Genomic DNA, 57,671 nt, shown 5'->3' on the forward strand with positions numbered 1-57,671 from the left:
AAAATTTAATAAAAAGTCACATTTGGCTGGAGATGATGCTACAAACATGGTTATCAATCGATTAAGTAACAGGGAATGTCCTAATGCTACCAAAGCCAAGTTTTTGTCAGTAGTTAGGCACGTAAAAGAGTTCGGTTCAATCAGTGATTTGGATCTGTGTAAAATCTTCGGAGAAACAATATGGAGTGATGGGAGGGAATACCATTCAGCCGCGTTCTCATTCAAGGTTGATAGATACACAGGTAACTGTGAAATCTCACAATACAAAAACCAATAAGGCTTAAGAATTTATAAGGCGGAGTCAGGAAACGGACTTCGCTTTTTTGATCATGGCAATCGTAAAGTCGTGCTCGGAGTACCCCTCAATCAATCGTGTATTCGGACACAGCAACCGACAATAGCGAAAGACACCTTCTTTATTGTGCGACGCTAACATTTTCATGCTGGGTAGTTTGGATTCATCCAACAAGTTAAACACACAACCTTTCTCTGTCGCTCGGTACATTTTATCAATCATTTCAATGGTATGATTTGGGTTGGTGGATTGATAGTTCAATGATCCGGAAGCAAAAACAAAGTCGCAACGAGGCAATACCAACGTTGAAAAGTCGCCACATATAAACTTACTTTGCGTACGAAAATCTCGTTTTCTGGCTTCAGAGATAAACTGTTTTTGCTGATCAATGCCAATATAGCTTTGAGGAAGCCCCCCCGTAAGTTCGATAAACGCTAACAAGTCTCCGTAGCCGCACCCAATATCTAAAATACTTGAACCGTCTAACGTTAACCCTCGGCACAACGCCTCAAAACGGCTGATCTGACTATACTTATCTGCCCATCCCAGAGTTCGGGCCCTGTCTTTACCAAACTGTCTATATCGCTTTCGATGATAGTGGGCAATCTTAAGTCTATCGAAAAATTTCATCTTTCTTATGCATAAATCGGCAAACTGCCATTTCCTTTCACTTGTCTAATCGCTAGGTGGGTATGAATATCTTTCACATTTTCTAATCGCTGTAACTTTCTAGTAAATGTTTCATAACCAGCGAGATCTTTACTGACCACCTCTAACAGATAATCATAGGCCCCTGATACGACATGGCATGAGATCACTTCATCCATCTCAACAACGGCATGTTCAAACTCATCAATCGAAGAAGCTTGGTGGTTATTTAAACTCACTTCAACAAATACAGTCATCGCGATGCCTACAGTGTCTCTGGACACAATAGCTCGATAACCACTAATTACACCTTCCTGCTCCAAACGCTTAATGCGCCTTGCACAAGGTGATGCCGATAGCCCTACTTGGTCAGCAAGTTCTGCAGTTGTCAGAGTGGCATCCTTCTGCATTAGGTTGATAAGTTGCCTGTCAATTTTATCCATTTATTCTTCCGTGCCTTTAATCACCAACAATTAACACTTATACGCAATTTATCACCAACATCAAGCCTAATTACGTCAAACTTTGCCTCCCTTTGGCAAGAGTTTTATTCAACAATTAACACATCATTTACAAATGGACATGTCGATAATGATCTTGGGATACGCAGCTATATTAACGACCTTACTGCTTTGGTCTGGTTTCTTTATTTCTTTAAAAGGGGGCGCAATTTCTGCCTTGCAGCCAGCCGATATCGCGTTAGTTCGCTTTCTCATCCCAAGTATAATTTTATTACCATTTGTGATTAAGCATAAACAGTCGCTGCGCGTAGTGCCTAAACGCTACCTGGTTGGTGTTGTGGTTGGAAGCGGCCTTCCCTATCTTCTGGTCGTCGGAACGGCTATGCATTTCGCTCCCGTGGCGCACGGCAGTGCATTAGTACCTGGCACTTTGCCATTGTTTGTTTCTGCTATCGCGGTACTTTGTTATCAACAGTCGCTGAGTGCTCACCGCTTAATCGGGCTTTCTACGGTGTTGTTAGGGATTTTCGTATTCCTTCTTTCTAATAGCGGCGCAGAGTACAACTGGTCTCAATTACAAGGGCATATCCTGTTTCTAACTGGCAGCATCATGTGGGCTGCTTTCACCATCAGCGCTCGTGTCGCCAATCTTAATGCACACGTCTGTGCAGGATTCGTTGCAATCGCGTCTTTGGCTCTGCTCATCATCGCCGTTGGTTTCGGGTGGGTAGACAGTTATTTGGTGGTAACACCGTTCAGCCAGTGGCCATGGGAGGAGTTATTTGGCCACGCGATGCTACAAGGTGTTGGCGCAGGTTTAATCGCTTCTTTCACTTTCATTTATGCAATTAGGATCATCGGTGCCGAAGCCAGCGCAGCTTTTGGTTCATTAACTCCAGTCGTCGCGACACTTCTTGCCGTTCCAATTTTTGGTGAACAACCAGATTCTCTCACTTGGTTAGCGCTGATGTTGGTCACATGCGGCAGTATTGTGGCAAGCCAAATCTTTATGAAAGGTGGAATGAACCAAACTTATCGCCCACCACTTCACAGATAGCGATGATTTTACAAAAACTTATGCCTTACTATCTTGAATAACAAAATGGCGTTTTGATAGCCTCAGCTTAACTAAAAATTAAAACGCCAATGTGATGCCAGCCACTCATACTAAAGATGAACTGCATAGGTTTCTCAAACCGGGAATGAAACTTTCTACTAATTTCGAATTTGGGCCTAAGGATCAATATACGTATTCCACCACCTATCTTGGGATGAAAGAAAATGCTTATTTGATTCTTGATATACCAATGCGTTTGCTTGAAGAGCAAGTGATGAGGAAACTCCCCAACGCCGATGTCATCGTGCGTGGAGTATCAGATACGGAGTTAGGCCATGTCATTGCGTTTAAGTCCAGCGTGCTGACGACGACCGTTCGACCATCCCCCCTTTTGTTTATCCGCATTCCAGGAACATTTGCAACCAAACCAGTTCGGGAACATGAGCGTTACAAGTTGCAAATGGACTGTAACGTTATTCATGCAGGGAATGTCTACGACGGTAGCCTTATCGATTTTTCTCTAGCAGGTGTTGGTATATCAACCTTGATTGAGCCCGAATTCAACGTGGGTGAGAGTGTTACCATCGAATGCCCGTTAAGCCACTATATCGGAGAAGAAAATCGATGTGTCATTGCCAACATTAAGAAATTGGTGAAGGGATGGGTAGTTGGAATTAAGTTTGCCAGTCCCATTGCGATGACTCACGAACTAAAAACAGAGTTACTGGAGCAATCCTTTCTAACCAGTAACGTCTGAACTTACTGCTCGCTAAAGCGCGTCGCCTCAAAGCTGTTGAGTATTCTGTGAACCGTATAGGTCACAAGCAGCGTCGCAACAATAGCAAACAAAATACTGCTCACGCGATACAGCGCACTGAACATTAAGTCACCATCCGGAGTAAGATATTGGCTGAACAAAATGCCTAATGTGGTTAAGCCGCCAAATCCGGCTCCCGAACCGCTAGACTCTTTCACGTGCATATAGCTGAACATCATCGCACCAATCCAAAGCAATGGGACGATAAACAATAAGGTATCCGACCAATCGTATAATACAAGTTGTCCGACAATACCAAAGGTCACCCCCATCAAGGTCCCCATTGCTCTTTTTCGCGCATACCCTAAAGCACCGTTCCAATGCATAGGAAACAATAAAAGCAAGGTTGTCGCCTGAGCAGACATAGAGTCACTGAGGTCAAATAGCTGGAATACAAGGAAAGACATTGTAGCGATACTCGCCCCCATAAGGGCTTCATGACGCATGCGATGACTCTGTTTAGGCTGCGACGGTTTCGCTGGTGGCTGACGAGGTTCCGCATCGGGAATCAAAAATGTCACCACATAAGCAACGATCACTGAAATAACATTCGCTTGCAGATTGCTAAATATTAGGTCATTTAAGTCAGTGGTTGGATAACTCGCAAAATGCAGCATGATGCTTAAGCTCAGTACGCTGTTCGCTCCAAATAAGAATAAGCTCCCTTTTGACATACAGGCGAATTTATACAGAAACAACCCGAATGCAATGATTGTCATCATGCCAGGGTGCCCACCAAATAACCCACCAAGAACACCAACTTCTAATCCACACACAACCGCTGAAAAAATCAGTTGTCGTGCGGCATGTAGACTCATGACTGGCACCATTCCAAGTAACAGCATCGGGGTTACAGTAAAGAATACGCCATAGTTCCAACCAAATACTTTACATAAAGTGAAACCAATGGTCGCACCAGTTGCAATGCGCAAACACTGACGGAAGTCGTTTTCCGACATGGGGTGGTCCCATAACTTCATATCGCCTCCTCGTTAATAAATATAATGAAGAAGACTCAAGAATTGGATCTGGCACCTCGCTAACCAGCCAGATAATGCGTTTTCTGGCAACAACTGCACGGTTGCTCGTGCCCCTGCTGGAAATGCGCGCTGCTGAGGTTCATCGATAGCTAAATGTAAACGTAAGCGCTGCGCGTCTCTCACCCAACGGTTTGAGTCAGTTGGTGTTGCTAAGCGACCATCCGCATCGAATTGACCCGAGCTGACCCCGGCATCCACACTCGTAATACGAGCTTCAAATACATCACCAGGCAAGCTATCAAAAGCCACTAACGCACGGCTGTTCTGATTAAAGTGTCGTAAACTCTTTTCACGAAAGTCGGCAATGATATCCACGTCATCGGAGACTAAAGCGACAAGAGGTGTACCAGCTGCCGCATAGGCCCCCGTCTCCAGCTGCAAGTTAGCGACAACGCCATCATGTTCCGCCGAGACTTGAGTGTAAGACAGATTAAGTTCCGCTTGTTTTAGCTGGTTTTGCGCTACGCGGATATTCACATTCGTCGCGCCTAAATCACCGCGGTTTACTTCCAACTCTTTTAAACGAGCACGTGCGGCCAGTAAGTTCGCTTTAGCTGCCGTTGCACTGCTCTGTGCGTCATCGCGCTGCTGTTGCGAAGTACCATTACGGTGAAACAGGGTATTAAGACGTTTTGCTTCGCGAACTTTTTGTTCCGCCACGATTTTGCTCGCTTCAACGTCTGCTTTTGCCGCAGCAATAGAAGCATCAAGTTGTTCGTTGTTTTGAATCACACGCTCAAGGTTAAGTTGAGCCTTTTCTACGGCGAGCTGATAAGGCTGGGGATCAATCTGAAATAGTAGATCGCCTTGGCTTATTTCTTGGTTGTTGGCAACATAAAGATGCGTAATCTGCCCACTCACACGGGGGGCCACTTTAGTTACCACACGCGTTGCCATTGCCTGAGGCGTCAACGGCATGGCGAGATCTGCAACTAGAAAATAGGCAAAGACAAGGACAAACGCGACGCAAGAATATTTGATCCAACGTGCGAATTTTTGATCTGGAGTCATAGGCGTTTACTTCTCTTTTTATTCGGTTTTCTGACTTATTCGCTAAGTGAATCAAGCGCATTGTGAGCAATCTGATCAAGAATCAATGAAAGCTGCTGAAGTTCCTGGTCGTTGATGTCCGTTAGGAGCTTGCTTCGAACTTGAAGAATTCGAGCCTCCATTTGCTTTAGTAGGGTTTTCCCCTCTTCTGTGAGGCTAACAATACGTGCTCGCTTATCGTGTTCACAGCAATGGCGAACGATCAGAGATTGCTCTTCTAATAATTTTAATGTTCGCATCAACGACGCTAACTCGATCTCAAGCGCTTCAGCCAAATGCTTCTGACTGATGTTGTCACCCATTCGATAAAGCTTCCATAACGCAGTCCAACGCGGATACGTTAGGTTTAAAGGCTCTAACTCGCGATCTGCAACCATTTTCCACAAACGAGCAACACGAGATAATTTTTCAGCCAGAGAAAGGTCTCGCAAACTGTTGATGTCTTGAATCATAAGATCTACTCAATTACTTAGCGTGCTAAGTAATATAAAATAGTTAGCACGCTAAGTAAATATCTTTTTGTGATTGAAATCACGTTGGGTGTGTCAGTGAAGGGGCAGAAATCTAAGTAACACAACACTATGTTTGAACTTGAAATGCAGCGATGTACACAACAAACGTCGAGACCAATAAAGTCTGATTTGTATAAGAGTAAAAGGGTCAGATACAAAAAAGCACAACCCACAGTCATGGTGTTGTGCTTTTCAGATAATGAATAATTGGGTTATCTCGTAGTGAGCCAATTATTCATGTTCGCTCGACTAAGAACCGCTGTTTAAAATCCACAAATGCTTCATGGAGCGCATTTTCTTTAATCGGCTTGAGAAGCACGTAATTTGCACCCGATTCCATAAAGGCGTCACTGGTTTCTTTCGCGGTGTCAGCAGTACACGCATAAATTGGCGTGCCTAGTTTTAGCTTTTGTCGGATCTCTTTGGTCGTTTCAATTCCACCAAGATGCGGAAGTTGGTTGTCCATCAGTATCAAATCGTAAGTATGATCTTTTAAGAATTCCATTGCTTCTAACCCATCTTTCGCCCAATCAACCTGCATTTTGTACTTGTTACAAAACGCTTTTAGAATGAATGCGTTAGTATGGTTATCCTCTACCAACAACACTTTGAGACTCTCTGCAAATAGTTCACCTGGCTTAACTCGCAAACTCGAATCAAGAGGGGTGAGTACTCGCTCACGATCTTTCACTGGCATTGTAATGACAAAAGTCGTTCCTAAACCTTTCTGACTGCGGACTTGAACATCACCTTCCAGCATGTCGACAAGGCTCTTCACAATGGTCAGCCCTAAGCCACTACCACCGTATTCTCGAGTCGTTGTTGCTTCTTCTTGAACAAAAGGTTCGAACATTTGGTCGAGTTTGTCAGACTCGATGCCGATACCTGTATCCATAATTTCCACGACCAGCACGCTATTGTCAGCACCATAGAACTGCTCCAGTTCCGCATGCAAGCGCACGCTACCCGAGGGCGTAAACTTCACAGAATTACTGACTAGGTTGAATAAAATTTGGTTCAGACGAACTTGGTCAGTAAAGATTTCAACATTGGGATCTATTTTGTTTTCAATGACAAGGTTGACGCCTTTACTTTCACAAATAGGACGATAAATGTTTTCTAACGTTCGAATTGTATCAGTGAAAGAAAACGGGTGCTTTTGGATATTAAACTTACCCTGCTCAATCTTCGAAAAGTCCAAAATATCATTCAAAACAGCAAGTAAGTGCTCACCACTATGCCGAAGTACGTCAATTTGGTTATTCTGCTCTTCTGTTTCCACAGAGTCTTTTAGCAATTGAGCAACCCCTAAAATTCCATTGATTGGCGTTCGGATCTCATGGCTCATTTTAGCCAGAAAGTCGGCACGGGCTTGAGCAGATTTTTCTGCTTCTTTGCGCGCCAAGTTACTCTGTTTTTCCGCCTCAATAAGCGTGGTTATATCCTGACCTTGAACAATAATACCGCTAATATCTCCATCAACTCGAATCGGCGATAAGTTCCAGCGATATACTTTGTCTCCAATTGGCACATTAACGCCTGTCAACGTAGCTCCCTGAGCCGCCATGCGAAGGTGTGGCATCAACTTTTCTTTGAAACCTTTGAACACTGGGTGCATGGTTTCAACATCGTTTTCCATGACTAACTCTTTGCGTGCTGCCGGATTGATTTGGACAAGTACACCCGATTCAGACCACACCATAATAGGTGATAACGCAAAGTTAAACAGGTCGCGGAAAGACCGCTTTTGTGCTTCAAGCTCTTCAAAAGTGTTTTCTAGTGTCGAACCAATATGATCGAATTCCTCAATATCTGACCCCTCAAAACGCTCAAATCCTTTTTCTTCACGAGCCGAGCGGGTATATGCCATCAGGGATCCTAACTCTTCAACTACTCGATTCTCGATCCATTCTTTAGTCATTAGCGCAATCATGACCATACCGATAACTGAGGCTAGCATTGCTAGCAGGTGTTGGATTTGCAATGTCACCACGCTCTGATTGTCTTGCACAGTAAGCAAGCACAAGTCAGTCTCGGCGGCATTTACCTCAATAGGGGTTTTGATGATCAATAATTGGTCAAGCTTGTGCTGGGACTCTCGTCGTTTGAGTACGTCAAATATTTGATAAGCCTCATCTCCTACTAATGAACTTGCCAATGGTGTGTTGTTAGCGACCAACACAACATTGTCGACGTTGCCTTCATTTTTTAACCTTTCCATCAACCCAAAGTTATTATCTAAAACAACAACATTGTAAGAGTACCCCATCACTTCACCGGTTTTAGGTTGTAAAACGGGTACGCGACGAAGTAACAGATGGCGAGTTCCCATCGGGGTCTGTGAGGGTAGATAATACCAGTTGTTGCTAAAGGTCACTTGACTGGCAAGTCGGCTAAGTATCAGGTTGTTGATGCCATAGAAATGCGCGTTGCCATCGTCCCAAATAATACCTTGATGATCGGTTAGGAAACGAAACTCCGGTGTATGGGAAGGATCACTCTGGTCAATACTCATGAAAAAGTAATTGAGTGCCTCTTCATCACGTTCTGTATAAAAATCCAATACAACATCACTTTTCGAATTGCTGTTGTGATGAATCTGAATCGCTGCAAAATGGCTATCAAAAATGTTCAGGATCAGGGCAGAGGTCTGCTGCTTGGTTCGGTCGACTTCCTGCCAAATAATCTGCTTCGAGAAGTAATAACTCTGAACAAAGATGCCTAGAATGATCGGAGCAAGTACGAGAATAATTATTTTGGTAATAAGCGTCGACAGTGAGCGACGCTTTCTTGTTTTTGATGTAGTTGTCATCAATTATCTGAGTATCTAAATGCACGTTTTCTTAATGCTTCAATTCTTTCTGGAGAGTCCGATTTGGTAACGACTTCAAAATCACCAGAGTAAACGGTGGGAACTGGCTTTCCTTCTAAATCCCACTTAATGGCCTCAGCCATTGCAATACCTGTATCATCGTTCATACGCATAACGGTAACGTCTAACTCCCCTTTAGAAAGCGCCTCTAACTCTGCTGAACCGCCGCCCCAACCATTGATCATGACATCATCACGACCTAACTCTTTAAGAGCGTCAACAGCACCTAATGCTACATCGGTAGAACACGCGTAAATGAAGTCAACGTCCGGATACTTCTCCAAACTGGCTTTTGCAGCTTCATACCCAGATTGCTTTGTTGCTTTGGTGTAGTAAGCAGATTGTAGTTCAAATTGATTATCGCGGTTCACTTGGTTGATAAAAGTGTTGCCTCTGATGTCACTAATGTAGCCCTCTGAGAAGTAGAGAACACTATAGTGGCTATGTTTAGGGAAACGCTTGCCAAACTCAACGGCCAATTCACGACTTCCTTCTGCGTGGTCGAAACCAACATAAAGAAACGGCTGATGATGTTCCCAATCCCTAACAGGTGTGGTGATATTTTGTAAAATTAACTTGGTTTTCTTTGAATCTAAGACATGCTCAACAAACTTACGATGTCTTGTGGTATCTAGAGTAAAGATCAAGTAATCGGAGTTGCTTTTCAGCGCCTCCATTAAAGACAAACTTTGCTGCTTTATATCTGCATTAGGACGAGTAAACACTTGATTTAGTTGATAGTCGATATCAAGCTTATCTAGGCGTTTTTCAAACGCATCGATGTTTCGAATCCAATAATCAGAGATCTGCTGCCCTGGATAAACAACAGAAATTTTCAGTGGACGCTTTTTGTCTTTTGCTACGGGTACAGGGGTTTCTCTTACCACTTCAGCCAACGCACTAGTTAACTGCTTCTGTTGTGGAAACTGGTCTAAAAACTCTTGATATGCCCAATACCCATTAAGAACTTGGGTGGCCTGCACATTCGGCGCAAAAGCGGCCATTGAAATCAGGGAGAATACTAACGCTTTTTTCATCTACTGCTCTTTTAGCTTTTTTATGAGCCTAATTCAGCTCTATTCATTACCTAGCCGAGTCATCCTATACTCTTGTAATCTACCTTCCTCTTAGTGCCTGTTTCAATAGTAAATTAGTTCTTGGTCTGAGTGGATGCAAATGAAAGTACATTGAGTCGCTTCCTTTGTCTCGATAACGTAGAGACATTTCGCGCTTTTCATATTCAGGCCCTTTAAACAGAACACCAGCCCATTATGCGTCAGTTTATTCCTACATGGTACTCCAAAAACAAAAAGAAACCGCCAATGTGACATAGGCGGTTTCCGTGTATCTTTGCGTAGCAAGGGCTTATCAGAGTGCCACTATCTCTAACATCATTTGTTGATGTTCGTCGACGACAATATTTGCTTTTGACATAACGAGCAGCTCTTTTTTCGCTTTAGTTAGTTGCTTAATATAGTACTCTGCTCGCATGGCAAGCGTCTTTGACTCAAAATCCGATGACCATTCCAATATCAAAGGGCCTTTTCCCTTCAAAGCTTTAGCTCCTTTTCCGGTTTGGTGCTGATTGAATCTTCGTTCAACATCATTGGTAACACCACAATACAACGCGTTGCGGTTATTTCGTATCAGGTAGACACTCCAACGCTGCGTTGTATTTTCCATCATGAAAGCAGTAACTCAACCTTAGCTTTTAATTCATCCAGCTCTTCTTTAAGCTGAGCGACTTCGAGCTCTAGCTGACTTACTCGATCGGAGCTCGAGCTTGCAGCAGACACAGGCGCTGCAAGTTCGGACGCATCAACATCACCACAGAACAAATGCATATAACGCGACTCCCGCTTACCAGCCTCACGTGGTAATTTGACCACTAATGGTCCTTTCTCTTCACTTGCTAAATGCTCAAGAACCGTTTCCACTTCTTTTACATCATGAAATGTCGCGAGACGATTAGTACGAGTACGAATTTCCCCAGGCGTTTGAGCACCGCGCAAAAGCATACAGCATACAATGCCCTTCTCCTGCTCTGTCAGCTTTAAATCACCAAATTCCGTATTACAGAAACGGTGTTGATACTTGCTGACGCGGCTGTTGAACGCACTTTCGTCACTGACGAGCCTGCGCTCAATAAGAGCATCAACGGCATCGAGTACGTCTGACTCTGAGAGTGACATCACGGGATCACGGTTGCTTTTTTGATTACACGCGTTGGTTAATGCGTTCAGGCTGAGGGGGTAAAGATCTGGGGTAGTGACTTCTTTTTCGATCAAGCAACCAATAACTCGTGCTTCAATTGCCGTTAGCTCAACTTTCATAATGCATTTCCTTATTATTTTTGCATTTGACTTTGTACCTAAATCGCTTCGAAATCATACGCCATAAATTCACACAGCAGTGCAAGAAGCGTTAGCGGTTCAGGTGTTGGTGTCAGGCTAAAGCATAGCGTAAGACCTGACACCCCTTACGAATAGGGTCAGGTATCAATGCTCCGAGAGAATCGGCACTCTCGTCAAATTGCCATCTTGGTCGACCATCATTATTTTTGAACGATTAAGCTCAACTTCGATGATTTCGAGTTGCTCGCGAGCGTTGATATACGCCGTTTTTAACTTTTCAGCCACAGAGCGAGTGACTTGCTCATTATCTTGACTATTTACTTGCTCCGCAGTGTTACCAGAGTCCATATCAAGTTCATCATTTTGCATTCAATGGTGTTGATAATATAGTGAAGGCCACGTTATGACAATGAATCGATGGATTCTACGATGTTGGCCAAAACTCGAAGAAAGCAGCACGATTATATGGACACAGCGCAATTGGTTGAGAAATGTTCAACTCTGCATTGCTATTGATCTAAAGACTGTTATGCCACTGGATGTTGTGCTTTAATCGAGGAAGATATTCATAAAATTAGGAAAGAGAACTATGAGTAGCGTATTTGAAATCGTTAACCAAGCTCGTCGTAAAAACAAACTAAAACGTGAGCTTCTTGATAACGAGAAGAAAGTTCGTGATAACCGTAAACGTGTTGATCTTCTAGAAAACCTTCTAGACTACATCAAACCAGAAATGACTCACGATGAAATCGTCGCAATCATCAAAAATATGAAAGCAGACTATGAAGATCGTGTTGATGACCACATCATTAAAAGCGCTGAGATCTCTAAAGCACGTCGTGACATCAGCCGTCGCATTCGTGAGCTGACTGAAGAAGACAAGCAAACTAGCGGCAAAAAATAAACGCGTAAGCTAGATTTTCGAACCCCGAGCAAGAATATCTTCCTCGGGGTTTATTTTTGTCTCTAAACTAACCGCCGTGTACAATCAATCTAACTCTTATTCCTAACGCATTCAGCTTTCTATGTCTTCAACTACGACAAGTACACAACCAACGCTTGCAAAACAATTATTTACGATGACCTGGCCAATGCTATTTGGCGTTCTGTCTTTAATGAGCTTTCAGCTTGTGGATAGTGCGTTTATCGGTCAGCTCGGCGTTTTACCGTTAGCCGCTCAAGGTTTCACTCTGCCTTTGCAAATGGTCATTATCGGTATTCAAGTCGGTCTAGGGATCGCAACGACAGCGGTCATTTCTAAAGCTCTTGGGGCGAATGAAAGTCGGTATGCCAAACAACTTGGCGGATTGGTATTGATGATCGGCTCAATTGGTGTCGCTATTTTTGGCGGGCTAATTTGGCTTTTGCGCTACCCCATTTTAGCTCTATTAAGCGCTCCAGAATCTGTTATGCCGATAATCGACAGTTACTGGCCTTGGTGGTTATTAAGCTCATGGACTGGTGCGGTTTTGTATTTTTATTACAGTATCTGCCGAGCTAATGGCAATACAATGTTACCTGGCACAATGATGATGATAACCAGCGGCGTGAACCTTGTGCTCGACCCGCTATTTATTTTCACGTTTGACTTGGGTATTAACGGAGCGGCAATAGCAACCATCGTCGCTTTTGGGTTTGGTATTTTAGTCGTCGCTCCTCGCGTGAAAAAGAATCACTGGGCAACGACACAATGGCAAGATCTTAACGTAGCCAAAAGTGTTGCATCTATCGGTAACATTATGGGCCCTGCGATGATTAGCCAACTGCTGCCACCGTTGTCTTCCATGCTAGCAACAAAATTATTGGCAAGCTTTGGAACCGCAGCAGTCGCCGCTTGGGCGCTTGGTTCACGCTATGAGTTCTTTGCTATCGTTTCGGTCTTGGCGCTGACAATGTCTATGCCTCCAATGGTTGGACGCTTACTTGGAGCAAAGAACTATGAAGATATCCAAAGGCTCGTCAGTATTGCCGTAAAATTCATTCTAGGTTTCCAACTTTTGATTGCTGCCATTACATTTGCCGTCGCAAACCCACTCGCATTATTGATGACAAGTGATGTGCAAGTGGAGCAAGTCTTGGAAATGCATTTACTGATAGTGCCGATCAGTTTGGGTTCATTAGGGGTTTGTATGCTAATGGTTTCTCTTTGTAATGCATTAGGCAAATCTTACACCGCGCTCACTATTTCAGCGCTGCGCTTGTTTGTCTTTTTCCTACCGTGCTTGTGGGTTGGCGCTCAAATGGATGGAATCCGAGGTTTACTCTTAGGCGCTTGTATCGGCAACCTGTTAGCTGGTGTTTCCGCATACCTAACCTATCGCCAAACCATACGCAAACTCGCAGGCGCTCAAGCCAACGCACAACAATGAATAATCAGAACTAAGCCCCTGAAGTGGGGCTTTATCGTTTTGACGCCTTGTCTAAGTTGAAATGTTAGCTAGGCGAGTTTTAATTCACTAAAGAGCTCAAATAACTGGTTCGATTTATACGGCTTAGGTAAATAAGCATCCATGCCTGCCGCAAAACAGTTGTGGATGTCTTCTTCCAAAACACTCGCAGTGAGTGCGATAATCATCGTTTTTTCACGTCCTGCTTTCTTTTCCCAACGACGAATTTCTTTCGTCGCGGTCAGTCCATCCATCACGGGCATCATGCAGTCCATTAAAATTGCATCGAATTCTTCTCCCTTTGTGATGGCTTCTAACGCTTCTTGGCCGTTGCTTGTTATCAAATAGTCATAACCTGCTTTATCCAGAAAAAAACTCGCTATTTTCTGGTTCATCAAATTATCCTCCGCAATTAAGATCCTCCGATGAGAGCGCGACGCTCGATATTCAGAGCTGACAACATTATTGGTGACATTGTCACTTGATATAGTCTTTTCAACCTTAGCTAAATCATCAATGACATGCTTAAATCGATTGCCAAGGAAAGGTAATGTGAGTACGGCATGTACTTTTTCTGCATTTTCGTAGGGAGTGGATAAATGATGCTGGCAAATAATCACACGGCGAAGATCGTAATTAAATGATAGATTATCCAAGACTTCATCGGTATTAGCGTCGTTACTGTGGCACAGAAATATGACATCAAAGTCATCATTTATCGCTTGCACTTCATTCACATTATTAACGCCAAAGAGATTGATTTTCGCTAAGCGACACTCTTTTAATATTTGGTCGGCGTAGTCGTAATTTGAGCAGATCAAAAGCCCTTTATTAATCACCTCCGAACGCCAGCCAAACACCGGAATTGCTTCAACCTCAATCGAGAATTCAAAGCATGTGCCCACTCCTTTTGTAGATGTTGCTACGAGCTTGCCCCCCATCATCGACACAAGCTGACAACAAATTGCCAAACCCAACCCTGTACCGCCAAATTGCCTCGACACTCCTTCATCTTCCTGAGTAAAGGGTTCAAAAATCGTGGTTAACTTATCTTGATCAATGCCTATTCCGGTATCTTCTACTTTAAACGTCAGCACTCCACGTTCTTTCTCAAGTAACTCTTCATAACTAACATCAACGCATACATGCCCACTTTCGGTAAACTTAACCGCATTCGATACCAGATTCGTAACTACCTGTTTGACACGATGATCATCGACCATAACGCGAATGGGGATATTTTCAGCTAAATTAATACCTAACTTTAGCTGTTTAGATGTTGCTTTGGATTGGAATAAAATCATCGACTGATACACGACTTCTCGGATATCCGCTTCTATTAGTGACAGCTCCAATCGTCCAGACTCGATTTTAGAGAGATCCAATATATCGTTAAGTAAAGTAAGCAGTGTTTGAGATGAGGAGTCAATGTCATCAACAACTTCTTGTTGATGCGAAGACAACTCACTTTGAGAGAGTATTTCTGTCATGCCCATGATCCCGTTAAGGGGCGTGCGTATTTCATGTGACATGTTGGCAAGAAACACAGATTTTGCACGATTAGCCGATACTGCTGACTCTTTTGCATGCAGTATTTCTTCAGTTTGTCTCTGCATTTCTTCAACCACTCGATTCACTTGCTGAGCAAAAATGGTCAGTTCATCACTTCCATCAACTTTGACTTTTGTTTGCTTCTCTTCGGAGTTGATCAACGCGTTTAAAGTATGAATGATCGCATCGAGTTTGCTGTTAACTCGGAACCAAGTACTAAATCCGAGCCAACAAAGCAGGATAACCACTAAGGCGACGCCAAAACTGATCATCGCTATATTGGCCTTTTGTTCATGAACCTGCGTGAGAAGCGACTGCTCAGTTTGTTTGGTGAACCCATCAATGAGCACTTGTAAGCGCTGCACACGAAAATCGAGTTCTTTTAAATACGCGGCGTAGTCACTTTGTGACATGTCTCCTGACATTAATTGTCCGCGAGACGCCAAGTTTCTCTGATATCTCGGCGAAGTAAACAAGCCAAGCAATTTATCCACTTGCTCGTATGACCCACCTAAGTTTAAAAACGCATCCAAATTTTGCTGCTGTCGGTCAATCGCCTGATAAAACATACTTTGACTTAGCCGACTCTTAGGGTCTTGGACTAAACGGTTCGTCAGCCAAGCTTCTTTCTGTGTCCAAAAAGAGAGCTGAGCAAGGTAGGCAATAAAATTTTGCATGCGAATGCCATCGTCACTGCCATACCATTGATGATTTTGCAACAAAGAGCGCGACATATTTTGGAGCTGTTGAAATGCCCAATCACCCAGGTCGTCCATCTCACTCAATCTACCTGACAATACCCCCAGCATGGCTTCTTTCAGGTCATCAGCATACTCAGCAGTATTAGGGTTACTCACAAACTTTTGATGCAAAGAAGAAATAACTTCACCTTGTTCTTCAATATTAATGGCTGCAGAGACTTGAAGATCAGGCTGTCGGCGTACTTTCTCTATGGAGTAAATAAAGTGGGAGGCCTTGGATATCAATTGAAAACCTTGAATATTGCTAACCGTTTGATTGAGACGGCTCACGCGCAACGCATTATCAGAAAACTGCTGAACTGCAAACACCACTATTACCACAGCGGGTAATAGTGCGAGGAGTGCTAAGCGTGTTTTTATTGATAATCTCAACATCCATCAGCCTAATGGTTGATTTCATCCGTTTATTTAATATTAGACTAGTTTCCTGCATTGAAAGGCATATACGACATTGTTACTTTCAAACAACATTCACCTACCTAGATTATGGTTATTGTGAGTGTTTTATCATCGGCTAATGAAGTGGCAATTGTGATTCAAGTCATATTTTTTGATCTTAAAGTTGGATGCAAACAATAAAGTTTCACTCACAACTAAGAGTCGCCTCACTTTTCAGGAAATCATCTATTGTATGTTTACCTATTGAGTTGCCTTATCGAGTCAAATCACACAAAAATGCAAAATATCCATTTTTGTCAACAAAACTAATTTGAAAGCAAACGTTATCATCGCAAAAAAAGTAAGTTACTTTCTAAATGTCAATACGTGAAAACCACTGCTTTAGTCACATTAATCCACCACTAACGTCCCCTTAAGTAGTGTTTTACACTGGATTTAATTTTCCTAGCAGAATAAGGATTCCGACCTTAGAATCCGCACACATAACTATTACAACCCGATTACATAACCCACCACACTCTTGCACGCTGCCGAAGAGGCAACAGCAGAGAGTATGGTTAGCCCCCAAAACGTGAAAGGTCTAATACAACAATGAGTCCAGAGAAATATCTCCAAGACTGGCAAACTAGCCAAACGATTGCTGAATCTATTTCCCCTCTAATTGGTAAGCTATATCGTCAAAAAGGAATCGAAGTGGTTCTGTTTGGTAAAACGCTTATTAATGCTACTACTATAGACATTCTCAAAACTCATCGCGTTGCAAGACGTTATACCGGTAACCCACTTTCGCTTGAGCACACGATGCCTATTATTCAAGCGCTTTGTGAAATGAGCATTTCTTCATGCCGTGTCGATGTTGGCCAATTGGCAACTATGTACTGGAATGAACATGACGATACAAGCTCTCTAAACGATTTCCTTATCACTGCACTTGATGGCGCTCGCGACGCAGATTCTTCATTGAAAGCGCGTGATGTGGTTCTTTACGGGTTCGGTCGCATTGGTCGACTACTTACTCGCCTTCTCATTGAGAAAAGTGGTCCAGGTTACCCACTAAGACTACGTGCGATTGTAGTTCGTGGCGGTAAAAAAGGCGATTTGGAAAAGCGTGCTAGCTTGTTGCGTCGTGACTCAGTTCACGGTCAGTTCAACGGTAGCATTGTTATCGATGAAGAGCGTAAAGCACTGATCGTTAACGGCAACTACATCCAAATCATCTACGCAAATAACCCAAGCGAAGTGGATTACTCAGCTTTCGGTATCAATAACGCGCTAGTTGTTGATAACACAGGTGTTTGGCGTGATTCTGAAGGCCTGAGCCAACACTTAGCGTGTAAAGGCGCAGAGAAAGTACTGCTAACAGCACCAGGTAAAGGTGACATCAAAAACGTTGTATTCGGTGTAAATGAGTCGGTAATTAAAGAAGATGACACCATCATCTCTGCGGCAAGCTGTACAACAAATGCAATCACGCCAGTCCTTAAGGCTCTGAACGATAAATATGGTGTTCTTTCTGGCCATATTGAAACCGTGCACTCATACACAAACGACCAAAATTTGATCGACAACTTCCACTCTGGTGACCGTCGCGGACGTAGTGCTTCACTAAACATGGTTCTGACTTCAACAGGTGCGGCAAAAGCAGTTGCTAAAGCATTGCCAGAGCTTGCAGGCAAGCTAACAGGCAACGCGATTCGCGTACCGACACCAAACGTTTCTATGGCAGTCGCTAATCTAAACTTAGGTGAAGACGTAGACCGTGATTCACTGAACGATTACTTGCGTGAAATGGCGTTGAACTCTGAGCTTTCGGCACAGATTGACTACACCGATTCAACAGAAATTGTATCAACTGACTTAGTTGGTTCTCGTCATGCAGGAGTCGTAGATGGTCAAGCGACTATCGCACAAGACAAGCGTTGTGTACTTTACATCTGGTACGACAACGAATTCGGTTACAGCTGCCAAGTTGTGCACTGTATGGAACAAATGATGGGTGTTCGTTACCAAACATTCCCTCGATAGGTGAACTTTGCTCCACAACGTTAACCACATAGCGTAGCGGACAATATCTCATATTTGTTCTAAATAATAAGCGCCATGCGCATTACTAATATTTTTCCCCGTTTATACGCCTGATCACCCTCAGGCGTTTTTTCGTTTCATTCATTTGACACTCTCCGGACAAAGTGAACGTCAGCATTCATGTTTTGTTCATGTTCACAGCATTAATCTGAGCACATAAATTACAGAGAGGTCATGATTATGAATCGGATTATTGTAACTGCACTAGCACTGATTACCGGCTTTTTTACGTTAGTATTTAGCTTGATCATTGCGATTCCGTTGACCATCGCAGCATTAATTACCGGTAAACGTATTGAAAAGCGCGTCAAGAAAATGCAGAGAGAAATGCACGAAGAGTATGAGTTTAATACAGGTAAAGCAGATGCGATTGAAGGTGAATTTGAAGAGGTTCGCCGGTAAGTAAATAAGATTTAGATGAGTTTCTCTCCCCCAACCGCTCCAGAGAAACTTCTTGCTTTCACCCTGTCCTTAAAATGGCAGGGTGCTTTTTTGAAAAGCACAATATTGAATAAGCACCTAGCGGTTTATTGCTTTATCTTTTTGTTGTAGGAGGCTGTGTAACCAGCCTCCCATAAATCACCATCGACACCAGAGTATGGGTTGGATTCTTTCGGAGCGCCGCTTAGGCAAGCATCTTTGCCTTCCTTCTTAATTTCATCGATGTGGTTTAAAACAAAGTCAAAGTGTTTAGGATCAGCCTTTTGTAGTAACCCGTACAAAAGGCCAAAGCCAAGCATCGTAAATACAAACAGTTCAAAAAACACCCAAATGCTCTTTGTTGAAAAGAATATCCAAGCAACGCTGCAAACACTGGTCAAAATTACTACTGGAGCTAAATCTACTATTCTTTGCATATTGCTCTCACCTTCTAACGGTCATGGAGTCTCTACCCCTTTCATAGGGTAAGTAAGAGGAAAGTCCGTTTTTATCCAATAAAGCACTCTCGACTTAATATGCGACACTGTTAGTATTAACGTTAAGTGGCTATCGTTCTCATTATAACAATGCGTTGGAAAGTAGCTTTCACAGCAAATGAGAATATGAACCAAAGTAACACTATTGATAATATTAATTTTAGCAACGTTTAGCGTCAGAGTTACGTAAATTGTGTAAGGTTTACTGAGAGTAGACAAAAAAGCAGCCACACGGGCTGCTTTTAGTATTTCTGTCTTGCGAGCTTGTCTATACCGTTACGACCACTCTAAGAGCCAGCAGCATGAGTACTACCCCTGACAAACGATCAATCAACACTGCCTTAGAGCGAATTCTGTCAACGACTTTAGAGCTCGATAGCACTAGGGTAATAAAGGTGTACCAAAGCCCATCCACAACAAACGGCGTGGCAACAATGATCATCTGATTACTCAAATCATTACCGAGCGCGACAAACTGACTGAATAATGCGATAAAAAACAAAGCAATTTTGGGACTTAAAATCGAGATAAAAAAGCCTTCTCGCGCAGACTGGATTACCGTTGTCTCCTCACCTGACTCCAACTTCGCAGCCACACCACCTTTTGAACGCAAAGCATTAAACCCTAAATACGCAAGATATGCCGCACCCACAAGGCTAATCGTCTTGAACAGCATCGGGCTTTGCTGCAAAACAACAGCGAGACCAATCAAGGTAATAAACGCATATATACCAATGCCAAACGCATGAGCCCAAGCCGTAGCTAATCCATTGATACGTCCACCAGCCAACGAGTGCTTAGCGACAATAGCTAAACTGGGACCTGGTGACATAGCCCCTAATAAACACACGGTAAAAAGTGATAACCAAACTGTTAGTGTCATAAGAATCTCCCCTCTTTGACGCTCACTCTATCAACGGAAGAGGTATAATTAGAAATCAAAGTTATTCATACTAATCATGACTTCAAGTCATGGCTAAACGGTGTACGTATTAGCGAATGGAATATTCAGAGATTTGCATTACTGAGCGAATCTCTTCTCGCACCCATTTATGCGCAGGATCCGTGTCGTATTTGGGGTGCCACATTAACCAATATTGATGAATAGGTGTTTCGAGTGGTAATGCTTTATGGGTTAAGTCCCAATGCTTAGCGAGGTTAACGGCAATATGTTCAGGAGCCACCATCAGGTGCTCACTTGCAACTAAGCGATTGATCGCAGCAGAGAAGAATGGAACCTTAAAGGTAACGTGGCGGGTGTGCCCTAGCTCTTTCAATGCTAAATCAGTGTAGGAATCTTTGTCTCCGCCGCCAGTCACTTTGATGTGTGAATATGAAATCAAGTCTTCAATACTGATCTGGTCCTGCTTTGCTAACGGATGAGAAGATTTCATCAAACAGACTGATGAATCCTCACCAATTTTAACGCTCGACACACTCTGTGGTTTTTCTGGATACATAGAAGACGCGATATGGATGCCCGTCTCATGAAGTTTATCAAGAAAGTTGGGTTGCCACAGTCGGTACGCCATATCTAGCTGTGGCGCTTGTTCACCCAAGTGAGAGGCAATATCGGGCAATACGTATTGCGCCACGTAGTCACTAGAAGCAATAACAAGCTCACCTTGCCACTGCCGCGGCTCAAAAGGTTGGTCATCGAGTAAATGGTCAAACTCAGCCAGTAATGCATCAAGCTTTGATTTTAACGCTATTGCTCGTGGCGTTGGTATCAGTTGATTACCTTGACGAATAAGCAGTGGGTCACCACACAGATCGCGCAATTGTGCAAGCTGTCGACTGACGGCAGACTGCGTAATGTGCAAACGGTCTGCGGTCCGGCTGACATGACACTCCTCTAAAAGTACATGCAAGGATCTAAGTAGATTCAAATTAATGTTGTTTAACATATTCGCTCAGAAGGGTTTTCAACATGGCATTCATTCATGGTCACTTCACAAACAGGTTCCCAGTCGTGTTAAAGAATTCAGCTAAGACGGTATGAGTCATCAGGTTTCGAAGCTCTGGATATCGTTGAATTTGATCTCTGATTTCGTTCAAGCGAGCCATCGTAGGCACTTCGACAAAAACCATCATGTCCGTCTCACCGCTGATCGCATGACACCATTTTACGCCATCAATTTTGTATAACTCGTCCGCGTATGATTCGCAATAATACGTAGAGGTTGATTTATCGAACTTTAAGGCAAAATAGGCGCAAATCGAATCCCCACCCGAAGGCGCAATTTCAGCGTGATACCCTAGAATCACTTTGTCATGCTCTAGCTTACGAATACGGGCCGTTACCGCAGAACGAGAAAGGTTTACTTTATCCGCAATTTCAGTCACCGACAGCCGAGCGTTGTGCCTGAGCAGATCCACAATCTTATGATCAAACTTGTCCATACCGTTACCAAGCTTTCCTTATTTTTCTCATTCTATACCGATTCTAACTGCATAAGAAACCAACATTTTGTTGGAATTATTTAAAACAACCGTCATATTGACGGTTTAGTAAATCATTTTGTTATTAACATTTTGGATATGCTATTTGGCGGGCATGAGATGAGTGCTGTTATCCATTTCAACAGAAAATAGATAACACATTGAAATCAAATTCCCACCTTAAGTACTCAGCACATAAATAGCATCGCTTAAACACATAAAACGAAATAACCAGAAGCCACAAGCTTTTTCGCAATAACCCTCATAACATTGGATGAATCAATTCGCATGGAAGAGCTCAAAAAAGACATTTCACTCACATCAGGTATCGCACAGTTATCCACCACATTAATGGGAACGGGGCTGTTTATGATCCCGGCTATCGCAGCAGGTATAGCTGGCCATTTTTCACTATGGGCTTGGATTTTATTGTTCATCGCGATTTGTCCTATTGCGCTGACTTTTGCTCAACTGGGTAAACGATACCCCAACGCGGGCGGAACAGCCTTTTTTGTACGCAAAGCCTTTAACGCCAAACTGGAAAGTAGTGTCGCTTGGCTATTTGTTAGTGTCATTCCGGTAGGGGTTCCGGCCGCGATTGCACTCGCCGCAGGCTTCCTACAACAAATATTGCCAGAGCCTATTAGCAACAATCTGTTTGCACAAATTCTGACGGTAGTACTACTTGTGTTCGTCAACTTGATGGGCACAAAATCATCAGGTCATTTACAAACTCTTATTGCTTTGAGTGTCTTCGCACTTGTTGGCGCATTTTTATGGAAAGGCGACGTTAACAGCGCCGATCTTGTGATGCCCGCCATCACACAAGAGTCAATTTGGCCTATTACCGCAGCGTTAGGCGTGATGTTCTGGTGTTTTGTTGGCATAGAGGCTTTTGCCCATATGGGGGAAGAGTTCAAAAAACCTCAAAGAGATTTCCCTATTGCCATTGTGGTCGGTTGTTTTGTAGCAGGGGCTACCTATTGGGCATGCTCTGTCGTTATTTTAAAATTTGGCGCGTATGGTAACGCTCAATTTGATAACGCATCCATCCCCTGGCTTAGTGCCCAACTACTAGGCGATGGAGCCAAATGGATAATCAGCTTGATAGGTTTCTCCGCTTGTTTCGCGAGCGTTAACTTATACACACAGAGTCTAGCGCGAATGGTCTGGGCTCAAGCTCGTGAACATCGTCCTTCTAGTCCACTAGCCAAGATTTCACGTCGTGGTGTCCCTTTCTCAGCCACCATATTAGTTGGCGGCATATTATTGATATCTTGTGTGATAGGAACCCTATCACAGCTCGATCTGGAGTTTTTCCTAAAACTCGCAAACAGTGTATTCGTTCTGGTTTACATGTTGGCGATGTTAGCCGCTTTTAAATTGCTTCGAGGATTTGGTAAAGCGCTTGCGGGACTTTCTCTACTGCTTTGTACCGGTGTTTTTATATGTTTAGGCTGGTCAATGTTTTATGCACTTGGCATTTTTACTCTACTTTTATTGCCTTGGAAACAGTGGCGACATAAGCGACAAACACGTGTAGTTGAATAGTCATCGCTTCCCATTTCGAAATATGTGAGCTAAACGTTGGATACCAGCGTCTATGTTCTCTAACGCGATATTGCCGTAACCAAGCACGGCACCATGCCAGTGACGTGCTTGAAAATCTGGGTGTTCATAATAGCTCAAAGGTCGCAAGATGATCCCTTCATGCTCTGCTAGTTTTGTAAAACGCAGCTCATCCATACCGTCTTGCCATTTCAACGTAATATGAAGCCCCGCCGCTTGGCTAACGACGCAAACATGGTCGCCAAAATGCTGTTGAATGGATAAATGCATCTGTTCATGCTTAGTTTTGTACAGTCGACGCATTTTTCGAATATGACGTAATAACCCACCTTCAGTAATAAAATCTGCCAATGCTTCTTGTGTATGCATCGGCGAATCACCACTTAACGCATCCTTAACCACTAAGCATTGCTCTACTAAACGTTCAGGAACTACAAGGTAGCCAAGCCGCAATCCGTTAAACATCACTTTACTGAAGGAACCCACATACAACACGCGATCATCTCGACCCATTTGAGCTGCTAGCCCCTGTAAACTGGTATAGGGACGATGAGCAAACTGAAATTCGCTGTCATAATCGTCCTCGATGATCCAACTTGATTGTTCGACCGCCCAGTTGATGATCTTTCCTCTTTGCTCGGTATTGAGTGTGGTGCCCATCGGATATTGATTACTTGGTGTAATATACAGCGCATCGGCATCGCTTGAGGTCACCGCTTCCACATCAAAACCTAATTTCTCTCTTACGAACAAAGGCTCAAATTGATAGTTTTGGAACTGAATCAACTTCCGCATTTGCGCGTAACCTGGTTGCTCCATCAGAACCTTATCACCTTGTTTGAGCACTACCATCGTCGCAATCGACAACGCTTGCTGCGCCCCAGAGGTAATAATAATGCGCTCTGGAGAACAATTCACTGAACGGCTTGATGCGAGGTAGTCAGCTAAAGCACAGCGCAATGCCCAACTACCCTGAATATCTTGATTCCCCAACAAGCAAGTACGAGACATATGGCGAGTGAGTAACTTTTGCCATTGCGCCATCGGAAATGCGTCCAAATCCGGCACACCCGGTGCAAATGCGCGGTTGATATCAAAGTGAGCTTTCGGTGATGAGTCTCTCTGAACTGAACTAGGTTCAGGCAAGTACTGCTCTGGCAGTTCTACGGCAACATAAAAGCCAGAACCTTTTTGGCTGTTCAAGTACCCTTCCGCCACTAACTGTTCGTAGGCAGAAATCACGGTATTCCTACTTAGATTAAGCTCTTGTGAAAGCTTCCGCGTAGAAGGCAGCTTCCCATTCTTCACCCACAGTCCTTGAACAATTTTCTTGCGAATAGCCAAAAACAACGCTTGCTGACGCGTTCCTTCACTGTCTTTTAAATGTAGGTCACCGATATCAATCAAAGACAAACTGGATCCATCCATTAGTTAAAACTGGCTCTCTTTAAGCTACCAGTTAAACGCTACATTGCAATCAAAGAATGAGGATAAATCGCTCGTAATCGTGAGCAAGCAAGGAGAGAAAATGCTATCCAACACCAATAGAACGGAAATTAAGAAAGGCGCACATAAAGCCGTCTCTGATGTTAGCAAACTGCACGCCATCATAGATGAAAGCCTAATCGCTCATATTGCGATAACCAACGAGTCAGGCCCTGTGGTCATCCCTATGCTGGCATGGCGTGTCGATGATTACGTGTATATCCATGGTGCCAACAACAGTCGACTGTTACGCTCACTCAAACAAGGAGTGCAAACGTGCTTAACCTTTACTTTGTTTGATGGTTGGGTATTGGCTCGAAGTGCGTTTCACCACAGTGCGCATTATCGCAGTGCTGTGGTCTTTGGCCAGTTTGAGGTGGTGGAAGATAACCAAGAGAAAGACAGGTTGCTGAATCACTTTATTGAACAGATCGCTCCGGGGAGAACAGAACAAATCCGTTTGAGTAATGAAAAAGAACTCAAAGCCACCATGCTGCTGCGTATTCCACTCACAGAAGCATCGGTGAAAATCAGCAATTTTGGCGTCAACGACGATGCGGAAGACATGGACATCCCTGTTTGGGCAGGTGTCCTACCCTACCAAACCGTCGTAGGTCCGCTGCAAGCTTGTGACGATTTGTATGAAGGTATCGCAGAGCCAGACTACCGCAGTGCCTACTCTAACCGTTGGCAGGAATAAGCACCGTAAAACGTGCGCCGCCTAAGTGACTCTCGCCGACAGAAAGCTCCCACCCCAGTTGCCGCGCTGCACTGGTAGCGATGGCAAGCCCTAAACCAAAGCCTTTCATGTCGGCGTTGCGGCTTTTGTCTAAGCGCGAAAATGGCATAAATACTTCTTCTCGCATCGCCTCAGGGATGCCCGGACCATCGTCCTCAATATCGATGCTCCAGCAATCCGCTACCGTTCGAATCGTCACCTCAACGCAGGATTCACCGTAACGCTTGGCGTTTTGCAGTAAATTATCGAGGACGAGGTTACCCAAAGTAGGCTGAAAGTGAATCAATCGGTTCGCGAGTTCATTTTCTGCTCTCAACATGGCGGACTCTAAGCCTAGGTAATTCATGCGGCTTTTACACCAAAGTGGCAGTTCCATGGTTTCAACAGAATCGATCCATGAGTGGTTTTTCACACTCAAGCGAGACAGCATGACGATGTCGGATGTTAAATCCGTCACGACATCAACGTATCGTTCAATATCGTCATGTAACTCTGCCTGCATTTCACCACTCGTGCGTCGAGCTAAATCCGTCGCTAGCTGAATACGACTCAGCGGAGTGCGCACTTCATGAGGAATAGCTTGAGTAAAGATGTGTGTTTGGCGCACTCGTCTCTCAATCTCTTCAGACATGCAGTTGAAGCCTTGGGCGAGCTCTTTTACGGGTTGCGAAAATTGCTTTAGATCGACTCGCGTATTCAACTCACCAGCACCAAATTGTTGTTGCGCAGCCGTTAATTGCCGAATTTGGCGGTCAAGACGTCGTACAGGTATGTAAACCATAATGCCTAAACTGCATACAACAACCAAAAGCAGAGTAAGTATAAATACAATCTCAGAATCTTCATTCCAATCAACGTGTGGGCTAAAGAAGTCCGTTTTTTCTTTGAAAACTAAACTCTTCGAAGTGTTAGGCAAAGGGAATACCGCAGCATAGGTACTGCCGTCAATAAGATAAACAGGTATCCCTTGCATTCGGTACAACAGATTACAATCTCGACAAGGCGGTGATCCGTCCCAGTTTTCAACCAATGTTAAATCAAAGATAAAGAAATCTTGCTTGCCGTTTTCGGTTAACTTCTTGTAGAGAGAATCCGGAGTGCCTCGTTGCTCAATGTATTGATCGACAAAATAAGCACCATCACTCAAAAAAACACCGACTTCTGTTTTGCGCATGTACTCTTCCCCCATAAAGAGAAACAAAGCAACAGTCAGCGCAAGGCCAGTTACTAACCCCACATATAGACGAGTAAACAGGGAAAACATGCGTCATTTACCTGTCAGCATGTAGCCGTGGTGGCGTATGGTTTTAATGGTAGCCGTATGGATATGAGCCTTAGAGAATTTCTTCCTTAGTGAGGATATACGCATATCAATCGAGCGATCAGTAATACAGTATTCAATGCCTCGGGCAAGACGGCAACATGATTCACGAGATACTGGCTTATCGACATTCAGCATCAGGAGCTCTAAAATTTCAAACTCAGAACTCGTTAAACCAATATCTTTTTGCAAATAAAATGCCTGGGAGCGACGAAGACAAAGACTAATGCCATATCGGCTCAGCTTTTCTTCTTCAACGATATCAACTTGACGACAATAGCGACGCAACGCTGCTTCAATACGGGCGAGAAGGATATTGCCTTTTATCGGTTTGGTAAGGTAATCATCAGCACCAAACTTAAATAAGCTCACCTCGCTCATTTCATCATCGGTCGCAGTCAAAACAATGATAATACCATGATAAAACTTACGCGCCTCTTGGCATATTTCTGCGCCATTTTTTCCTGGTAACATCAAATCTAACAGCACTAGGTCCGGCTTGAGCCCCTTAATCGTTTCTAATGCATTTTGACCGTTATCGATGACAGTTACCGTATATCCTTCGGCTTCGAGGTACATTTTGGTTAATCGAGCAATCTCAGAGTCGTCTTCTACCAGTAAGATTGTATTACCCACCATGAATCATTTACTCCACCAATATGATGGAGGGAGTATATCGCTCGTCCTATACTGCGCAACCTACTTAAATGATAATTTTAATAAAACGCAGGCTTACATACGCTTACAAACCATACATATACGATAATCCTAATCATTCTATACCCCTAAAACCATGCAATAACCTGAGGTTTTATTCATTACCAGAATATAGCTTCACATAGAAAATAAAATTCGGAATAAAAATCCACTATATTTTTAAATGTATCGAATAATAGGTCTTACCAAAAAACAATATCAACATATATGACTTAGTTTGCTTATATAGACAGGACTTTATGTTGCTTCTAAGTTTCTTGCTCTAATAAAGTCTACGAGTAACATGAAATGAGATATTCCAAATTAACACCTTTAGCCATATTTTGCGCGATAAGTCTAACTGCTTGTGGCGGCAGTGAATCTAATCCGAAACCATCGAAAACAACACCTCCACCACCACCAATGCCAACATTGAGCACTGTCACAATCCCAACTGTCGTTTCTACAGAGTTTCCAGCCAAGTTAAAAGTGGCTGCTGATGCTGGCTTCACCCACTATGTGAAAATCTCCCTTTCCGAAGCAAACAACAACGATACATTTCACATTGTGGCTGTTGATGACGGTGCGAATAATGAAAAAATCTTTCGTGCAGCCAAAATCATCCAACACCTTCTCACAAACCAACCAGACTCTAAGTACGGTGCTGACAAGTCTCGTATCGCTAAGACATTAGCCGAGCGTGATGCCACACTAATGCTGACCGAAAACGACGAACAGAATGATGAGATGCTAACCAAAATCTTTATCAACGAACTGATTCGCCAAGGCAAATTGAACGATGCAGTTACAAGCTCGGGCTTAGCACACTCTTTTGATACGAGTTCTCTAGAAAAGTTTGTTGTAAGCATGATGGTACTTAACGAAGATGATATGGATACACTTGTCACATCTATCGCGTCAACATTAGTAACTAGTAAAGAAACACCAAACTGGCTAAGGAATAGCCAATCTTTAATGTATCGAGAACTGACAGTTGAAGGCGATTGCCATTACATGAGTAATTTTGCCGATTACTGCGCCAATCTTGGTAAAAAAGCCGAACGAGACGCCGCTTTTGAAGAAATTTTACACTTGGTCCAAGCGCAAGGTATTGCACCTAACACGGCGACTGCGGCACTGCAAAATGACATTCAAGCTCATGCGTTAAGCATCTATAACGATATTCAATCGGGCAAACCGACGGTGTGGCGCCCTACTCAGTATGACTGGGACGATTGGAAATCGGACGACTTCGATCCTGAAAGTGTGAAACAAACGGGCCCTTCATATTCTCACGAATATTTTGCTGCCGCTTTTGAAGCTTACATGGGTGTAGCAAAAGCAAACGGACATGGTTTAGATGGCTACCAAGCGTTAACGCGTGAAGAAATGCAAACCCAAGATCCACAAGCCGTTGATTGGATCAGTGGCTTATTCCACGGATACTTGCAATATACCGCGAATATCGACTCTGCGGGCGTCAAGCTCTACACAGAAAAGACAAGTCCAGGCACAGTACCTACCTTCCGTATGGCTCCCAACAAAGACGGTTTGATAGAAGCGTACACCTACAAATCTCAGTGGCTAACAAAAGTGAAGATCATTGGCGGCGACGCGATGAATGTGATCGGTAATGATCAAAACAATACTTTTGAAGGCAACAGCAAAGACAACAGCATTTATGGTGAAGGCGGTATCAACACCTATATAGTGCCACACAAACTGGCGGAATGTACTGTTATCAAAGCAAAGAGCGTTTCTGTTGAGTGCCCGAGTACAGGCACTGACGAGTTGTACGACATTCAGAACATCCAATTCACCGACCAAACCCTAGATGTAACCAAGCTATAAAAAATGAAAAACATGAAGAAACTTATTCTATTCGCTCCCTTGCTCCTTGCTGGTTGTGGTGGCCTAGCCGTCATGGATCGTACTGATGCCGTAAAAGCACAACCAGAAATGCTGATCAAAACCGACGGTGATTTTTGGGGATTCGGTGCGGATGGCCATTTTGATTTTGCTGGTAAGTACAAAGGCAAGTATTCACGCAGTGCTTCTAACTCAAGTTGGTTTAACCGTATCTCTTTCAAAGAAGGTTCAATGGGCGCAGAAGTGACTCGTATCGACAGCGGGGAAACTTGGCTTTTGAACTGCACCGGAGGCGGTATGTCGGTTAACTACATGGGCGTCGATTTTGGTGGGAATGATCCTTACACCTGTGACATTACTCAAGATGGTAAAAAAGTCGGTGAGTTTGCGATGGAGCCAAAATCGGCTCTCATCGACATCAGCTTTGAGAAAAAAGAGACAGGCATAGTGCGTATTGGTAGCACCCACTTTAATGTAGAAACTGTACATACTAGTCCTGACGCCATGATGGCGGTAGACATTCCATTGGGTTATAGCTTTAAGGAAGGCACACAAGAAATTGCCGCTGTGCAGACGAACGGTACCATTGCGGTACAGATGCTCCCTGAACTTAGCGAACAAAAAAAGGATGTAGTTGCCATCGGCGCTGTTGCAAGTGCACTAAGTTGGCGCCCTAAAAAATAGCCATTACATAAAACAACAACACACAAAAAACAAAGCCCTCTACTTTTTTGAGGGCTTTTATTGCTTGTACTCATAGAAATAAGTGGAGCACTACTTCTCTAATCTTCCCATATACTGCTTGGGCGTTAATCCACGATGTTTCTTAAACATACGATTGCAGCTCGCCACATTGGTGTAACCAAGGCGCGTGGCAATGTCATCAATACTCACGCGCTTACTCAACAAACCAGCTGCAATATTACTCAATACATAGCCAGAAACCGTCGAAAAATTGAGCCCTAATTTATGCAAACGACGTTGAAACTGCTGTTCAGATAAATCAAGCAGAGAAGACACGCGCTCTAACGTTGGCAATCCATAATGGCTGCTGTAATTCACCACTTCATAAATCACTTTCAACTCATCTTCTGGGTCGGGCATATTAAGCAAATCATCCAAATCGGAAAAACTCATCGCTAGACGGCTGTCTTCTCGATGGCTCACTTGGCGAGAAGCTAGTCGGTCATCTCCCGGGATCCATATCTCTGTTTTTGGCTGACTCCATTCCACCTCGCAGCCGAAATATTCCCGGTATCGCTCAGTATTTTTTCTCGAGCCTGAAACCTTGACACGTAAAGGCTGGTAATCTTTGCCAAGAAATTCGCGTAACACCTTAATCATAAATACCGCACAGCGGATACTATCGTGCACCTTTACTGACGTTTCTATAAACGGGTTGTGGTAAGTCCATTTGATGATTTTACCCGACTGTTCGCCAGCAAAAAACGCCCCTGATTGTAGGTTGCTCACACCATAATTCACTCGCCGAATGGTACTGGCTAAATCATTGCCGGAGAATAACCAGCGTCCCACTGGCCCTAGCTTTTGCAGTTCAATACCTCGGCTGAGACTCAACACCACATCCGGGTCACCACTGGCTTGTTCAACACAACGGTACCATTCCGCAACGGCTTTTAGCGGGATCAGTGTCATTGGGTTACGAAACACCGATGCTGGGATCCCTAACTCATCCGAGTCCAAATTGTATTTAGATAACGCGAGGTTATGCATGTTTAGAATGCCCATCGCGCGAATAAACCGAACCGTTTTCATAACCAATCACATCAAATTTAATCCTGTAGTGATTGAATCTGTCACAAAGAAAGCCGCAAATCAAATTCAGATCACAATACGCCAACAGTTTGATAGAGGAGTGTTTAATGAGTTTACTGAGTGTCCCGTTTGTCGGTACAGGCGCAGATACGGCGTTACATGTTGTCGCTGCTGTCGTTTTAATTGCGAGTGTCGCGGGCGCGTGTTACGGCTTTTGGAAAATCCATGAATTGCCTATCAATAAAGCACACAGCAAAGACCATCATCAGATAGGGCTCATCACTGCGCTGACCTGGATAGGGTTTGTCTGGCACTGGGTTTGGGTGCTAGCCGTGATCTTTGCATTCGTTGATATGGAAAAAGCCATCATCAATCTGCGTGATACATGGAAAAGTAAACCGCAAACAGAAACACAGCCAAAAGAGGAAGCATAATGTTAGAAGGTTTAGCGGTATGGGCACTCTTCATCTATCTGTTGCGTTTGGTTGGCATGCCTTGGAACAAAGCAACCAAATCGTTCGCTTATCTTGGCGGCTTGGGTTGGCTAATGTTCGTCTGGGTAGGTTTGATTAACTTCACCCCGATGGATTTATCCGGCGGTTCTGTCGTGCAGTCGCCACACATCCAATTGCGTCCAGATTCAACCAATGTAAAAGGTAAAGTTGACCACATTTACATTGAGCCGAATCAGCAAGTTAAAGAAGGTCAGCTCATTTATGAACTTGACCCAACGCAATACAACATCGCATTAAATCAAGCGAACGTATCCGCTGATTCTGCTCGCGTTGCATTAGCTACAGCAATAGGCGACATCGAGATTGAAGAAGCTAACCACGAAGCGCTAGTGCAAGATCTAGAAACATCAAAGAGCCAGTTGGAAGCGGCGAAAGTTGACTACAAATTGCAGAAAAAGATGCTAGTTCGCTATGTTGAGCAAAACCGAGTGGTGCAAAACACCATCACGGAAAGCGACATCGACAAACAGTCGAGCACAGTAGACATGGCTCGCCACAATGTGTTGACTCTTGAATCTCAAATCAAGAAGAAACAAGTCGATATTTCACGTGCGAAGCTGGCGATTCATAAAGCGGAGTTAGCGGTTGAAACGAAGCAGGCTGAATTGCGTCAAGCGGAAGAGCAAATTGCAAAAGCACAATGGGATTTGAACAGCACCAAAGTGCATGCACCTAGTGATGGCTTTGTAACTAACTTTATCCTGCGTGAAGGTCAGCGCGTATCAGCGATGCCACGTATTAATATGTACACCAACGAGAAGTACGTACTGATGCGAGTGAACCACCAAGCGATTCGTAACATCAAACCGGGTCAGCCAGCGGAATTCTCTTCGTCCGTTTACCCAGGTAAGATCTTCTCAGCGACCGTCGAAGGCATTGTTGAAGCAACAGGTGAGTCACAAGGTAATCTACTGGGTTTCGATGATTCCGTACGTGTCACCACTGGAAAGAACTTACAGAACAAACACCACTTTGTTCGTCTTAAGATTGATGAGCCAGAAGGCTACGACATCCCTGTTGGCTCTGTTGGCCTCGCATGGGTCAGCGGTGAAAAACCGATAGGCTTCATGGCCTTCTTAGATGTGATTCGCGGGATCATCATCCGAATGAAGTCTCAACTGTACTTCTTCTACTCTATCTAAACTCGCAAACCGCCAGTTACGCTGGCGGTTTTCTTTTCATTTGTATCCAAACATATCCTTTTCCCGTATAACAATTAGTTAGTAAATAGCGGAGAAGATTCATGTCGGCAAAGGAAAGAAGCCTACCTACCCATCGCATCTCAAGATTCAGCAAGTTCGCTTCACTTGCTACCCGTGTCGCAGGCAATGTGATTGCAGAAGGCACGAAGCAGATAGCCAAAGGCAACAAACCAAAAGCGAAAGACCTCTTGCTGACGCCACAGAACATCGCGCGCTTAACTGACCAACTTGCTCACCTGCGTGGCGCTGCAATGAAGCTTGGTCAAATGCTATCAATGGATGCTGGTGGTGTTTTAGAACCTGAACTTGCCGATATTCTTTCCCGTCTTCGTTCCAACGCAGACCCAATGCCTGCAAAACAACTCAACGCAGTAATGGAAAGTTCGCTAGGAACGAATTGGAAAGCTGAGTTTCTGTCATTTAACTTCAAACCAATCGCCAGTGCATCAATAGGACAAGTGCACCAAGCCTACAGCGATGCGGGCGATAACCTAGCCGTCAAAGTGCAATATCCGGGCATACGGAAAAGTATCGATAGCGACGTCGATAATGTCGGTACACTGCTCAAGGTCGTTGGGTTGATTCCCGAGTCTGTCGACTACAAAGGATTGCTCGAAGAAGCGAAAAAGCAGCTACATGACGAGGCCGATTACGCACGAGAGGCACAATTTGCCATTCGTTATCATGACGCTTTGAAGGAGCACCCTCATTTTGTGGTGCCCAAGATTCATACTGAAAGTTGCTCAGACTCCGTTCTCGCGATGGAATTCATTGATGGTAGCCCGATTGAGCAAATCGAACATTATGATCAGAGTACGCGAGATTTTGTCATGCACAGCCTACTCGAATTACTGTTCAGGGAGCTGTTCGAATTTAAGATGGTACAAACCGACCCAAATTTCGCCAACTACTTATATATCGAAAACACTCGTCAAATCGGCTTGCTAGATTTCGGGGCCACTCGAGAGTACAGCGAGCGGTTCAGCACTGGTTATCGCCAAGCTTTCGCATCTGTCGTTAACAATGACGAACAAGGCTTGAATAATGCGCTTGAACAAATAGGCTTCTTCAGCCAAACCATCCTTCCAGACCAACGCCAAGCGATTCTCGATCTAGTGAAAATGGCATGTGAACCGATGTTAGTTGATGAGCCTTATGACTTTAAAGCCAGCGGCTTAGCACAAAAGCTTCGCGAGGCTGGCACCATTCTAAGCATGGAGCAAGAATACTGGCATACTCCACCAGCAGATGCCCTATTTTTACACAGAAAAATCGGCGGAATGTACTTGCTGGCAGCCCGTATTGGCGCAAAAGTGAACATTCGCCAATTGGTACAGCCATATCTCACCATCAACAGCGAATAGCCTATTGTTTTTCTGTTACTTTCAAGTACCTTGAGCAAGGTTAAGGTGCATAGTTGTGCATCTCAATAACATGCCATACTTCCATAAAACGAATTAACTATCGGGGTACTCGGTGAGCAAGTTTCAAGATCTCTCCACTCTAATCCAGCAAATTGGCCAAGCCGAAGAAGCGGATCAAGTCGCAACGCTCAATGAATCTATTGAAGCGGGCCTCGAGCCCGGCGCGGTTGCCCTGATTCTAGAAGCCTTTCCAATCGACGATCGTGTTCGCTTATGGCGAGCTTTACCACTAGAGCTACATATCGACGTGTTAACGGAAATGCGTGCGGACGTACGTTTCTCTATCATCAATGCGTTATCTGAAGTCGAGCTAAAGCTCACTCTCGCTAAACTCGACAACTTGTCGCTCATCGAATGGGCCGATTCGTTGCCAGAGTCGATCATCAACGAAGCGCTCTCGTTGATAGAAAAAGATGAGTTGGAACTTTACGATCAAGCAAACGAGTATGCTGATGAAGAACTCGGCCACTGGGCTGAACGTAAGATCATCACCCTGCCCTTCAACATTACGATTGGGACAGCTAAGCAGTTAATGGAGCGCTATAGCTACGACACGCCTCAACAGGTGTATCTGATTAATCGTAATAAACAGTATCGTGGAACGGTCAACTACTTCGATATCTTGCGTGGTGACCCCGATACTCGCTTAAAAACACTCGTTATTGAGGCTGTGACGGTGCTAGACAGTAAAATGATGCTTCCTGAAGCGGTAGAGGCATTAGAACACAGCACACTGCCCGCTCTCCCTGTAACTGATGCAGACCAAACACTGATCGGTGAAGTCGATTGGCAGTTTGCATTGAGTACACAGCGTGAAATCTACGAAGCACGTTTGATGGCCGGTACAGGTATGGATGAAGGCGATGACTTGTTTGCGCCAGTATTAAAAAGCTCGCATAAGCGCGGTGTTTGGTTAGGCATCAATTTGCTTACTGCGATTTTGGCGTCTGTCACTATCGGACTATTTGAAGATGTAATTGCTCAGGTAGTGGCTTTGGCGGTGCTCATGCCAATTGTTGCATCCATGGGGGGCATTGCTGGCAGCCAAACGCTCACTCTAATGATTCGTGCGATGGCGCTTAATCAGATCACCCCAGGTAACCGCTTCAAGCTTTTGAAAAATGAGTTGGGTATTGGCTCTCTGAACGGCATTGCTTGGGCGTTAATCATCGGCGGGCTCGCCGGATTGTGGTTTCAATCTCCGGTTCTAGGGGGAACCATCGCGCTCGCCATTATCGTCAATATTATTACCGCAGCTTTATTTGGTGTGCTGATTCCCATTATTCTGGATAAGTTTAAATTGGACCCCGCTTTGGCTGGCTCGGTGATTCTAACAACAGTGACAGATGTCGTTGGTTTTTTCGCCTTTTTAGGAACGGCGAGTTTAGTCATGCTTTAAAAGGTTCATTGTTTATTAATCAATCATTAGCATAATAGAGTCAAATTGCATAACGCAGTTGCAAATTGCAAACATACTCAAACTTTAAGCAACGCATGTCACAGAAACTACGTATTTTAGGGCATATTAAAGTTGGCACAGTAACTGCATTATATAAATCGACCCTTCTTAAGCCGAGGGTCACCTAGCCAACTGACGTTGTTAGTGAACTTGATTTTGTTCACATGTATATAAGCCAATCGCACTCTTTGCGGTTGGCTATTTTTTTATGTGGCTATTGCTCTCTCATCCTCTGACCGAGCTCGGTTGTACTTTTTTTGCCCACAACAGATTGTTTACTGTTTATAAAATTCAAATATTTGCCCACTAAACCATTAGAAATACTAGTTTCAACAAAAATAAATCACCTACACAAAATAAAACCAAGAAAGCACACCCAAGAAAAGAACAAATAACGTCCAAACCAAAAATCTCATCATGAAAACGTTTTCTTTTCATAGAAATCGACTGAACAATCCAGAGTTATAGATAAATTTAATCCATAAAAACAAATAGCAATTCAAAACATTCATTTTACATAGAAAACCTGTCTATAAATCATAAAAAATACGTAAAACCAATCTTTTCAATTTTACAAATTAAAAACTAAGCCATTGTTATTAAGTGAAAAAACAAACACAAAAAACTAAGCAAACGTTTAAATTGCAATTTTATCATTGACTATTAAATTTACATCACGATAATACGCGCCGTTTGCCTGAAAATCAGGTGCTATAATTTAATGTTTAAATGTGCGGAGGTAATAATGGCTGGAGACAATAACTACAGTCTTGGACCAGTTCCCAACACGGCCAGAAAAGGCGTGGCGTCACTAACCATGGTGATGTTAGGACTCACTTTTTTCTCCGCAAGTATGTGGACTGGGGGTTCTCTCGGTACTGGGCTCTCCTTTAATGATTTTTTCCTCGCTGTTCTCATCGGTAACCTAATCCTCGGCATTTACACTTCTTTCCTCGGTTACATCGGCGCTTCTACTGGTCTCTCTACTCACCTTCTTGCTCGTTTCTCTTTTGGTTCTAAAGGCTCTTGGCTTCCTTCTGCTCTTCTTGGCGGTACTCAAGTTGGGTGGTTTGGAGTTGGTGTCGCGATGTTTGCGATTCCGGTGCACAAAGCAACGGGCATCGATACCAATACTTTGATCCTCGTCTCCGGTTTGCTCATGACCGCGACCGTTTACTTTGGCATCTCCGCACTGATGGTGTTGTCAGCAATCGCCGTTCCCGCGATTGCACTACTTGGCGGCTACTCTGTCATCGAGGCAGTAAAGAGCGTTGGCGGTATTGGCGAACTACAACAAGTTCAACCAAGCGAGCCACTCGATTTTTCAATAGCACTCGCGATGGTTGTCGGCTCTTTTGTTAGTGCAGGTACGTTAACGGCGGATTTCGTACGCTTTGGCAAAAAGCCGCGCAGCGCCGTGATGATCACCATGGTGGCATTTTTCATCGGTAACTCGTTAATGTTTATCTTTGGCGCGGCAGGTGCGTCGGTGACGGGTCAATCAGACATCTCTGAAGTGATGATCGCGCAAGGTCTTCTTATTCCAGCTATCATCGTTCTTGGCTTGAACATCTGGACCACCAACGACAACGCGCTCTACGCATCGGGGCTTGGATTTTCCAACATCACAAGCTTACCAAGTAAATACATCTCAATGGCGAACGGTCTTGTTGGCACACTTTGCGCTCTCTGGCTCTACAATAACTTTGTTGGCTGGCTGACCTTCTTATCGTTGGCAATTCCACCGATTGGCGGCGTGATCATCGCTGACTTCTTCACGAACCGTAAACGCTACGCAAACTTTGAAGCCGCCCAATTCCAAAACGTTAACTGGGCTGGCATTATCGCTGTCGTGATTGGCGTTGGTGCGGGACACTTCCTGCCTGGCGTAGTGCCGATTAACGCTGTACTTGGCGGCGCAATTAGCTTCCTGATTCTTAATCCTATTCTTAACAAAAAAGCACTGGCTACACAGCCAGCGTAAGGAACCATCATGACAACACTACTGATCAAAAACATAACGCTAAAAGGACAAGAAGGTCTGCAGCAAATTTTGATTGAAGATGGTCAATTCAAGCGCATTGAAAGCAACGATGTGGAGCTTAGTCATAACGGTGACATCATCGATGCTGAAGGCGGTATGGCGGTTGCGCCTTTCTGCGAGCCACACATTCACTTAGATACAACTCAAACCGCAGGCGAGCCTAGCTGGAACATCTCTGGCACATTGTTTGAGGGTATTGAACGTTGGGCTGAGCGCAAAGAAATGCTGTCGATTGAAGACGTGAAAGCGCGCGCAAAACAAACCTTAAAATGGCAGATAGCAAACGGCGTACAACACGTTCGTACCCACGTCGATGTTTCAGACCCTACCCTAATTGCCCTAAAAGCGATGGTAGAAGTGCGTGAAGAGATGAAAGAGTGGGTAGATATCCAAATCGTCGCCTTCCCGCAGGAAGGAATTCTCTCTTATCCAAATGGCAAAGAGCTGCTAGAAGAAGCCGTCAAATTAGGTGCGGACGTGATTGGCGCGATTCCACACTTTGAATTCACACGCGAATATGGCATTGAATCGCTGCACTACGTGTTCGAATTAGCGCAAAAATACGACCGTCTGATCGACGTGCATTGTGATGAAATCGATGACGAACAATCTCGCTTCGTTGAAACACTGGCAGCATTAGCGCACAAGTTTGATATGGGGAATAAAGTTACGGCCAGTCACACCACAGCGATGGGTTCCTACAACGGTGCATACGCATCTCGCCTGTTCCGTTTATTACGCATGTCCGGTATCAACTTCGTGGCAAATCCATTGGTGAACATTCACTTACAAGGCCGTTTTGATGATTACCCAAAACGTCGCGGCGTAACACGAGTGAAAGAGATGCTGAATGCCAACATCAACGTCTGCTTTGGACACGATGATGTATTTGACCCTTGGTACCCACTAGGCACTGCAAACATGCTGCAAGTGCTGCATATGGGTCTGCACGTGTGCCAGGTGATGGGTTACGACCAAATCAACAACTCACTGGATCTGATCAGCACCAATTCAGCACGTACACTGAACATTCAAGATAAGCACGGCATTGAAGAAGGCAAACCTGGTAGTTTACTGATTCTTCCCGCAGAAAATGGTTTTGACGCAGTACGTCGCCAAGTGCCGGTTCGTTACTCTGTTCGTCACGGTAAAGTGATTGCAGAAACACAGCCTGCGACAACTCATATTCATCTTGAACAAGCAGAGCAAGTAACGTTCAAACGCTAAAAAGATCGGCGAAACGAAAAAGGCCTGACGACATCGTCAGGCCTTTTTTCTACTGGTAAACATCACTGCTCGCTCTGTCTATTCTTGTCTCATAAACCACTGAACACATTGAAAGGCCATATAAAACGGCTGAGTACCAAACGTTGCACAAGGTTCTGGTGGCTGAATCTCAATTACACCATCGCACTTGGAAATTATTCTAAGCGTTGGGCATACTTCTGACTTCATTTTAGTTGTAGATATGAACCATGACGTCATTAAGCCAGATAGAACCGCAATTTTTGGAATTTATGCAGCAAGAGATGCAAGTAGATGCAGCTCATGATCTTAAACACGTAAAACGCGTGGTCAAAACAGCGAAACAGCTCTGCAAAGAAGAAAATGCAGACATCGCGATTGTATTACCGGCTGCCTATTTGCATGATTGCTTTACTTACCCGAAAGATCACCCAAATCGCAAAGAGAGCTCAATCATCGCAGCCAAAAAAGCGGTCGCATTTTTAGAGAGTATCGATTATCCGCAGCAATATCATGATGCCATTGCTCATGCGATAGAGGCACACAGCTTTAGCGCAAACATCAGGCCAAATACGTTGGAAGCCAAAATCGTCCAAGATGCCGACCGTCTGGACGCTTTAGGCGCAATTGGCGTGACGCGATGCATTCAAGTCAGCACTCAATTTAACGCGCAACTTTACAACGACAGCGATATATTTGCCGAAGAACGTGAACTTAACGATAAACAATTCACTCTGGATCACTTTCAGACCAAGTTATTCAAAATCGCTGAAACCATGAACACAGAGTCAGCAAGACGCGAAGCGCAAAAACGCAAAACCTTTATGCAAACGTACCTAGAGCAGTTACACGACGAGGTAACAGCGTAAATGTCAGAAAGCTATACGTTAATTAAAGAGCTTAAACGCCAACTAAAGTTAACTGGGCTGCATTATGCCGATGTTGCACAACACCTTGATTTAAGTGAAGGAAGCGTCAAACGTTTACTCGCTGAAGGTCAGCACATTAGCCTTGAGCGCTTAGAACGAATTTGCCAATTGATTGGTTTAGAAATGGCGGAACTATTTAAGCTCGCGGCTGCGCACAATAAAGGTCTGGAGTCGCTAACGTTAGAGCAAGAAAAGCTGCTGGTTAACGATAAAGCCCTGCTGCTCGTGGCGATCTGTGTTGTAAATGGCTATCAGTTTGAACAAATCGTTCAGCAATATACCTTCAATGAGTTGGAACTGGTGCAAAAGCTTGCTCATTTGGATCGTCTGAACATCATCGACTTGCAGCCAAATAACAAAATTCGTTTGCGTATATCTCCGACATTTAAGTGGCAGATGGGCGGCCCTATTCAACGGTTCTTCCAACAGCAAGTTCAAGACGCCTTTTTCCAAAGCTACTTTTCTGGTGAAGATGAAAAGTTCTCCATGGCAACAGGATTGATGAGTGTACCAACCAACAAGAAGCTACAACAGAAACTGCAAAAGGTCATCGATGAGTTTTATCAGGCTTGCCAAAGTGATAGCTCTCTCGATATGGACGAAAAACACGGCACCTCTCTGATTATTGCGATGCGTCGCTGGACGTTCCCTTTATTTGAACCATGGGAAAGAAAACTCACCAATAAGTCTCGCAATTAGTAACTCAATAAACAAATGGAAATAAAAGTAACGAATTTCGTTACTTTTGGTGGCATACAACGTCACTAGAAAGAGAAAGCTGGTTTAATCGTTCATTGAGCATAAAGTGCTCCCATCTCATTCGACTTTGTTTAATCGGGGCCCGTATGTTTTTCTCAAAACGCTTTTTTCCTTACTTTGTGACGCAATGCCTTGGCGCACTCAATGACAACATCTACAAAAACGTTCTGTTATTGATGGTGACATACAGCCAAATTGATAACCTACCAATATCTGTCAATCTATTCGTTAATTTGGCGGCAGGCTTATTCATCCTACCTTTCTTTCTATTCTCAGCGCATGCTGGTGCCGTCGCTGACAGCATGGACAAAGCCAAATTAATCCGACGTCTAAAGCTCATCGAACTAGCTATCATGTCTTGCGCAGCAACCGCTATTGCCACCCAAAGTGCCATGCTGATGCTGGTTCTGCTGTTTATGACAGGCACTCAATCGGCCTATTTTGGTCCCGTGAAATACGCCTTGCTACCACAAGCGCTCAAACCAAATGAGCTTGTTAAAGGAAATGCTTGGGTTGAAATGGGCACGTTTCTTTCGATTCTTATAGGTACGCTTAGCGCAGGCCTGCTGCTAGCCATTCCTAATGGTACCTTGATTGCTTCTTGTACCGTGATTGCCTTGTCTTTGCTTGGGTTCATGAGCAGCGTGAATATTCCAGCGATGCCTAGCCAATCAAATGACAAAGCGAAATTTGAACCGATTTCTGGTTTAAAGAACACGTTAAAAGTGGCAAAAAAGCAGAGAGGCATTTGGATGTCTATTCTTGCCATCAGTTGGTTCTGGTTCATGGGTGCGACTTACCTAACTCAATTCCCTAACTTCGCACGCGAACATTTGTTCGCAGATAGCACTGTCGTTTCTTTACTGTTGGCATTGTTTTCCATTGGTATCGCGACAGGCTCTTGGTTGTGTGAAAAGCTCTCTTTCAACCACGTTGAGCTTGGTATTTTGCCATTCGGTATCCTTGGTCTGACAGTCTTTGGCGTCGACTTGCTATGGGCAGTCCCAAGTTATCCATCACTTCCGGTGCACTTTTATGATGTGCAAAGCTTCGTTGCTGAATCAAAACATCTGCGCGTCATGATTGACCTGTTCCTTGTTGGTGTAAGCGGCGGTGTCTTTATTGTTCCTCTTTATGCGTTCATCCAATCGCGTTCAAACAAAGGGGAGTGTGCACGTGCCATTGCTGCTAACAACATCATGAATGCGTTGTTTATGGTGGTGTCTGCTTTGGTTTCGATCGTTGTACTCAGCGTACTAGAGCTTTCTATTGTGGAACTGTTTGCCATGATGGCAATAGGTAACTTCTTCGTGGCGATCTATGTCTATCGCCAAGTACCGGAATTTACACAACGCTTTATCAGTTATTTACTCAGCCATTGTATGTATCGTGTGTCCATAAAGGGGCGCCAACATATTCCTGAACAAGGCGCTGCGTTAATCGTGGCTAACCATGTTAGCTATGTCGATGCATTGATTTTGATGGGAACCTCTACTCGCCCGGTTCGTTTTGTGATGGACAAGTCCATCAGCGAGCTACCTGTTCTTAAATATGTATTCCGTCATGCCGGTGTTATCCCGATCTGTTCTCCACGTAAGTGTGCCGACACTTACCGACGAGCATTTGAGCAGATTGAACAAGCACTTAACGACGGTGAGGTTGTCTGTATCTTCCCTGAGGGTCGTTTAACGTCTAACGGTCAATTGGGTGAGTTTCGCTCTGGTGTAGAGAAAATCCTCGAACGTAACCCTGTACCTGTCATCCCTATGGCGTTAAAAGGGCTTTGGGGTTCTTTTTTCAGCCACAAAGGCGGACATGCTCTCACAAAACGACCGACTCGTTTTTGGTCAAAAGTGGATGTTGTTATCGGTGAAGTGTTAAGTCCTGCGTCTTTAAATCGTCATCAATTGCAACAACAAGTACAGGATTTACTGGGCTGAGTCGCTTGCTACAGCAGTCAAACTTTGCAGCAAAACGTAAATATGCACCACAAAGCACAAGTAGTTTCTTGTCAATTAGAGTAGGATATCTACGACGTCATAAATCTAGGAGGTATTATGAAAATCATCATCTTACATGGTCTTTATATGCATGGGCTGGTCATGCAGCCTCTTAGCCAAAAGCTGAGAAAACTCGGATACGAAACGCAAGTACTCAGCTATAACACTGTTGCTATCGATGAGTCTTCACTGTTTGATTCTATTGATCATTCGCTTAATCCACTGACCACAAACGTGCTCGTGGGACACAGCTTGGGGGGCTTGATGATTAAGCGCTATCTCGCCAACAGAAAACCGAGCACTAACTTAATCTCTCATGTTGTCGCTATCGGTTCGCCTCTTAAAGGCGCGTCCATTGTAGGTCGAATTCAAGATCTCGGATTGGGTGCAATTTTAGGCAATTCGCCACACCACGGATTAAACAAACATGATGACGCCTGGGATTTCCCTCAAAAACTCGGCAGTATCGCAGGAACGATGCCGATTGGCGCTCGCCCATTGTTGATCCGTAATGACAACACCATGTCGGACGGTACCGTTACCGTAGAAGAGACAAGACTGGACGGTATGCAAGATCATATCGAAGTGAAGCAAACGCATACGAGCCTGATTTACAACACCTTCGTGCCGCAGCAGATTGATCACTTTATTCGCACAGATTATTTCCGTCGATAGCACACTTTTCCATCATACAGATGGAATCGACTTTCCAAGCTATTCAGTTCGCAGTACTATCCTAGCTCCACTTCTTCACAACTTGGATGAAGTGGTACATTTTTAATTGTTCTCAGGGCGGGGCGAAATTCCCCACCGGCGGTATACTTTTTCAAGTGAGCCCGCGAGCGCTCGATTCGTCGAGGTCAGCAGATCTGGTGAGATGCCAGAGCCGACGGTTATAGTCCGGATGAAAGAGAATAAGAATACACCAGCATAGCGAGTCAGATCGCTAAGAATGCTGGTGCACTTCTTTTTGATCGTATTTTACGGCGATCTCTCATACCGCCCTGATTCTGGTGAAATTTAGGAGTTAACCATGAATCAGTCATCACTACTTGCCGAATTCGGCGACCCAATTACTCGCGTTGAAAACGCACTTATCGCTTTAAAAGAAGGCCGTGGCGTACTGCTTCTTGATGATGAAGATCGCGAAAACGAAGGCGATATCATTTATTCAGTCGAGCACCTCACTAACGAGCAAATGGCATTGATGATCCGCGAATGTAGCGGCATCGTTTGTTTGTGCTTAACAGATGTTCAAGCAGACAAACTGGAACTGCCTCCAATGGTGGTAAACAACAACAGCGCAAACCAAACCGCATTTACGGTTTCTATTGAAGCGAAAGTTGGTGTAACAACGGGTGTTTCAGCAGCAGACCGCGTAACGACCATTAAAACGGCGGCAAACCCGCACGCAAAACCGGAAGATCTTGCTCGCCCGGGTCACGTATTCCCTCTGCGCGCACGTCCAGGTGGTGTAATGACTCGCCGTGGTCACACAGAAGGTACGATTGATCTGATGCAAATGGCAGGGCTTCAACCCGCTGGCGTACTGTGTGAAGTGACCAATCCAGATGGCACGATGGCAAAGGCACCGGAGATCGTAGCATTCGGTCGCCTGCACAACATGCCGGTACTGACGATTGAAGATATGGTAATGTACCTAAACCAGTTCGAGTTGAAACTGGCATAGTCAGGTCTCAGCTCTTGAAAAAGCCGCGCATTTGTGCGGCTTTTTTGATCGATCCTCTTTGCACTTGAGTAGTTATACTTATTGAAAACAAGGGGAACAACACCATGAAAGGATTACTGAAACTCGCCGCTCTCGTTAGCTTTCTCTCCATGAATTCGCTTACTCTTGCATCTGAGTGCCCTGATATTCTTCAAGGTAAGCAAAGGTTGTTAAACTCAACGGAAGAAGTCGATCTATGCGAAAGCTTTAAGGGAAAGACACTACTAATCGTCAATACAGCAAGCCAGTGCGGCTTCACTCCTCAGTTCGAACAGTTAGAAACCCTCTATCAAACTTACAAAGACCAAAACTTCACCGTTATCGGTTTCCCGAGCAATGACTTTCGACAAGATAGAGGAAGCGAAACAAACACAGCGAAAGTCTGTTATCTCGATTACGGGGTCACCTTTCCAATGATGGCTCGCTCTTCAGTATTAGGTGTAGATGCGAACCCAGTCTTCAACCAGATTACTAACCAAGCAGGCATAAAACCAAAATGGAACTTCTACAAGTTTCTAATTAGCTCTGAAGGTAAAGTTATTGCTACTTTTCCAAGCTCCACATCACCGACAAGTACTACGCTTACCAATATGATAGAGCAACAATTGTAAGGTGACGACCATGACAACACGCTCAACCATGCTACAACTCGGTTACTTAGGCCTGGTTCCATTTGTGTTTAGTTTAGGGCTGATTTTCACTGACATCTCACTCTTCAATTTAAGTGGTCAGCAATTTTTCATCGCATATAGCGCCGTTATATTAAGTTTTTTATCCGGCATCCTTTGGGGTAATGGCATTGAGCATTACTACCACCGCCTTAGCCGAAATATATTAATTCTCAGCAACCTTTTTGTCTTACTAGCTTGGGGCGCACTACTGCAGGGCCACAAACATTACGCAGTCGCAACCCTACTCTTAGCAATTGGGTACCTTGCTGTTTGGTATGCAGAAAAGCTCGTGAGGAAAGTCGAACAAGACGCCGAGCCCAAGGGATATCAAGGAATGAGGAGCAAACTGACCTTCGGCGTAATCGTAATGCACGGATTGGCTTTAGTTTCATAACCTGGTCTGTCCAGTACTAAGATCACAAAAAAACGTCTTTTTATAAAACAATGTTCATTTCGTGAATGCACACATATTTTGAACACTGTTTTGTTTCATTTATGAATCAATCCACATATAAGTAATTCAAAGCATTCACAAAGGATATGAATATGTTTTTTCGCAAACTTTTGTTTAGCACTGCGATGATCAATGCAACGACAGGTTGCGTGTCTTACCAGGCACAACAAGCCGCCGCTCAAACAGTAAATAATACAGGCGCTGTGCTTACCAATGTGATTAAAACTACGATTGCTCAGCCATGTAATGTTGCAATCACTGCTGCTAGCTTGTTTTATCCGCATGCCATATTTATGACTAGTGTTCCGACTCAAGCATGTACAAGCGTTCTTAGATAATACGAGTGTGATAAGCATAAAAAATGGCGACTCTACTGTCGCCATTTTTAAGCTTCAATGCTATTTATAGTTACAGTGTCAATAAGTAATTAACTAATTGATTGTACTCGTCGTAAGTACGAATTTCGTTGGCCAAAACAATGTATTTATTGTTCACAACCACACCCGGAACCCCTCTTAACGTGCTGGCAGAGAATTGCTTATCAAAACCTTTCTGCATTGAGTTTACGGCGAAACTGTTGTAAGCCGCATCAAACTTCTTACCTTCTACGCCATTATCAACGAAGAGTTGTTTCAGCTCAGCTTCGTCTTTTGGCGCTTGTCGCTTTTGATGAATTTGGGCAAACATGGCAGGAATCATTGTATCTTCAACCCCGAGCGACACCATCGTCGCGTAGGACTTGGCCATCGGAATCGCCATATCTCCGCCCATGAACCCCACATGTACCTTTTCAAACTTTGCCTCTTTTGGCAGAGCAGGTTTTAAACGCTCAATAAGCGACTCAAACTTGTAGCAATGTGGGCAATAAAAAGAAAAGAATTCCGTCACAACAGGTTTCGATGCTTTCTTAACATCCAGAACTTTGTAGTGCTTCCCTTCTTCAAATTGCGCTGCATGAGCGGTAAAAGTCAGTAAAATTGCACTACATAAGGCAAGTAGTTTTTTCATTGTTTATTTCCTTGTGGCATTCAAATGCCAAATCATTTCATTTGGTAAAAAGGGGTAAACCCCAAGTAATTTGAGATGAGGAATTAAACAATCGGAGGACGATAAAGCTTGGTGATCACTGTCACTACTTTTTCGACTAGAGGCCTATCAATCAAAGCAAGGCTATAAGGAAGAAGCAGTAAGTCGTTTTGAGATAAGTTGGCGGGAATTTTGACCATGCAGGAAGAGCTACAACTCGTGTGAGATTGTTGTGCCTTATTGATGGCTGACTCATCGTGATGTGATTCTACGCAGTCGTCATTGACGCCAAGTTGTTTGTGCAGAGCAGCCTGTTGAACAATAAGATCGCGTACTTCAATTGTTTTCATCGGAGCGGAAGCCTGCGCCACAGGAGCGACACTACTCAAAAGCATAGCAACTAAGCAAACTATCGCAGTCAACAATGTACGGTTAAACTTCAACATAGCTACATCAAGGAAAATGGTGATTTAAGATAATACATGATAACGGTTTGACTTCAAGATACGGACTCTCGGCTCGCTAACAAACTCTGTTCTTTGACTATTTTAGGCTAGTGAATTTTCTCTCTAACGCTCCCTCAGTACACGAAACCAGCACAACGAGCTATTCACCGTTCGGATACTCCCCTCATCAGATACCAGCAACAATTCGATAAAACTTGAAATCATTATGAAACACGAGTAATAGTTAGAACAGTTTTTGTACGAACAAGGAAAGATCAATGCTTAAAAAAAGATTCTTTAAGACAAAAGATGAAGTCGAAGTCACGTTCGAGCTAGATAAAGATCAGTGGGACTCTGTCCAAATTGCTGGAGACTTCAACAACTGGCAGCCAGAACCGATGAAATTAGTGAAGAAAAGTCGTCAGTTTAAATTTAAAACCCGCTTACCTAAAGCGCGGAATGTTCAGTTCCGTTACTTGCTCGATGACGCGAAGTGGGAAAATGACCCACAAGCTGATGCTTACGTTCCAAATGCATTTGGCAGCGACAACAGCGTCGTATGTACCACCGAATAAGCGGTAATTTCGCTTTAAGATTCCATACCTAGGCGCAAACGTTGCGCCTTTTTACATCTCTCGAAATGTGATTGGTGATTAGATTTAAATCATTAATTGGCAATTTTATCCAATTAACTCATCCGATAACCTTATTCTGAGAAAGCTTTATTTGAAATAATTCGTAAATTTGTTTAAGTTCCATTGATATTAAATATTGTATACATCACTTAAATGAACGCACAACAAATCAAACCATCTCTAATCATTGTGGAAGACGATCCCAAATTACAAACTATGTTGGGTGAGTATTTTGTTGAACAAGGTTTTCAGGTCAAATGTATCGACAATGGGACGGACGCACCCAATGCGATTATTGACACACAACCAGACGTGGTGCTGTTAGATTTGATGCTACCCGGGCAAGATGGTCTGAGTGTATGTCGTCAAATCCGAGAATGCTACAAAGGCAAAGTGTTGATGCTAACAGCAAGTGATGATGACTTCGATCATGTCGCCGCATTAGAAATAGGCGCAGATGACTTTGTTACTAAACCCATCAAACCTCGCGTATTGCTGGCTCGTATTCGCATGCTATTAAGAAGAAAAGAGGCGGCGCCTACCGAGTCCGAAAACGGCCTACAAATTGGTGTTCTGTGTTTAAACCGGTTGCGTAAATCGTGCGTAATGAACCAAGAAGAAATTGCGCTGACAGACGGCGAGTTCGATTTGTTGTGGGTTCTTGCAACGCATGCTGAAAAAACACTATCACGCGAGTGGCTGACCAAAACACTGCGTGGTATTGAATACGATGGAACAGACCGCACCATTGATAATCGCATAGTGACACTGAGAAAGAAGCTAGGCGATGCTTCTTGCTCACCACAAAAAATCATTACCGTTCGCGGCAAAGGCTACCTATTTATGCCTGATGCATGGAATGAATAATGAGACGTATTTATCTGGAAAGCTTTGTTGGCCTTATCATTCTGTTTATGGCTAGCTTGTGGGGATACGAGTTCTTAGTTTATGAGATCAACACAGATTATGACTACCTATTACAAGAGCATGAGGGTCAAGCTTTTCACGATCTGATCTATCCTATCTATAAAGAACACGGATTAGAATATACTCAACAACAGTTGGAACAATTTGCCACATCAAGCCATCGTTTGTTGGTGCCTCATACGCTTGAAGAGCTTCCAACAGACATCAAAAAGGCGTTTGAAAGTGATACCTCCGTTAACGTCGCTTACGATGAAGAAAGGGATATCTGGTTCCGCCTAGATGCGAGTACGCCTATCTTTAAAATGAGCGATAATCCGAATAGTCCTGTGGTTAAAGCAGCCAACTTTGATGACAATATAGTTTGGTTGTTCTTTTTAGCTGGATTTGCTCTGTATTGCATATTGTTGATCTGGTTCTTAAGCCGTCGGATTCGAGAGCTAGAGAGAGTGACCGTTGAGTTTGCCTCAGGTAATTTCAAGGCTCGAGCTAGTACCTCAAGCGCTAAGTCTGTTGGGACGTTAAACAAAAGCTTTAACACGATGGCCGATAAAGTATCTCGCTTGATCACTAGCAATAAAATGCTAACTAACGCCGTTGCACATGAATTGCGTACCCCAATCTTCCGCTTACAATGGCAAGCAGATTTGTTATCGGATTCAACCTTAACTGAACAACAGAAAAAGTATGTTTACAGTATCGTCGAAGACATTGACGAGATGGAAGAAATGGTTGAAGAATTGCTTTACTACGCAAAGATGGAGCGTCCTGACACAGCATTACAAACTCAAGAAGAAGTCGTCCTATTCAACTTAGTCAAAGAGTTACGACAGAGATGGCAAAAAGAGACTACGCTCGCTATCTCGCTTCAAGAAGTAAACTCAGAAAACGTTCTCGCGTTTGCTGACCCAAAATTGTTAAAGCGAGCCTTAGATAACTTGCTGCGCAATGCAATGCGGTACGCAGATAAGCAGATTTTAGTAGAGATAAAACACGATCAGCACCGCTGCTTCATCAATGTTCATGATGATGGCATAGGTATTGAAGAAAAGCATTGGCCTCATCTATTCGAACCATTTTACAGCGCGGATGAATCTCGCAACAAAAAGACGAGCGGGTTTGGGCTCGGTTTGGCGATTGTCAGACAGATAATGGAGCTTCAACGTGGAGAAGTTTCGATTTGCCATAGCCCACTTGGAGGAGCTTGCTTCACACTTAGCCTCAAAAAATCAGACAGTTAACTTAACCTTCCTACCCCGTTTACAGAAGACGACACTTCAATACACTCAAGCGACAGAGCCCAACAATAAAACAGTGTACATTTAATCCATAAGATTCACACACTAAATGGATAGTACTCATGTATAAATCTTTTATCCTGATTATGGCGCTTACTTCTACGCTTACAGCTTGCGCCTACAACCAAAAACCTGTCGTCGACATGACCAATGTCGACCCTAGTACATATGAACAAGACTTTCTTTACTGCCAAGGCTATGCAGAAAATGTCGACAAATCAGAGGCAGCGAAATCTGAAGCCACTAATGGGGCAGTTACAGGCGCATTGATCGGCGCAGCTGCTGGTGCGCTAGAAGACGGATTAGGTGGAGCGGCTGTCGGTGCTGCTGCCGGCGGTGCTGTAGGAGCTGGAGCTGGTGCTTTGAGTGGAACAAATGATTCAACCAAAACTCAATCTCTCGTATTGCGTAAATGCCTCCAGCACAAAGGCTATACCGTCTACGATCTTGATTAAATAAGCACTTTTCTTAAATTATCGCGCGATGGATTCTATTCACAAATGTTTCACGCTGTAACGATTAATCTCGTTACCTCTCTGGGATATGTGTTCCATCCCAATGCTTAAATAGTAAGGTCATATTTTGAAGCCAGGTAAAACAGGTATACGCCGTGTCATGGATGCGACCGGCTATTCATTTCAAGGATTGAAAGCCGCATGGACACACGAAGCCGCTTTTAGACAAGAATTGATTCTCGCCTTGGTGCTTTCCGTCTGTGCTTTTTTCCTTCCTGTCACCACATACGAAAGAGTGCTGATGATCAGTAGCCTGTTCTTGGTATTGATCGTCGAACTCATTAACTCCGCCGTAGAAGCGGTTGTCGACCGTGTTAGCGATGACTGGCACGAGCTCAGTGGTAGAGCCAAAGATATTGGCTCAGCAGCAGTATTTGTTGCGTTAACTCTTGCCCTTTTTATTTGGGCTTCGTTCTTGCTCTAATTTTTATTCAAGACACTCATTATGAAGACACATGATTTACAACAGAGAGGTATCTCTTACGTTACCTTTACTTTCCTGTTGGCGCTGTATTTCGCTCTCGTCGTAAACATCCCTATTTATAAAGAACTGATCGGCATCTTTACACACTTAGATAATGTCAAGATTGGATTTATTATCACAATACCAATTTTCTTTCTTGCCGCGCTCAATTTCCTTTTTAATTTATTTAGTTGGCCTTGGATCGGCAAGCCGTTCTTTATAATTTTAATCATTGTTTCAAGTATGGTGAGCTACGCAAGCTATAACTATGGCACACTTTTCGATTCTGGAATGATTGCCAATATTGTTGAAACCGATTCGAGCGAGGCGAGTTCTTACCTGAGTGCTCACTCTGTAATTTGGACGCTGATTATGGGAGTTATCCCAGCGATAATTATCTTTAAGGTCAAGCTGCAATCTCAACGTCACCAATTACTGTACTTCTCTGTTACCAAATTAGTATCGATGCTGTCGTCGCTAGCTGTCATCGCCGTCATTGCCAGCGTGTACTATCAAGACTACGCATCTGTAGGGCGCAACAATAGCCACCTAAAAAAAATCATCATACCCACCCAGTTCGTTTACAGCGCGACCGGGTATGTGAAGGAGAAATATTTCACCACGCCAGAGCCATATCGAGAAATCGGCACAGATGCAAAGCAGTCAGATAGCGCCGTACAGCAAGCACAGCGCAAACCAACACTACTGGTTTTTGTCGTAGGAGAAACCGCTCGAACGCAGAACTACCAACTCAATGGCTATACACGAGAGACAAACCCTTATACTAGTAAACTGGATGTTATCTCATTTCAAGACGTCGCGTCTTGTGGCACCGCGACTGCTGTATCTGTGCCTTGTATGTTTTCACAGCTCACGCGAAACGAGTTTGAACGCACCAAAGCGGATAACCAGGACAATGCTCTCGATGTAATGCTGCGCGCTGGGGTTGACCTCATTTGGAAAGAAAATGACGGTGGGGATAAAGAAGTAGCCCACAAGATCAAGAAAATTGAAGTGGATCGAAAGCAAGTAAACCCTATGTGTAATGGCCAAACTTGTTACGACATGGCGCTATTAGATCATTTTGATCAGGAAGTCGCGGATATGCACGGTAACCGAGTGGTCGCCATGCACCTTATAGGAAGCCACGGTCCGACCTACTTTCAGCGTTACCCAAGAGACAACGCCTTCTTTAAACCAGACTGTCCACGTGCAGACATCGAAAACTGTAGCATCGAACAAATAGTGAACACATATGACAATACAATACGCTACACCGATCTTGTATTGGCAGAAACCATCAAAAAACTTAAAGCGTTAGAGTCTGAGTATAATACCGCGCTAATTTACATATCGGATCACGGTGAGTCACTAGGCGAAAACGGATTGTTCTTACATGGTATGCCTTATGGCCTTGCACCAGATTTCCAAAAACGTGTTCCTTTGATTATGTGGCTGTCTTCGGGCTTTAAACAAGCGAAGCAGATCAATACCGACTGTTTGTATAAACAAGCACAGAATGCAGGCCAATACTCACATGATAACGTGTTCCACTCTTTATTAGGCATTATGGATGTACAAACTCAAGCCTACGATAGCAAGTTAGATATATTCAAAGCCTGCCGAGCCGTTTCCTAAATCATTCAATAAAGCCTGGCTCAAAGTGTGAACCAGGCTTTTTCTAACAAGGTATTTAAACTCATCGCCACGCCAAGCGTTATACTGACAGTCCGCGATCCATACATCGAGATAAGGACTAGGATGAAAATTGGTATTATTGGTCTAGGGGATATCGCTCAGAAAGCGTACCTTCCTGTTATCACTCAGCTTCCAAATATCGAACTTGTATTTTGTACCCGCAACCCAAACACACTTGAGAGCCTGGCTAAGCAGTATCGAATCTCAGAGATCTGCCAAGACTACCAGCAACTTCTACACTTTGGCGTCGATGCCGTCATGATTCATGCGGCAACAAGCGTACACCCTCAAATAGCGGCATTTTTTCTGCAGCATGGAATTCCAACCTTTGTCGACAAACCATTAGCGAACAGTGCTGATGACGTGGAAAAGCTGTACGACATTGCCGAAAAAGAGAGACAGCCACTCTATGTGGGCTTTAACCGTCGTCACATTCCACTTTACAACCAACATATGCCACAAGTGCAGCAAGGCAACATATATGACTTAAAGTCGCTACGCTGGGAAAAGAACCGTCACCAACTACCGGGGGATGTTCGTACCTTTATATTTGATGATTTTATTCACCCATTAGACAGCGTTAACGTCACAGCCAAAGCCGATCTAAAAGATGCTTATGTAACTCATCAACTTGAAGGTGGTCAGTTGGCGCGTTTAGATATTCAGTGGCAACATGGAGATACTTTGCTCCACGCCTCGATGAATCGCCACTTCGGTATCACTACAGAGCGCGTTCAAGCTTGTTATGCAAACAAGGCAGTTGAGTTCGACTCCTTCGTTGAAGGCAAACTATGGCAAGCTAACCAAGAGCAAAAAATCAATTTGAAAGACTGGACGCCAATGCTAACGAGTAAAGGTTTCCATTCGATGTTGCTCGACTGGTTTGGCGTCGTTGAGTCTGGAAATATTGCTAATGAAGTAGTAAAACGCAACATTGCCAGCCATCGATTGGCAGAGCAAATTTGTCAATATATCGAGAAAGTTGTCTCTAGATAATGCGATTCTTGGCTATATGCTTGATTGAGTATTACGCTCTATACTAAAAAGACTTGCCTTAGGGAAGGCATTCATTCTCTGTTAAGACTACAGCGATTATTCTATCAATCAGGTGAATGAGGGCACAAAAGCACACATCGACAAAACAGACGGTTTAGATTTGTTTTACGCTGCTCTCAGGTATCTGAATCATCACATTCAAGAATAAAGGAAATAGAATGAGAACACTTGGTAACATCATTTGGTTTGTATTTGGTGGCGTATTTATGGGGTTGCTATGGTGGTTTTTTGGTATTTTGGCCTTTATTAGCATCATCGGAATACCTTGGGGGCGTGCGTGTATCGTTATGGGTAATTTTTCCTTTTTCCCATTCGGTAAAGAGGCCATCTCACGCGATGAATTGACCAATGAAATGGACATTGGCACGAGTCCGCTCGGCGTTATTGGTAACGTCCTTTGGTTTGTATTTGCAGGCCTTTGGTTAGCTATCGGTCACGTACTTTCTGCAGCAGCATGCTTTGTCACCATAATCGGCATTCCGTTTGCGCTCCAACACCTCAAGCTAGCGGTTATTTCACTCGCACCAATTGGTAAAACGGTTGTATCGTCAGAAGAAGCTGCAATGGCTCGATACAACATCAATCGTTAGCAAAAAGCTAATGCGCTTTCTATCCTCTGGGCAGTCATGCTCAGAGGGTAACGCCCGTCAAAAGTAAGCCTATAATCGCTATCGCATATTCAATAATGGCTGATTGTATATTCATACCGTCACCTTTACGTTGAAGTTTATCCTAGCTCAGCACTGCTTTACTTTTATAATTAATTAATACGCCCAATCGAGTTCAAGATGCTAGACTCATAGCTTCGTCACTGACTCAAACTCCAAGAACGACGTAACGAAAAAGCGAGCTATCCTATGCTCGAAATATGGGTTCTTTCCCCCCTCGAAGTAGAGTTCAACAACAAAAAGACGAACTATAATCATAGCCAAAATTAATGCTTTTCGACCTAAAATATCTCACATCAATCAAAGAAAGCTTCTAAGATTTTCTCTTTTTGAGTAAATATAGAGAGTTACAGTAGCGAAATTCTTCTCGGTAAAACTCCCCACTCAATCTCATGATCAGTTTTTTTAAAAAACAACAAAAATTCGTTGTTATCTAGAGTAATTATTTTATTTGTCGCAGAGCAATTCCATCAATATCATTTGCGACATCGGAGTGCTAGAGCATTGAACTTTTTAGCATTTATCACAGGTATAGAACGTAAAAAACCTTTTATTACTTATTTTTCTTTTTACATATGTTCTAACTCAACGTCTATTCAGACAGGAATATACCGTGGATAAATATCAAGCAGCTTATGCTAAGCGTCTAGAGAAACTAAATGGGGATCCATCTCCTAAAACGATAGCCCGCCTTTCGGCTTGGGATGCGTTTTTTAACAAGGAGTACGAGCTCCAAGACTTGGAATACCAACTATCGGACGCAGCGCACCAGCACTATGAACAGTCGCATGCGAAGAGCGACATTAGCTTCAAAGAATTCAAACGAGCGTTTTATAATGAATCCATCAAAATTTACAATTTAACGGATGGCGCTTCTATCCAGAAAGTATTCACCCCATTACTTTTGCTTACAACGCTCTGGATAGTGTTTGTATGCCTATTTAACAAGTGATCATCAAACTATTCCAACAACGATCAGTATGGGACTACAGGTATGGCTCTATGTAAGGGGGCTAGTCGGCTCGGCTCTCCTTCACTAAATTAGCGACTCAATTACCCGCAATTCCATAGGCTAAAAGTGACAAGGGCATCCATCGATGCCCTTTTTATTCAAAGGAACGCAACCTAGACCTTTGGCCCACTTGGGTATAAAACCATTATGCGTTAAGCTGCACGCTATTATCCGATTGATAAAGAGTGGAGCGAAGTGATGGAAAAAGTAGGCTCTCGAGCATTGATTGTCGAAGGTGGAGCCATGCGAGGCGTATTTTCATGCGGCATACTCGATCATTTTCTTGCTAGCGAGTTCTCTCCATTTGATAGCTTTTGGGGAGTGTCTGCGGGTGCTAGCAACTTGGCTGCCTACTTAGCTAAAATGCCCGGACGTAACTTAAAAATCTACCTCGATTACAGCTTAAGAAAAGAATTTATCTCTCCATCTCAACTTCTACGTGGTGGTGATATGATGAACTTAGACTGGATGTGGAATGTCACCCTCGAAGAACTTGGCATCGATAAATCTGCGCTCAAAGCTGATTCACGACCTTTCTTTTTAGGCGTGACGCGTCAAGACAATGGGCAAGCGGAGTACCACCTTCCTGATATCGACAACTTGGCAGAAACAATGAAAGCCAGCAGCGCACTGCCTGTACTTTACCGAAATGGCGTATCACTGAACGGAATTCAATACGTTGATGGTGGCGTCTCAGACGCACTTCCTGTTGCAGAAGCAATAAAGCGAGGAGCCAAAAAGATTATGGTTTTACGCAGTCAGCCCGCAAGCTATCAAAAGCCAAGAGGAAAATTCAGCGCCCTAACTAGGAGGATGTTGAAAGAAACGCCCGGATTAATTGAACCTATGTTGACACGTGAAGTTCGCTACAATCAGACCTTAGCGCTGATCAACAACCCACCACCTGGTATCGAAATCATTCAAGTGTGTCCTCCTGAAACATTCAAGTTGAAACGGCTGAGTCGATCGCCAGCACCACTGCGTCATGCTTATGAGTTAGGAATTGAAGCAGGAAAGGAAGCCATCATACGATGGAGTCAGAAGTAGAAAAAAGCCACGTGGATTAAACGTGGCTAACGCAAATTCGATGGCAGTGGATTATCGTATTTGCTTCTGGTCGAGCCCAATATTCAGGCTCAAAACTGTTTTAATTTGCTCGCTAACTGAAAAAGCGAGTAGGCTGTCAAAACTAGTAAGTTTCAAATAACCCAGAGTTGTAGTCTTGGATAGCTTGTTCTATCTCTTCCATGCTATTCATGACAAAAGGGCCATAATGCACCACGGGTTCATTAATTGGCTCACCAATAAAGATCAGTGCACCACTCTCTTTTTCGGCCTGCAATTCAACCCATTCACCTTTCGATAAAATGGCCATTTCTCCTTGATTGATCTCACGACCTTTTAATTGAATACGACCTTTATAGACATAGAGCATCATGTTATTGTCTTGCTCCGTGTTCAAATTCAAAGCTTGACCACCCATCGCTCTCCAATCGGCTACCGTGGCAGCAACACCTGTCTCTGTTAGCGGCCCCTGAATTCGTTCGTTGTTTATAGTCATATGACCCGCAATCAAACGTACAACCCCCGTATTCGGAGTATCAAACTCAGTGATCGTTTCAGGTTGAAAGTCATGATATTGAGCTGGCTGCATCTTATTTTTCGCAGGCTGGTTAATCCAAATTTGGAAACCATGCAGTTCGCCTTCCTTCATAATAGGCATTTCGCTATGGATGACGCCTCTTCCTGCCGCCATCCACTGTGCACCACCGGAACGAAGCTCGCCAACATTATCCATATGATCACGATGCTGGAAATGACCTTTCAACATATAAGTAAGCGTCTCGATACCTCGGTGCGGATGCGGAGGGAAACCGCCGATATAGTCAGCGCGGTCTTCTGATTTGAGTTCATCCATCATCAAAAATGGAGAAAAGCTAGCATGATTGAAACCCGCTACACGGCGAATTTTCACTCCATCACCATCAGCAGTAGGTTGCGCAGGAATAAGCTGACGAATTTCTCTGAATGTACTCATACTAGTTCTCCTAGTTTATCTTTGTGACCGTTTGCAAATCGCATGTTCAATCTATGGCTATCGATAAGGTTCTATTTTAGGTTGATGAGCTAAAATTATGAGCCATACTATTCGTTCTACTTATTCAACTTTTTCGAACAATACAATTTATCGAGTTAATAATGAGCACATTTAATTTATCTAAAATAAATGTAGCTATTTTCTAAACAAGGTGTATAGTGTGCCTTGGCTCTTAGAAGAGAGCTGTTAATGCAACATTTAGTTTAAGTTTCCTCTCAGTAAAATCTTGAATCCCCAATTCAGACACCTGCGTACAACTTCCTCTTGATTGAACATTCAATAGCTTAGAAAAGATCCA

57 protein-coding genes and 1 riboswitch are annotated in these 57,671 nt (G+C 43.8%); of the genes, 35 read left to right on the forward strand and 22 right to left on the reverse strand.

The annotated features are described in order from the left end of the window. Positions 1 to 46 precede the first annotated feature (46 nt). The gene (locus R7041_RS10270) at positions 47 to 277 is read left to right on the forward strand and encodes a hypothetical protein (protein ID WP_080276950.1); all 231 of its coding nucleotides are present in this window, start codon (positions 47 to 49) and stop codon (positions 275 to 277) included. Positions 278 to 301: 24 nt separating this feature from the next. Here R7041_RS10270 and R7041_RS10275 read toward each other — a convergent pair whose 3' ends face one another. Together R7041_RS10275 and R7041_RS10280 are read right to left on the reverse strand one after the other, a co-directional pair. Continuing rightward, the gene (locus R7041_RS10275; protein ID WP_054576117.1) at positions 302 to 925 is read right to left on the reverse strand and encodes a class I SAM-dependent methyltransferase; all 624 of its coding nucleotides are present in this window, start codon (positions 923 to 925) and stop codon (positions 302 to 304) included. 5 nt (positions 926 to 930) lie between these two features. After that, positions 931 to 1,386 (reverse strand): Lrp/AsnC family transcriptional regulator, encoded by a 456-nt coding sequence (locus R7041_RS10280; RefSeq protein ID WP_005373581.1) that lies wholly within the window; start codon positions 1,384 to 1,386, stop codon positions 931 to 933. A 148-nt stretch (positions 1,387 to 1,534) separates the two neighbouring features. On the opposite strand from R7041_RS10280, the gene R7041_RS10285 reads away from it, so the two are divergent. Continuing rightward, on the forward strand, positions 1,535 to 2,461 hold the full coding sequence (locus tag R7041_RS10285; RefSeq protein WP_053307237.1) for a DMT family transporter: 927 nt from the start codon (positions 1,535 to 1,537) through the stop codon (positions 2,459 to 2,461). Positions 2,462 to 2,555: 94 nt separating this feature from the next. Then, on the forward strand, positions 2,556 to 3,218 hold the full coding sequence (locus R7041_RS10290) for a flagellar brake protein (RefSeq protein WP_064369362.1): 663 nt from the start codon (positions 2,556 to 2,558) through the stop codon (positions 3,216 to 3,218). A 2-nt stretch (positions 3,219 to 3,220) separates the two neighbouring features. Here the strand turns inward: R7041_RS10290 and R7041_RS10295 are convergent, their stop codons facing one another. The 8 genes from R7041_RS10295 to R7041_RS10330 form a co-directional block, all read right to left on the reverse strand. Beyond that, positions 3,221 to 4,258 carry a DUF2955 domain-containing protein gene (locus tag R7041_RS10295; protein ID WP_258512304.1) on the reverse strand — a complete coding sequence of 346 codons (1,038 nt, stop codon included), beginning with the start codon at positions 4,256 to 4,258 and terminating at the stop codon, positions 3,221 to 3,223. 12 nt (positions 4,259 to 4,270) lie between these two features. Continuing rightward, the gene (locus R7041_RS10300) at positions 4,271 to 5,329 is read right to left on the reverse strand and encodes an HlyD family secretion protein (RefSeq protein ID WP_005373588.1); all 1,059 of its coding nucleotides are present in this window, start codon (positions 5,327 to 5,329) and stop codon (positions 4,271 to 4,273) included. A 35-nt stretch (positions 5,330 to 5,364) separates the two neighbouring features. Next, positions 5,365 to 5,820, reverse strand: coding sequence for a transcriptional regulator SlyA (slyA, locus tag R7041_RS10305; protein WP_017635177.1), 456 nt, complete (start codon positions 5,818 to 5,820; stop codon positions 5,365 to 5,367). Between the two features lie 295 nt (positions 5,821 to 6,115). After that, complete coding sequence (gene luxQ, locus R7041_RS10310; RefSeq protein ID WP_064369363.1) at positions 6,116 to 8,692, reverse strand: quorum-sensing autoinducer 2 sensor kinase/phosphatase LuxQ; 2,577 nt, start codon at positions 8,690 to 8,692, stop codon at positions 6,116 to 6,118. Then, positions 8,692 to 9,789 (reverse strand): autoinducer 2-binding periplasmic protein LuxP, encoded by a 1,098-nt coding sequence (locus R7041_RS10315; RefSeq protein WP_005385634.1) that lies wholly within the window; start codon positions 9,787 to 9,789, stop codon positions 8,692 to 8,694. Before R7041_RS10315 ends, luxQ begins: the two co-directional genes overlap by 1 nt. Positions 9,790 to 10,120: 331 nt before the next feature. Continuing rightward, complete coding sequence (locus R7041_RS10320; RefSeq protein ID WP_053349265.1) at positions 10,121 to 10,438, reverse strand: GIY-YIG nuclease family protein; 318 nt, start codon at positions 10,436 to 10,438, stop codon at positions 10,121 to 10,123. Next, positions 10,435 to 11,085, reverse strand: coding sequence for a YceH family protein (locus tag R7041_RS10325; protein WP_054577764.1), 651 nt, complete (start codon positions 11,083 to 11,085; stop codon positions 10,435 to 10,437). The genes R7041_RS10320 and R7041_RS10325 overlap by 4 nt, the downstream gene beginning before the upstream one ends. Positions 11,086 to 11,250: 165 nt before the next feature. Beyond that, a complete protein-coding gene (locus R7041_RS10330; RefSeq protein WP_031777159.1) occupies positions 11,251 to 11,454 on the reverse strand; it encodes a hypothetical protein in 204 nt (67 codons plus the stop codon). Between the two features lie 241 nt (positions 11,455 to 11,695). Here R7041_RS10330 and R7041_RS10335 point away from each other — a divergent pair, with 241 nt between their 5' ends. Together R7041_RS10335 and R7041_RS10340 are read left to right on the forward strand one after the other, a co-directional pair. Next, positions 11,696 to 12,010: a DUF496 family protein gene (locus R7041_RS10335; RefSeq protein ID WP_005373603.1), complete on the forward strand. Its 315-nt coding sequence runs from the start codon at positions 11,696 to 11,698 to the stop codon at positions 12,008 to 12,010. 121 nt (positions 12,011 to 12,131) lie between these two features. Beyond that, positions 12,132 to 13,475 carry an MATE family efflux transporter gene (locus R7041_RS10340; RefSeq protein ID WP_025767935.1) on the forward strand — a complete coding sequence of 448 codons (1,344 nt, stop codon included), beginning with the start codon at positions 12,132 to 12,134 and terminating at the stop codon, positions 13,473 to 13,475. Positions 13,476 to 13,543: 68 nt separating this feature from the next. Here R7041_RS10340 and R7041_RS10345 read toward each other — a convergent pair whose 3' ends face one another. Next, positions 13,544 to 16,180, reverse strand: a complete 2,637-nt coding sequence (locus R7041_RS10345; RefSeq protein WP_064369364.1) for an ATP-binding protein — start codon at positions 16,178 to 16,180, stop codon at positions 13,544 to 13,546. A 615-nt stretch (positions 16,181 to 16,795) separates the two neighbouring features. Here R7041_RS10345 and R7041_RS10350 point away from each other — a divergent pair. Both R7041_RS10350 and R7041_RS10355 read left to right on the forward strand, forming a co-directional pair. After that, entirely contained in the window at positions 16,796 to 18,229 is a 1,434-nt protein-coding gene (locus R7041_RS10350) for a glyceraldehyde-3-phosphate dehydrogenase (RefSeq protein ID WP_025767937.1), read from the forward strand. A gap of 240 nt (positions 18,230 to 18,469) precedes the next feature. Continuing rightward, a complete protein-coding gene (locus R7041_RS10355) occupies positions 18,470 to 18,691 on the forward strand; it encodes a hypothetical protein (protein ID WP_005373607.1) in 222 nt (73 codons plus the stop codon). A gap of 125 nt (positions 18,692 to 18,816) precedes the next feature. Here R7041_RS10355 and R7041_RS10360 read toward each other — a convergent pair whose 3' ends face one another. The 4 genes from R7041_RS10360 to R7041_RS10375 all read right to left on the reverse strand — a co-directional run bounded on the left by R7041_RS10360 (position 18,817) and on the right by R7041_RS10375 (position 21,609). Then, positions 18,817 to 19,146 (reverse strand): hypothetical protein, encoded by a 330-nt coding sequence (locus R7041_RS10360; protein ID WP_005373609.1) that lies wholly within the window; start codon positions 19,144 to 19,146, stop codon positions 18,817 to 18,819. 328 nt (positions 19,147 to 19,474) lie between these two features. Beyond that, positions 19,475 to 20,089 (reverse strand): LysE family translocator, encoded by a 615-nt coding sequence (locus tag R7041_RS10365; protein WP_005373611.1) that lies wholly within the window; start codon positions 20,087 to 20,089, stop codon positions 19,475 to 19,477. A gap of 109 nt (positions 20,090 to 20,198) precedes the next feature. Further along, a complete protein-coding gene (locus R7041_RS10370; RefSeq protein ID WP_017819875.1) occupies positions 20,199 to 21,113 on the reverse strand; it encodes a LysR family transcriptional regulator in 915 nt (304 codons plus the stop codon). Positions 21,114 to 21,153: 40 nt separating this feature from the next. Beyond that, positions 21,154 to 21,609, reverse strand: a complete 456-nt coding sequence (locus R7041_RS10375; protein ID WP_005373615.1) for an Lrp/AsnC family transcriptional regulator — start codon at positions 21,607 to 21,609, stop codon at positions 21,154 to 21,156. A gap of 327 nt (positions 21,610 to 21,936) precedes the next feature. On the opposite strand from R7041_RS10375, the gene yjeH reads away from it, so the two are divergent. Further along, positions 21,937 to 23,199: an L-methionine/branched-chain amino acid transporter gene (yjeH, locus tag R7041_RS10380; RefSeq protein ID WP_206949615.1), complete on the forward strand. Its 1,263-nt coding sequence runs from the start codon at positions 21,937 to 21,939 to the stop codon at positions 23,197 to 23,199. On the opposite strand, the gene R7041_RS10385 is transcribed toward yjeH, so the two are convergent. Beyond that, complete coding sequence (locus R7041_RS10385) at positions 23,200 to 24,645, reverse strand: PLP-dependent aminotransferase family protein (RefSeq protein ID WP_064369366.1); 1,446 nt, start codon at positions 24,643 to 24,645, stop codon at positions 23,200 to 23,202. 100 nt (positions 24,646 to 24,745) lie between these two features. Here R7041_RS10385 and R7041_RS10390 point away from each other — a divergent pair, with 100 nt between their 5' ends. Then, a complete protein-coding gene (locus R7041_RS10390; RefSeq protein ID WP_064369367.1) occupies positions 24,746 to 25,402 on the forward strand; it encodes a pyridoxamine 5'-phosphate oxidase family protein in 657 nt (218 codons plus the stop codon). Here R7041_RS10390 and R7041_RS10395 read toward each other — a convergent pair. Beyond that, the gene (locus R7041_RS10395) at positions 25,383 to 26,705 is read right to left on the reverse strand and encodes an ATP-binding protein (RefSeq protein ID WP_064369368.1); all 1,323 of its coding nucleotides are present in this window, start codon (positions 26,703 to 26,705) and stop codon (positions 25,383 to 25,385) included. The two genes, R7041_RS10390 and R7041_RS10395, sit on opposite strands and share 20 nt — an antisense overlap. Before the next feature lie 3 nt (positions 26,706 to 26,708). Continuing rightward, complete coding sequence (locus R7041_RS10400) at positions 26,709 to 27,401, reverse strand: response regulator transcription factor (RefSeq protein ID WP_005373624.1); 693 nt, start codon at positions 27,399 to 27,401, stop codon at positions 26,709 to 26,711. A gap of 366 nt (positions 27,402 to 27,767) precedes the next feature. Between R7041_RS10400 and R7041_RS10405 the strand changes: the two genes are divergently transcribed. Continuing rightward, positions 27,768 to 29,309, forward strand: a complete 1,542-nt coding sequence (locus tag R7041_RS10405) for a hypothetical protein (protein WP_064369369.1) — start codon at positions 27,768 to 27,770, stop codon at positions 29,307 to 29,309. Between the two features lie 12 nt (positions 29,310 to 29,321). Then, positions 29,322 to 30,011: a hypothetical protein gene (locus R7041_RS10410; protein ID WP_258512305.1), complete on the forward strand. Its 690-nt coding sequence runs from the start codon at positions 29,322 to 29,324 to the stop codon at positions 30,009 to 30,011. Between the two features lie 90 nt (positions 30,012 to 30,101). On the opposite strand, the gene R7041_RS10415 is transcribed toward R7041_RS10410, so the two are convergent. Next, positions 30,102 to 31,103, reverse strand: a complete 1,002-nt coding sequence (locus R7041_RS10415; RefSeq protein ID WP_017635163.1) for an AraC family transcriptional regulator — start codon at positions 31,101 to 31,103, stop codon at positions 30,102 to 30,104. Between the two features lie 107 nt (positions 31,104 to 31,210). Here R7041_RS10415 and R7041_RS10420 point away from each other — a divergent pair, with 107 nt between their 5' ends. From R7041_RS10420 to R7041_RS10485, 14 genes are all read left to right on the forward strand, one after another. Then, the gene (locus R7041_RS10420) at positions 31,211 to 31,537 is read left to right on the forward strand and encodes an MFS transporter (protein ID WP_017635162.1); all 327 of its coding nucleotides are present in this window, start codon (positions 31,211 to 31,213) and stop codon (positions 31,535 to 31,537) included. Next, a complete protein-coding gene (locus R7041_RS10425) occupies positions 31,537 to 32,760 on the forward strand; it encodes an HlyD family secretion protein (RefSeq protein ID WP_017635161.1) in 1,224 nt (407 codons plus the stop codon). The genes R7041_RS10420 and R7041_RS10425 overlap by 1 nt, the downstream gene beginning before the upstream one ends. A gap of 101 nt (positions 32,761 to 32,861) precedes the next feature. Beyond that, on the forward strand, positions 32,862 to 34,184 hold the full coding sequence (locus R7041_RS10430; RefSeq protein ID WP_258512306.1) for an ABC1 kinase family protein: 1,323 nt from the start codon (positions 32,862 to 32,864) through the stop codon (positions 34,182 to 34,184). A gap of 112 nt (positions 34,185 to 34,296) precedes the next feature. Next, entirely contained in the window at positions 34,297 to 35,643 is a 1,347-nt protein-coding gene (locus R7041_RS10435) for a magnesium transporter (protein WP_064369371.1), read from the forward strand. A gap of 805 nt (positions 35,644 to 36,448) precedes the next feature. Further along, positions 36,449 to 37,687 (forward strand): cytosine permease, encoded by a 1,239-nt coding sequence (gene codB, locus R7041_RS10440; protein WP_064369372.1) that lies wholly within the window; start codon positions 36,449 to 36,451, stop codon positions 37,685 to 37,687. 9 nt (positions 37,688 to 37,696) lie between these two features. After that, positions 37,697 to 38,974, forward strand: a complete 1,278-nt coding sequence (locus R7041_RS10445) for a cytosine deaminase (protein WP_033906360.1) — start codon at positions 37,697 to 37,699, stop codon at positions 38,972 to 38,974. Between the two features lie 248 nt (positions 38,975 to 39,222). Then, positions 39,223 to 39,861: an HD domain-containing protein gene (locus R7041_RS10450; RefSeq protein WP_017819864.1), complete on the forward strand. Its 639-nt coding sequence runs from the start codon at positions 39,223 to 39,225 to the stop codon at positions 39,859 to 39,861. Then, entirely contained in the window at positions 39,862 to 40,620 is a 759-nt protein-coding gene (locus R7041_RS10455) for a helix-turn-helix domain-containing protein (protein WP_258512307.1), read from the forward strand. 146 nt (positions 40,621 to 40,766) lie between these two features. Further along, complete coding sequence (locus R7041_RS10460) at positions 40,767 to 42,620, forward strand: MFS transporter (protein ID WP_258512308.1); 1,854 nt, start codon at positions 40,767 to 40,769, stop codon at positions 42,618 to 42,620. Between the two features lie 117 nt (positions 42,621 to 42,737). After that, positions 42,738 to 43,355, forward strand: a complete 618-nt coding sequence (locus R7041_RS10465) for a hypothetical protein (protein WP_005373653.1) — start codon at positions 42,738 to 42,740, stop codon at positions 43,353 to 43,355. A gap of 104 nt (positions 43,356 to 43,459) precedes the next feature. Next, a riboswitch (FMN riboswitch) is annotated at positions 43,460 to 43,600 on the forward strand. A gap of 113 nt (positions 43,601 to 43,713) precedes the next feature. Continuing rightward, complete coding sequence (ribB, locus tag R7041_RS10470; RefSeq protein ID WP_005385579.1) at positions 43,714 to 44,370, forward strand: 3,4-dihydroxy-2-butanone-4-phosphate synthase; 657 nt, start codon at positions 43,714 to 43,716, stop codon at positions 44,368 to 44,370. Between the two features lie 104 nt (positions 44,371 to 44,474). After that, on the forward strand, positions 44,475 to 45,020 hold the full coding sequence (locus R7041_RS10475; RefSeq protein ID WP_115386525.1) for a glutathione peroxidase: 546 nt from the start codon (positions 44,475 to 44,477) through the stop codon (positions 45,018 to 45,020). Positions 45,021 to 45,030: 10 nt separating this feature from the next. Beyond that, on the forward strand, positions 45,031 to 45,474 hold the full coding sequence (locus R7041_RS10480; RefSeq protein ID WP_005396352.1) for a DUF3429 domain-containing protein: 444 nt from the start codon (positions 45,031 to 45,033) through the stop codon (positions 45,472 to 45,474). A 152-nt stretch (positions 45,475 to 45,626) separates the two neighbouring features. Beyond that, complete coding sequence (locus tag R7041_RS10485; RefSeq protein WP_005373664.1) at positions 45,627 to 45,872, forward strand: hypothetical protein; 246 nt, start codon at positions 45,627 to 45,629, stop codon at positions 45,870 to 45,872. Between the two features lie 70 nt (positions 45,873 to 45,942). Here the strand turns inward: R7041_RS10485 and R7041_RS10490 are convergent, their stop codons facing one another. Together R7041_RS10490 and R7041_RS10495 are read right to left on the reverse strand one after the other, a co-directional pair. Next, the gene (locus R7041_RS10490) at positions 45,943 to 46,542 is read right to left on the reverse strand and encodes a thiol:disulfide interchange protein DsbA/DsbL (RefSeq protein ID WP_137282779.1); all 600 of its coding nucleotides are present in this window, start codon (positions 46,540 to 46,542) and stop codon (positions 45,943 to 45,945) included. Positions 46,543 to 46,625: 83 nt separating this feature from the next. Then, positions 46,626 to 47,006, reverse strand: a complete 381-nt coding sequence (locus R7041_RS10495) for a hypothetical protein (RefSeq protein WP_005373669.1) — start codon at positions 47,004 to 47,006, stop codon at positions 46,626 to 46,628. Positions 47,007 to 47,284: 278 nt separating this feature from the next. Here R7041_RS10495 and R7041_RS10500 point away from each other — a divergent pair, with 278 nt between their 5' ends. The 10 genes from R7041_RS10500 (at position 47,285) to R7041_RS10545 (ending at position 56,322) form a co-directional block, all read left to right on the forward strand. Then, positions 47,285 to 47,581 (forward strand): isoamylase early set domain-containing protein, encoded by a 297-nt coding sequence (locus tag R7041_RS10500; RefSeq protein ID WP_053349287.1) that lies wholly within the window; start codon positions 47,285 to 47,287, stop codon positions 47,579 to 47,581. Positions 47,582 to 47,794: 213 nt separating this feature from the next. Next, positions 47,795 to 48,508: a response regulator gene (locus R7041_RS10505; protein ID WP_005373673.1), complete on the forward strand. Its 714-nt coding sequence runs from the start codon at positions 47,795 to 47,797 to the stop codon at positions 48,506 to 48,508. Continuing rightward, positions 48,508 to 49,806 carry an ATP-binding protein gene (locus R7041_RS10510; protein ID WP_005373675.1) on the forward strand — a complete coding sequence of 433 codons (1,299 nt, stop codon included), beginning with the start codon at positions 48,508 to 48,510 and terminating at the stop codon, positions 49,804 to 49,806. Before R7041_RS10505 ends, R7041_RS10510 begins: the two co-directional genes overlap by 1 nt. Positions 49,807 to 49,925: 119 nt before the next feature. Then, positions 49,926 to 50,318 carry a hypothetical protein gene (locus R7041_RS10515; protein WP_005385575.1) on the forward strand — a complete coding sequence of 131 codons (393 nt, stop codon included), beginning with the start codon at positions 49,926 to 49,928 and terminating at the stop codon, positions 50,316 to 50,318. 160 nt (positions 50,319 to 50,478) lie between these two features. Beyond that, positions 50,479 to 50,802, forward strand: a complete 324-nt coding sequence (locus R7041_RS10520; RefSeq protein ID WP_005385571.1) for a diacylglycerol kinase — start codon at positions 50,479 to 50,481, stop codon at positions 50,800 to 50,802. A gap of 21 nt (positions 50,803 to 50,823) precedes the next feature. Continuing rightward, a complete protein-coding gene (locus R7041_RS10525; RefSeq protein WP_258512309.1) occupies positions 50,824 to 52,479 on the forward strand; it encodes a phosphoethanolamine transferase in 1,656 nt (551 codons plus the stop codon). 123 nt (positions 52,480 to 52,602) lie between these two features. Further along, on the forward strand, positions 52,603 to 53,535 hold the full coding sequence (locus R7041_RS10530; protein ID WP_258512310.1) for a Gfo/Idh/MocA family protein: 933 nt from the start codon (positions 52,603 to 52,605) through the stop codon (positions 53,533 to 53,535). A 218-nt stretch (positions 53,536 to 53,753) separates the two neighbouring features. Continuing rightward, complete coding sequence (locus tag R7041_RS10535) at positions 53,754 to 54,185, forward strand: YccF domain-containing protein (protein ID WP_005373685.1); 432 nt, start codon at positions 53,754 to 53,756, stop codon at positions 54,183 to 54,185. Positions 54,186 to 54,876: 691 nt separating this feature from the next. Continuing rightward, positions 54,877 to 55,215 carry a hypothetical protein gene (locus tag R7041_RS10540; RefSeq protein WP_017635147.1) on the forward strand — a complete coding sequence of 113 codons (339 nt, stop codon included), beginning with the start codon at positions 54,877 to 54,879 and terminating at the stop codon, positions 55,213 to 55,215. Positions 55,216 to 55,473: 258 nt separating this feature from the next. Beyond that, complete coding sequence (locus R7041_RS10545; RefSeq protein WP_053349290.1) at positions 55,474 to 56,322, forward strand: patatin family protein; 849 nt, start codon at positions 55,474 to 55,476, stop codon at positions 56,320 to 56,322. 142 nt (positions 56,323 to 56,464) lie between these two features. On the opposite strand, the gene R7041_RS10550 is transcribed toward R7041_RS10545, so the two are convergent. Further along, positions 56,465 to 57,313, reverse strand: a complete 849-nt coding sequence (locus tag R7041_RS10550) for a pirin family protein (RefSeq protein ID WP_064369375.1) — start codon at positions 57,311 to 57,313, stop codon at positions 56,465 to 56,467. Between the last annotated feature and the right edge of the window lie 358 nt (positions 57,314 to 57,671).

The organism is Vibrio sp. 1751 (genome assembly GCF_033339895.1).
In the GTDB taxonomy this organism is placed as follows: domain Bacteria; phylum Pseudomonadota; class Gammaproteobacteria; order Enterobacterales; family Vibrionaceae; genus Vibrio; species Vibrio alginolyticus.

Bases quoted from the DNA above. Each gene is read 5' to 3' on its own strand.
- R7041_RS10390 (WP_064369367.1), top strand. From the start codon at position 24,746: ATGCTATCCAACACCAATAGAACGGAAATTAAGAAAGGCGCACATAAA.
- R7041_RS10490 (WP_137282779.1), bottom strand. From the start codon at position 46,542: ATGAAAAAACTACTTGCCTTATGTAGTGCAATTTTACTGACTTTTACC.
- R7041_RS10290 (WP_064369362.1), top strand. From the start codon at position 2,556: ATGCCAGCCACTCATACTAAAGATGAACTGCATAGGTTTCTCAAACCG.
- R7041_RS10295 (WP_258512304.1), bottom strand. From the start codon at position 4,258: ATGAAGTTATGGGACCACCCCATGTCGGAAAACGACTTCCGTCAGTGT.
- R7041_RS10405 (WP_064369369.1), top strand. From the start codon at position 27,768: ATGAGATATTCCAAATTAACACCTTTAGCCATATTTTGCGCGATAAGT.
- R7041_RS10330 (WP_031777159.1), bottom strand. From the start codon at position 11,454: ATGGACTCTGGTAACACTGCGGAGCAAGTAAATAGTCAAGATAATGAG.
- R7041_RS10525 (WP_258512309.1), top strand. From the start codon at position 50,824: ATGAAGACACATGATTTACAACAGAGAGGTATCTCTTACGTTACCTTT.
- R7041_RS10515 (WP_005385575.1), top strand. From the start codon at position 49,926: ATGTATAAATCTTTTATCCTGATTATGGCGCTTACTTCTACGCTTACA.
- R7041_RS10300 (WP_005373588.1), bottom strand. From the start codon at position 5,329: ATGACTCCAGATCAAAAATTCGCACGTTGGATCAAATATTCTTGCGTC.
- R7041_RS10485 (WP_005373664.1), top strand. From the start codon at position 45,627: ATGTTTTTTCGCAAACTTTTGTTTAGCACTGCGATGATCAATGCAACG.
- R7041_RS10520 (WP_005385571.1), top strand. From the start codon at position 50,479: ATGGATGCGACCGGCTATTCATTTCAAGGATTGAAAGCCGCATGGACA.
- R7041_RS10430 (WP_258512306.1), top strand. From the start codon at position 32,862: ATGTCGGCAAAGGAAAGAAGCCTACCTACCCATCGCATCTCAAGATTC.
- R7041_RS10550 (WP_064369375.1), bottom strand. From the start codon at position 57,313: ATGAGTACATTCAGAGAAATTCGTCAGCTTATTCCTGCGCAACCTACT.
- R7041_RS10415 (WP_017635163.1), bottom strand. From the start codon at position 31,103: ATGAAAACGGTTCGGTTTATTCGCGCGATGGGCATTCTAAACATGCAT.
- R7041_RS10445 (WP_033906360.1), top strand. From the start codon at position 37,697: ATGACAACACTACTGATCAAAAACATAACGCTAAAAGGACAAGAAGGT.
- R7041_RS10460 (WP_258512308.1), top strand. From the start codon at position 40,767: ATGTTTTTCTCAAAACGCTTTTTTCCTTACTTTGTGACGCAATGCCTT.
- R7041_RS10325 (WP_054577764.1), bottom strand. From the start codon at position 11,085: ATGAAAGTTGAGCTAACGGCAATTGAAGCACGAGTTATTGGTTGCTTG.
- R7041_RS10510 (WP_005373675.1), top strand. From the start codon at position 48,508: ATGAGACGTATTTATCTGGAAAGCTTTGTTGGCCTTATCATTCTGTTT.
- R7041_RS10270 (WP_080276950.1), top strand. From the start codon at position 47: ATGGTTATCAATCGATTAAGTAACAGGGAATGTCCTAATGCTACCAAA.
- R7041_RS10410 (WP_258512305.1), top strand. From the start codon at position 29,322: ATGAAGAAACTTATTCTATTCGCTCCCTTGCTCCTTGCTGGTTGTGGT.
- R7041_RS10340 (WP_025767935.1), top strand. From the start codon at position 12,132: ATGTCTTCAACTACGACAAGTACACAACCAACGCTTGCAAAACAATTA.
- R7041_RS10475 (WP_115386525.1), top strand. From the start codon at position 44,475: ATGAAAGGATTACTGAAACTCGCCGCTCTCGTTAGCTTTCTCTCCATG.
- R7041_RS10545 (WP_053349290.1), top strand. From the start codon at position 55,474: ATGGAAAAAGTAGGCTCTCGAGCATTGATTGTCGAAGGTGGAGCCATG.
- luxQ (WP_064369363.1), bottom strand. From the start codon at position 8,692: ATGACAACTACATCAAAAACAAGAAAGCGTCGCTCACTGTCGACGCTT.
- R7041_RS10420 (WP_017635162.1), top strand. From the start codon at position 31,211: ATGAGTTTACTGAGTGTCCCGTTTGTCGGTACAGGCGCAGATACGGCG.
- R7041_RS10530 (WP_258512310.1), top strand. From the start codon at position 52,603: ATGAAAATTGGTATTATTGGTCTAGGGGATATCGCTCAGAAAGCGTAC.
- R7041_RS10285 (WP_053307237.1), top strand. From the start codon at position 1,535: ATGATCTTGGGATACGCAGCTATATTAACGACCTTACTGCTTTGGTCT.
- R7041_RS10400 (WP_005373624.1), bottom strand. From the start codon at position 27,401: ATGGTGGGTAATACAATCTTACTGGTAGAAGACGACTCTGAGATTGCT.
- R7041_RS10425 (WP_017635161.1), top strand. From the start codon at position 31,537: ATGTTAGAAGGTTTAGCGGTATGGGCACTCTTCATCTATCTGTTGCGT.
- R7041_RS10360 (WP_005373609.1), bottom strand. From the start codon at position 19,146: ATGCAAAGAATAGTAGATTTAGCTCCAGTAGTAATTTTGACCAGTGTT.
- codB (WP_064369372.1), top strand. From the start codon at position 36,449: ATGGCTGGAGACAATAACTACAGTCTTGGACCAGTTCCCAACACGGCC.
- R7041_RS10495 (WP_005373669.1), bottom strand. From the start codon at position 47,006: ATGTTGAAGTTTAACCGTACATTGTTGACTGCGATAGTTTGCTTAGTT.
- R7041_RS10335 (WP_005373603.1), top strand. From the start codon at position 11,696: ATGAGTAGCGTATTTGAAATCGTTAACCAAGCTCGTCGTAAAAACAAA.
- R7041_RS10320 (WP_053349265.1), bottom strand. From the start codon at position 10,438: ATGATGGAAAATACAACGCAGCGTTGGAGTGTCTACCTGATACGAAAT.
- R7041_RS10280 (WP_005373581.1), bottom strand. From the start codon at position 1,386: ATGGATAAAATTGACAGGCAACTTATCAACCTAATGCAGAAGGATGCC.
- R7041_RS10385 (WP_064369366.1), bottom strand. From the start codon at position 24,645: ATGGATGGATCCAGTTTGTCTTTGATTGATATCGGTGACCTACATTTA.
- R7041_RS10455 (WP_258512307.1), top strand. From the start codon at position 39,862: ATGTCAGAAAGCTATACGTTAATTAAAGAGCTTAAACGCCAACTAAAG.
- ribB (WP_005385579.1), top strand. From the start codon at position 43,714: ATGAATCAGTCATCACTACTTGCCGAATTCGGCGACCCAATTACTCGC.
- R7041_RS10350 (WP_025767937.1), top strand. From the start codon at position 16,796: ATGAGTCCAGAGAAATATCTCCAAGACTGGCAAACTAGCCAAACGATT.
- R7041_RS10480 (WP_005396352.1), top strand. From the start codon at position 45,031: ATGACAACACGCTCAACCATGCTACAACTCGGTTACTTAGGCCTGGTT.
- R7041_RS10500 (WP_053349287.1), top strand. From the start codon at position 47,285: ATGCTTAAAAAAAGATTCTTTAAGACAAAAGATGAAGTCGAAGTCACG.
- slyA (WP_017635177.1), bottom strand. From the start codon at position 5,820: ATGATTCAAGACATCAACAGTTTGCGAGACCTTTCTCTGGCTGAAAAA.
- R7041_RS10370 (WP_017819875.1), bottom strand. From the start codon at position 21,113: ATGTTAAACAACATTAATTTGAATCTACTTAGATCCTTGCATGTACTT.
- yjeH (WP_206949615.1), top strand. From the start codon at position 21,937: ATGGAAGAGCTCAAAAAAGACATTTCACTCACATCAGGTATCGCACAG.
- R7041_RS10465 (WP_005373653.1), top strand. From the start codon at position 42,738: ATGAAAATCATCATCTTACATGGTCTTTATATGCATGGGCTGGTCATG.
- R7041_RS10505 (WP_005373673.1), top strand. From the start codon at position 47,795: ATGAACGCACAACAAATCAAACCATCTCTAATCATTGTGGAAGACGAT.
- R7041_RS10535 (WP_005373685.1), top strand. From the start codon at position 53,754: ATGAGAACACTTGGTAACATCATTTGGTTTGTATTTGGTGGCGTATTT.
- R7041_RS10275 (WP_054576117.1), bottom strand. From the start codon at position 925: ATGAAATTTTTCGATAGACTTAAGATTGCCCACTATCATCGAAAGCGA.
- R7041_RS10395 (WP_064369368.1), bottom strand. From the start codon at position 26,705: ATGTTTTCCCTGTTTACTCGTCTATATGTGGGGTTAGTAACTGGCCTT.
- R7041_RS10450 (WP_017819864.1), top strand. From the start codon at position 39,223: ATGACGTCATTAAGCCAGATAGAACCGCAATTTTTGGAATTTATGCAG.
- R7041_RS10365 (WP_005373611.1), bottom strand. From the start codon at position 20,089: ATGACACTAACAGTTTGGTTATCACTTTTTACCGTGTGTTTATTAGGG.
- R7041_RS10345 (WP_064369364.1), bottom strand. From the start codon at position 16,180: ATGTTGAGATTATCAATAAAAACACGCTTAGCACTCCTCGCACTATTA.
- R7041_RS10375 (WP_005373615.1), bottom strand. From the start codon at position 21,609: ATGGACAAGTTTGATCATAAGATTGTGGATCTGCTCAGGCACAACGCT.
- R7041_RS10315 (WP_005385634.1), bottom strand. From the start codon at position 9,789: ATGAAAAAAGCGTTAGTATTCTCCCTGATTTCAATGGCCGCTTTTGCG.
- R7041_RS10355 (WP_005373607.1), top strand. From the start codon at position 18,470: ATGAATCGGATTATTGTAACTGCACTAGCACTGATTACCGGCTTTTTT.